General features: G+C 48.1%; 46 protein-coding genes (2 of these 46 only partly in view). 11 read left to right on the forward strand and 35 right to left on the reverse strand.

From position 1 onward, the window contains the following. From NNL21_RS01065 to modA, 8 genes are all read right to left on the reverse strand, one after another. Positions 1-873: the 5' portion of a Ger(x)C family spore germination protein gene (locus tag NNL21_RS01065; RefSeq protein WP_204815553.1), read on the reverse strand. The gene continues 333 nt to the left of window position 1, outside the view; 873 of the gene's 1,206 nt are visible here — the first part of the coding sequence; its start codon is at positions 871-873; its stop codon lies off the left edge, out of view. Then, positions 874-2,430: a spore germination protein gene (locus NNL21_RS01070; RefSeq protein ID WP_204815554.1), complete on the reverse strand. Its 1,557-nt coding sequence runs from the start codon at positions 2,428-2,430 to the stop codon at positions 874-876. Beyond that, a complete protein-coding gene (locus NNL21_RS01075; protein ID WP_204815555.1) occupies positions 2,427-3,515 on the reverse strand; it encodes a GerAB/ArcD/ProY family transporter in 1,089 nt (362 codons plus the stop codon). Before NNL21_RS01075 ends, NNL21_RS01070 begins: the two co-directional genes overlap by 4 nt. A gap of 1,639 nt (positions 3,516-5,154) precedes the next feature. Continuing rightward, the gene (locus NNL21_RS01085; RefSeq protein ID WP_204815556.1) at positions 5,155-5,598 is read right to left on the reverse strand and encodes a hypothetical protein; all 444 of its coding nucleotides are present in this window, start codon (positions 5,596-5,598) and stop codon (positions 5,155-5,157) included. Between the two features lie 291 nt (positions 5,599-5,889). Further along, positions 5,890-6,432, reverse strand: coding sequence for a GNAT family N-acetyltransferase (locus NNL21_RS01090; RefSeq protein ID WP_204815557.1), 543 nt, complete (start codon positions 6,430-6,432; stop codon positions 5,890-5,892). 785 nt (positions 6,433-7,217) lie between these two features. After that, positions 7,218-7,703 carry a hypothetical protein gene (locus tag NNL21_RS01095; protein ID WP_204815558.1) on the reverse strand — a complete coding sequence of 162 codons (486 nt, stop codon included), beginning with the start codon at positions 7,701-7,703 and terminating at the stop codon, positions 7,218-7,220. A gap of 429 nt (positions 7,704-8,132) precedes the next feature. Further along, complete coding sequence (locus NNL21_RS01100) at positions 8,133-8,870, reverse strand: alpha/beta fold hydrolase (protein ID WP_204815559.1); 738 nt, start codon at positions 8,868-8,870, stop codon at positions 8,133-8,135. A gap of 694 nt (positions 8,871-9,564) precedes the next feature. Then, on the reverse strand, positions 9,565-10,374 hold the full coding sequence (gene modA / locus NNL21_RS01105; protein WP_373567513.1) for a molybdate ABC transporter substrate-binding protein: 810 nt from the start codon (positions 10,372-10,374) through the stop codon (positions 9,565-9,567). Positions 10,375-10,549: 175 nt separating this feature from the next. Between modA and NNL21_RS01110 the strand changes: the two genes are divergently transcribed. Next, complete coding sequence (locus NNL21_RS01110) at positions 10,550-11,503, forward strand: substrate-binding domain-containing protein (RefSeq protein ID WP_204815560.1); 954 nt, start codon at positions 10,550-10,552, stop codon at positions 11,501-11,503. Positions 11,504-11,577: 74 nt separating this feature from the next. On the opposite strand, the gene NNL21_RS01115 is transcribed toward NNL21_RS01110, so the two are convergent. The 4 genes from NNL21_RS01115 to NNL21_RS01130 form a co-directional block, all read right to left on the reverse strand. Beyond that, complete coding sequence (locus NNL21_RS01115) at positions 11,578-12,027, reverse strand: NUDIX domain-containing protein (protein ID WP_204815561.1); 450 nt, start codon at positions 12,025-12,027, stop codon at positions 11,578-11,580. Between the two features lie 62 nt (positions 12,028-12,089). Beyond that, complete coding sequence (locus NNL21_RS01120; RefSeq protein WP_204815562.1) at positions 12,090-13,190, reverse strand: mandelate racemase/muconate lactonizing enzyme family protein; 1,101 nt, start codon at positions 13,188-13,190, stop codon at positions 12,090-12,092. A gap of 286 nt (positions 13,191-13,476) precedes the next feature. After that, positions 13,477-15,213 carry a glycoside hydrolase family 5 protein gene (locus NNL21_RS01125; RefSeq protein ID WP_204815563.1) on the reverse strand — a complete coding sequence of 579 codons (1,737 nt, stop codon included), beginning with the start codon at positions 15,211-15,213 and terminating at the stop codon, positions 13,477-13,479. Positions 15,214-15,607: 394 nt separating this feature from the next. Further along, positions 15,608-16,357: a MerR family transcriptional regulator gene (locus NNL21_RS01130; RefSeq protein WP_204815564.1), complete on the reverse strand. Its 750-nt coding sequence runs from the start codon at positions 16,355-16,357 to the stop codon at positions 15,608-15,610. A gap of 144 nt (positions 16,358-16,501) precedes the next feature. On the opposite strand from NNL21_RS01130, the gene NNL21_RS01135 reads away from it, so the two are divergent. Beyond that, positions 16,502-17,713, forward strand: a complete 1,212-nt coding sequence (locus NNL21_RS01135) for an MFS transporter (RefSeq protein ID WP_204815565.1) — start codon at positions 16,502-16,504, stop codon at positions 17,711-17,713. A gap of 290 nt (positions 17,714-18,003) precedes the next feature. Then, positions 18,004-19,083, forward strand: coding sequence for a DmpA family aminopeptidase (locus tag NNL21_RS01140; protein WP_204815566.1), 1,080 nt, complete (start codon positions 18,004-18,006; stop codon positions 19,081-19,083). A gap of 73 nt (positions 19,084-19,156) precedes the next feature. On the opposite strand, the gene NNL21_RS01145 is transcribed toward NNL21_RS01140, so the two are convergent. The 7 genes from NNL21_RS01145 to NNL21_RS01175 all read right to left on the reverse strand — a co-directional run bounded on the left by NNL21_RS01145 (position 19,157) and on the right by NNL21_RS01175 (position 25,884). Further along, the gene (locus NNL21_RS01145; protein ID WP_204815567.1) at positions 19,157-20,377 is read right to left on the reverse strand and encodes an amidohydrolase family protein; all 1,221 of its coding nucleotides are present in this window, start codon (positions 20,375-20,377) and stop codon (positions 19,157-19,159) included. Positions 20,378-20,388: 11 nt separating this feature from the next. Beyond that, positions 20,389-21,315, reverse strand: coding sequence for an orotidine-5'-phosphate decarboxylase (gene pyrF, locus NNL21_RS01150; protein ID WP_204815568.1), 927 nt, complete (start codon positions 21,313-21,315; stop codon positions 20,389-20,391). A gap of 133 nt (positions 21,316-21,448) precedes the next feature. After that, positions 21,449-21,598, reverse strand: coding sequence for a hypothetical protein (locus tag NNL21_RS01155; RefSeq protein WP_204815569.1), 150 nt, complete (start codon positions 21,596-21,598; stop codon positions 21,449-21,451). A gap of 172 nt (positions 21,599-21,770) precedes the next feature. Further along, positions 21,771-23,795 (reverse strand): hypothetical protein, encoded by a 2,025-nt coding sequence (locus NNL21_RS01160; protein ID WP_204815570.1) that lies wholly within the window; start codon positions 23,793-23,795, stop codon positions 21,771-21,773. 225 nt (positions 23,796-24,020) lie between these two features. Then, positions 24,021-24,605, reverse strand: coding sequence for a TetR/AcrR family transcriptional regulator (locus NNL21_RS01165; RefSeq protein WP_204815571.1), 585 nt, complete (start codon positions 24,603-24,605; stop codon positions 24,021-24,023). A gap of 35 nt (positions 24,606-24,640) precedes the next feature. Next, entirely contained in the window at positions 24,641-25,435 is a 795-nt protein-coding gene (locus NNL21_RS01170; protein WP_204815572.1) for a DNA alkylation repair protein, read from the reverse strand. Then, on the reverse strand, positions 25,432-25,884 hold the full coding sequence (locus NNL21_RS01175) for a VOC family protein (protein ID WP_204815573.1): 453 nt from the start codon (positions 25,882-25,884) through the stop codon (positions 25,432-25,434). The genes NNL21_RS01170 and NNL21_RS01175 overlap by 4 nt, the downstream gene beginning before the upstream one ends. Positions 25,885-26,058: 174 nt before the next feature. Here NNL21_RS01175 and NNL21_RS01180 point away from each other — a divergent pair, with 174 nt between their 5' ends. After that, positions 26,059-26,466: a LysM peptidoglycan-binding domain-containing protein gene (locus NNL21_RS01180; protein ID WP_204815574.1), complete on the forward strand. Its 408-nt coding sequence runs from the start codon at positions 26,059-26,061 to the stop codon at positions 26,464-26,466. A 173-nt stretch (positions 26,467-26,639) separates the two neighbouring features. Here the strand turns inward: NNL21_RS01180 and NNL21_RS01185 are convergent, their stop codons facing one another. The 13 genes from NNL21_RS01185 to NNL21_RS01245 form a co-directional block, all read right to left on the reverse strand. Further along, positions 26,640-27,605 (reverse strand): LacI family DNA-binding transcriptional regulator, encoded by a 966-nt coding sequence (locus NNL21_RS01185; protein ID WP_204815575.1) that lies wholly within the window; start codon positions 27,603-27,605, stop codon positions 26,640-26,642. 93 nt (positions 27,606-27,698) lie between these two features. Further along, positions 27,699-31,085 carry a GH36-type glycosyl hydrolase domain-containing protein gene (locus NNL21_RS01190; protein WP_204815576.1) on the reverse strand — a complete coding sequence of 1,129 codons (3,387 nt, stop codon included), beginning with the start codon at positions 31,083-31,085 and terminating at the stop codon, positions 27,699-27,701. Between the two features lie 29 nt (positions 31,086-31,114). Beyond that, positions 31,115-33,238, reverse strand: coding sequence for a beta-glucosidase BglX (gene bglX / locus NNL21_RS01195; protein WP_305880641.1), 2,124 nt, complete (start codon positions 33,236-33,238; stop codon positions 31,115-31,117). Between the two features lie 51 nt (positions 33,239-33,289). Then, the gene (locus tag NNL21_RS01200) at positions 33,290-34,696 is read right to left on the reverse strand and encodes a sulfatase family protein (RefSeq protein ID WP_204815578.1); all 1,407 of its coding nucleotides are present in this window, start codon (positions 34,694-34,696) and stop codon (positions 33,290-33,292) included. Between the two features lie 24 nt (positions 34,697-34,720). Beyond that, positions 34,721-35,578, reverse strand: coding sequence for a carbohydrate ABC transporter permease (locus NNL21_RS01205; RefSeq protein ID WP_204815579.1), 858 nt, complete (start codon positions 35,576-35,578; stop codon positions 34,721-34,723). 16 nt (positions 35,579-35,594) lie between these two features. Next, positions 35,595-36,485: a carbohydrate ABC transporter permease gene (locus NNL21_RS01210; protein ID WP_204815580.1), complete on the reverse strand. Its 891-nt coding sequence runs from the start codon at positions 36,483-36,485 to the stop codon at positions 35,595-35,597. A 116-nt stretch (positions 36,486-36,601) separates the two neighbouring features. Next, complete coding sequence (locus NNL21_RS01215; RefSeq protein ID WP_204815581.1) at positions 36,602-37,879, reverse strand: sugar ABC transporter substrate-binding protein; 1,278 nt, start codon at positions 37,877-37,879, stop codon at positions 36,602-36,604. 493 nt (positions 37,880-38,372) lie between these two features. Further along, positions 38,373-38,867, reverse strand: a complete 495-nt coding sequence (locus NNL21_RS01220) for a hypothetical protein (protein WP_204815582.1) — start codon at positions 38,865-38,867, stop codon at positions 38,373-38,375. 81 nt (positions 38,868-38,948) lie between these two features. Beyond that, a complete protein-coding gene (locus NNL21_RS01225; RefSeq protein ID WP_204815583.1) occupies positions 38,949-39,530 on the reverse strand; it encodes a hypothetical protein in 582 nt (193 codons plus the stop codon). A gap of 735 nt (positions 39,531-40,265) precedes the next feature. After that, positions 40,266-41,648: a neutral/alkaline non-lysosomal ceramidase N-terminal domain-containing protein gene (locus tag NNL21_RS01230; protein ID WP_204815584.1), complete on the reverse strand. Its 1,383-nt coding sequence runs from the start codon at positions 41,646-41,648 to the stop codon at positions 40,266-40,268. Positions 41,649-41,900: 252 nt separating this feature from the next. After that, entirely contained in the window at positions 41,901-43,931 is a 2,031-nt protein-coding gene (locus tag NNL21_RS01235; protein WP_204815585.1) for an OmpL47-type beta-barrel domain-containing protein, read from the reverse strand. 408 nt (positions 43,932-44,339) lie between these two features. After that, entirely contained in the window at positions 44,340-45,425 is a 1,086-nt protein-coding gene (locus tag NNL21_RS01240) for a sialidase family protein (protein ID WP_204815586.1), read from the reverse strand. A gap of 96 nt (positions 45,426-45,521) precedes the next feature. Beyond that, positions 45,522-45,902, reverse strand: a complete 381-nt coding sequence (locus NNL21_RS01245; protein ID WP_256554996.1) for a hypothetical protein — start codon at positions 45,900-45,902, stop codon at positions 45,522-45,524. 424 nt (positions 45,903-46,326) lie between these two features. On the opposite strand from NNL21_RS01245, the gene NNL21_RS01250 reads away from it, so the two are divergent. From NNL21_RS01250 to bioC, 7 genes are all read left to right on the forward strand, one after another. Then, positions 46,327-48,045 (forward strand): DUF4838 domain-containing protein, encoded by a 1,719-nt coding sequence (locus NNL21_RS01250; protein ID WP_204815587.1) that lies wholly within the window; start codon positions 46,327-46,329, stop codon positions 48,043-48,045. Between the two features lie 288 nt (positions 48,046-48,333). After that, on the forward strand, positions 48,334-49,695 hold the full coding sequence (gene bioA / locus NNL21_RS01255) for an adenosylmethionine--8-amino-7-oxononanoate transaminase (RefSeq protein WP_204815588.1): 1,362 nt from the start codon (positions 48,334-48,336) through the stop codon (positions 49,693-49,695). Next, entirely contained in the window at positions 49,692-50,438 is a 747-nt protein-coding gene (gene bioD, locus NNL21_RS01260) for a dethiobiotin synthase (RefSeq protein ID WP_204815589.1), read from the forward strand. Before bioA ends, bioD begins: the two co-directional genes overlap by 4 nt. A 14-nt stretch (positions 50,439-50,452) precedes the next feature. Beyond that, entirely contained in the window at positions 50,453-51,481 is a 1,029-nt protein-coding gene (gene bioB / locus NNL21_RS01265; protein WP_204816715.1) for a biotin synthase BioB, read from the forward strand. Beyond that, the gene (bioF, locus tag NNL21_RS01270; RefSeq protein ID WP_204815590.1) at positions 51,456-52,637 is read left to right on the forward strand and encodes an 8-amino-7-oxononanoate synthase; all 1,182 of its coding nucleotides are present in this window, start codon (positions 51,456-51,458) and stop codon (positions 52,635-52,637) included. Before bioB ends, bioF begins: the two co-directional genes overlap by 26 nt. Beyond that, positions 52,634-53,431, forward strand: coding sequence for an alpha/beta hydrolase (locus NNL21_RS01275; protein WP_256554997.1), 798 nt, complete (start codon positions 52,634-52,636; stop codon positions 53,429-53,431). The genes bioF and NNL21_RS01275 overlap by 4 nt, the downstream gene beginning before the upstream one ends. Next, entirely contained in the window at positions 53,394-54,263 is an 870-nt protein-coding gene (gene bioC, locus NNL21_RS01280) for a malonyl-ACP O-methyltransferase BioC (RefSeq protein WP_204815591.1), read from the forward strand. Before NNL21_RS01275 ends, bioC begins: the two co-directional genes overlap by 38 nt. Before the next feature lie 93 nt (positions 54,264-54,356). Here the strand turns inward: bioC and NNL21_RS01285 are convergent, their stop codons facing one another. The 3 genes from NNL21_RS01285 to NNL21_RS01295 all read right to left on the reverse strand — a co-directional run. After that, a complete protein-coding gene (locus NNL21_RS01285; protein ID WP_204815592.1) occupies positions 54,357-54,929 on the reverse strand; it encodes a 50S ribosomal protein L25 in 573 nt (190 codons plus the stop codon). A gap of 192 nt (positions 54,930-55,121) precedes the next feature. Next, positions 55,122-56,879, reverse strand: coding sequence for an RNA polymerase sigma factor (locus tag NNL21_RS01290; protein WP_204815593.1), 1,758 nt, complete (start codon positions 56,877-56,879; stop codon positions 55,122-55,124). A gap of 113 nt (positions 56,880-56,992) precedes the next feature. Next, positions 56,993-57,671: the 3' portion of a phosphotransferase enzyme family protein gene (locus NNL21_RS01295; RefSeq protein WP_204815594.1), read on the reverse strand. Its footprint extends 329 nt past the window's final position; 679 of the gene's 1,008 nt are visible here — the last part of the coding sequence; its start codon lies beyond the right edge, outside the window — the gene reads right to left on this strand; its stop codon occupies positions 56,993-56,995.

The raw sequence follows: 57,671 nt of genomic DNA on the forward strand, positions 1-57,671 counted from the left end.
TACTTTAATGTTAAAATACACCTTGCCTTTGCGAATTTCCGGATTAATTCGTGGTTTTGGATGTTCAAATACAACGCTGGCAACAGGATGCTTTTTTTCCGAATCAATAACGAGCGGGGTGCGGGCTGTGCTTCTTTCCAACCAACGACTCCCCGTAACCTTTTCCTTGGACAGCCAGCCGTTCCACTTCCCGTCTTTGATCATACCAATCCCTTCGATTTCGAGAGCGCTGTACTTTTGCTTCTTGTCAAGCCAATATCCCTTGGATAACGTAATCAAGGGAAGAAGTGGGGTTTTACCCGGTTCTCTCATTTCGACAATCAGCCGGTTTAACCGTATAGGCTGTATAAAAGAGCTTTGGTTGTATACGTCATTCGGATCGCCTAGTTGCGAATAGACAGGTGAGGACTCCAGTATGGGCGAAGCGAGCAGTACCTCTTCCACTGACGCCCGGGTTCCGAATACCCATAGCGTATATCGAAATTCGCTATAGCGGGTTAGAATGTCTATTACTTCGTGAATGCCAAGTTTTAATACCGATTCACTTATGATGACTGTGTTAAGATGGCCCCAATAGATTCTCCTTTGTGAAGTAGCATATAAATTATGGAGAGCGGATTGGATCGAATTTCCGTGCCCTTTCCCTACCCACGCTCCCGTCTCGGGTTCACTTTTGCCCCCACCGCCTTCCTGCATGCCTAACGTGGAAAAATCCAAAATTTGCACGTCGAGCTGATACTGTCCATCTTTATAATCAATTCCCACGGCATGTGCATAAAACATATGATCCAATTCCCTCATATTCCAACAACCCGTTAGCAGGGGACACAACAAAAAAACGTACAATGCCATCTTCCAATAGCGACTTTTCATTTATTTGCCGCTCCTCTTCCTTGTTGAATCCTGCGTATTCAACATCTTTGGACGCTTTTTCAAATAGGTAGCGGGAACGCGAAACAGCGCCTGAACGAGGTCACGTAAAATTAAAGGTGAAATCGGGGCCAGATAAGGGATTCCGAAAGAACGCAAATTGGCGAGGCTGATCAAAACCACAAATACGGAGAGGAGAAAACCGAATATCCCCAGGAAAGAACTGACGATGAGGATCCCGATCCTCAGAATACTCACGGCTCCAATCAATGACTGATTTACAAGGGTAAATGTGGCCACAGCGGATGTCGCTATCACAACCAATAACATGGGACTCGTAAACCCCGCGCGAATGGCTGCGTCCCCGATGATCAAGCCCCCTACTACCGTAAGCGTTTGACCGATAGCGCTCGGAAGACGTGCGCCCGCTTCCCGAAAAAGTTCGAACATAAGCAGCATGAGCAGGGCTTCCAACGGACCGGGAAGCGGTACTCCTTTTCTGGACATGACGAGCGTTGCCAGCAATGTTAAAGGAATTTGATCTTGATGATACATGCCGATTCCGACATAAAAACCGGGTAAAAACAAGGCGATACACAAGCCCAACAGCCTTAATAGTCTGCCGAATGCCACAAGCGAATAGGAATTATGAACATCCTCCGCGGACTTAAAAATCAGCGTCAGATTGGCCGGAGCGATAATCGCCGTCGGCACGCCGTCCAGAATAATGGCAAAGCGACCGCGCAACAAGGTGGAAACAACGAAATCTGGCCGGCCTGTATAATCGAAGAGCGGAAACAGGGTGAATTTCGATTCCGCCAACAATTCCTCCAGTTCACTGCTGCTATAAACCGCATCAATGTCGATTTCAGACAGCCGGTTTTTGACTTCCTCCACCACTTCCGGTCGGATGACATCTTTAATGTAAAGGAGTCCTGCCTTGGTCTGGCTTCGCTCTCCGAGTATATATTGTTCGTAGGAAAGGGAATTGGTCCGCAATCTTTTCCGAACCAGCGCAACGTTGACGGTAAGGTCCTCGACAAACCCGTCCCGCGGTCCGCGAATCGAAACGTCCGTATTGGCATCTTCGGGTTTTCGTGCAGGAGAGTTTGCAATATCAATCATGTGGGCGGATGCCAGGCCTTCAAAAAACAAAATCAATTGCCCGTTGAACACTTTTGTCACAAGGTTATCCAGCATCTCCTCCCTTTTTAGAGTAGATATCGGCCATCCGGAAATGAGCACATCCTCGTTTAACGGCTGGAGACGAATTTCGTCCAAACATTTGCGCAGGCTTGGAATGATCGTTTCATTAATTAGTTTCGTATCAGATAATCCTTCGCAATAGACCAGCAAGGCAGACACGTCTTGTCCTTCGTGAAATCCCATTTTTTGAATTTTGACATCCTGACAATCCCCGAACGTTTCCTTTGCCCACTCTTCATTTTTATCCAAAGAAGAGACAACACATCGGGCTCCCGCAGCGGCAGACGGTTCCTGATGGTTTTGAGCATGTCGTTTCTTTGTGAAAAACTTGGTGACAGGCTGCCAAGATTTCATGACTCCACCTTCCTTTTTTTATGTATCCATGCCACCGCAGCAAACAATGCGGATAAAATTAATACGAAGAACAGTGTATATGGAAGGTACACCGTCGATAAGAAGTTCATGAACGTTTTATCGCTGATTGGGATTTGAGATGCCGCAACCATAAGCGCAAATAATACGATCAATAGTCCAGTCCGTTTTTTACTCTTCGGCATATTCAAAAGATCCGGGATCAAGAACATCCCGATTGAAATTCGCGTGAAGGAACCGACCAGCCACTGATAAATGGACAAAAAATCGGCGTGTTCAAGGAAATGTCCAAAGGTGACCATCCTCCATTCTTCGTATGCCGGAAAGCGCAATCGGGCAGCTTCATGCGGTCCGAATATCGCAATCGCTCCCGTCAGAGGACTCAATGTTAATTCCACCAAGATGATTCCCGTGATAAGAAGAGGAAGCAACCTCATTTTTGACCGGAGCCGGTGCTGCATGTATACAAAATAAAGCATTCCCGCAAACCCCGACCCTGCATACACCATTCCTTTCCAAACAGGTTCGTATCCCTGTTCGAAAAGGGGAAATAGCAAGGAATAATCTTTATGGGGAAAATTAAAAATCGCCACAAAGAATCCGAGCAGTACAACGAAGGGAAGCAGGATCCCATTCACGATCGCAATGGAACGTATGCCGGAATTTACAACATAAAAAGAAACCAGCGCGAGAGAGGAAACGAGAACCAAATTCGGCGTCATTGGGAGGAATGTAATGTTGGTCCAGGAGGAGACATCCCTGATGGTCATCGTGCACATCATAAACAGTTCAAAAAGGATGATCAGGATAATGAACCAAGCAACTACTTGACCCAAACGATGTTTTAACCAAATGAAAAGATGTTGTTGCCCGCTTCGTTTCATAACGAAAAAAACGAGTGGAATCCAACCCAGCAGCAAGATCGCCGCGAGCAATACGGAAACCCATGCATCCCTCCCTGAAGATTGAAGCAGCATAGGAATGACAATGACATGGTCTAGAATTCCTGCGGCTGTGATCATGATCATGGAAGCTTGAAGGACGCTGATCGTTTCGTGCTTACTCATTAAAAGAACTCCTTCGAAAACTGCATTAAAAGAGATGGCGAGCAATAGAGAAGAACAGTACACCTGTCATTACAAACGACAAGTCATGTCGTCAAAGCGATTCAAAACCGAAACCCCTCCGATTTCATCTTAAGACTCCCCTTTGACATACTTCGCATTGAGCGGCTGTTGATTCATTCGTTTCATAATGGAATAGAAATTGGAAACCCATACGAAGTAGGGCAGGATCGACACCACTACACGGAGCAATGCGTCCCTTTTGGCCTCATGAAGCAGTCACAAAAACGTGGTTCATTAATCCTACGGCTATCATCATCATTGAAAAAAGAAGGGAGTATACCGATGGTGCCCTGTTTATTTATGCATGAAAGTCTTCTTACCATAGACGGAGATCATCAGACATTATTTCCAAAAAAAGGGGTAAGTATACCCCTCCACATGTGTTGAAAACAATGCTGTGCTGATACCGCTCACTTTTACGAATCTATGCCATGAAGTGCATCTAGCGCTTCGGCTTCTTCTTGAAAAATACTTTTTACCCTTTGTTGCATTCGTAAATTAAGTCGTTCAGACTTTTTCTGTTATAGGATTCAAATTCACCGACGATTCTTTTCTCACCAGCATTTTCTCACAACCGTTATATCAGACGTTTACCATTAAATCTAATGCGTCATTTACGTTATTATAACTACGCTGTCGCTTGATATAATGGCAACTTTTGAATCGTTACACGTGTCATCAACACAACACTCTCCGCATGTGCGAGGTGAACTGTGTGGGACAATTAGCAAACCAGGCAAATGAACCAATCCCGTTTACCATAAAGGATTCTGATTATTGTCACTGTCTCGTTCTTTTCAGAGATAACATAAAAGACATGTCGTTATCCATCATCAGCTTCCGCATGCCTTGAATAGATAATTTTTCATCTCCGACCGCCATAACCGTTTTTGGTGATATATAGGTTCTGAATAATTGTGACAATAATCAGAAATCTTATTATATTTCAGGTAACCTTCCTTATCAAAAATACTTTTCACTTCCTCCAAGGCGTATTTCTTTTTTCTAGAACAAATACTACACCTTCGTCCAAAATCAAAATTGCTCATATTAGTCGTCCATTCATGGTCGAGTGGACATAACACTATCAAATTGCTCTTCGCATTTCTATACTCCGTGGAAATTAGTGTGTAGCCATCCCTTTCAAACCTTTGCGCCACTTCTCCATAGGTAAGCTTGTCTCGAATGAATATCATATGTACCCCTTTGAGGGCATGACGAAGTCTGCGTTTTACGCCGAGTGACTTTTATAGACGTGAAACCAATGGCATATTATTGTCCGGGTTATTACAGGAAGATACAGTCCATTATGGTTTCACGCACCTGTTCGTCAATGAGGTCTTGACTGTTGATTTGACGCGAGTTATGCTCGAACCATCAGCTGCGTATATCTTTTCCGCGCATATCTTTTATGCGTCTGGCTCGTATATCTCGGCTGACAAAATCAAAGTAATGCGCGGACAACACGACAAAAGCGAAGTGAGGAATCCGTGAAGCCCCTTATGGGACAAGTTTTGAGGTGTTTTTGAGAGGTTAAAAATACCGCGTATAATATGGTGTTATACGAAGTCCTTGTCTTCTAGAATTGCCACCAAATTTCTTTATCTTTCTTCCCTCTATATAGTATTTTTCCTTCTTCGCTTGATTTAATATCAAATATAATTTCGTGGGTCTTATAGAATTTTTCTTTATCAGTTAATTGGTTTTCAAAAGATTGGATAAATTCCTCTACTAATTGCTTTGCCTTTTCTTTTGATATATTATTGCCTGCCATGATTCTAAATTTGGCATATTCATTTGGTTGATAACTACTTGCTGTTATTATATCTTTGTCCCTCATCACTTTTTCAGCATAAACTAATGCATCACCTGCATCATCAATTGTGGTGTTTGAGTTATTGCACCCAGTAGAAAAAAGAAATAATAAAATAATAAATAAATTGAGGACAATATTTTTCATGAGTACTCCTTTATTTTTTTCTATTGGCTTATTAAGGATTTCGTATAACGTTATTGTATTCACGACGTCCCACCACCTTAAGCCCGAAGGGCGGCCGCGATTCGGTTAGGTGGTGTGGATATGTCCGGCTGATTCCCTGCTACTGCCAATTGCCTCTCCGAATCCACTTCTAACTCCGGTCCGGACCAAGGGGCGAATGCCCCAATGAGTGAATATGGTGTTATCAGATACTGTGTGCGGTTAGGTTCGCAGGGTCGACTGCTGGTAATCGCTTCCCAAAATGCCTCGGGCAGATCATGGCTCCTTCAGGAGCCGCAGCGTGAATGTCCCCGCCTTCACTGGGCTTCTATCAAATTAAAGTCTATCCAACTGTTTTATTAAACTCACCCTGATAATATCGTCCCATATTTCTCCACGCCTTACTTCCTCATAACCAAGCTTTTTGTTTAATTCTACCACATGTAAATTCTTCTCTTCTGTATGTGTATATATGAGGTTGATCCCTCTTCGTTCTGCTTCTTCTTCTACTTCTTGTTTTAATCTTGTTGCAATTCCTCTTCGCCGATGATTTGGATCTACCCATAGTTGAAATATAGCGACAAATAAACCATTCTCTTGAAACAAACTTCGATCTATCTGTTTATATATGTTTTTCCATGGATATTCCACATCTCTGTTCTCAATTGAATACATAATCAATCCCAATATGTCATTACTTGATTTTTCAAATATAAATGCTCCGTAGTTTTCATCTGTTACAAAGTTTAAGATTTTCTTTCGATGTTCTTCTAATTCCCCATGTATCTTAAGGGTTTCTGATGTAATGGTTATTCCTTCATCCTTTAAATCAGTCTTGATCAAAAATTCTAAATCTTTTAATTCCGCTTTTCGTATCATAAATCTGCACCAATCCTTTTCTTAATTACGGGGATTTCTTATAACGTTCTTATGTATCCGACGTCGAAAGAATTAGGGGCAGAATCGGTGCAGCCGTCCTCTTCACCGGTTCGTAAAGCGAGATTATCAGATGTGTATGGCTTCTTTCGCCCCCCTGCCAATCACTCCGGGCTGTAATGAGGGGTGAATGCCCCGATGCATTAATATGTTGTTATCCGATGCCTTCGCCCCCTTGAGTTACCTATATAATCGCTCTCAATTTTTCTTTATGTATATCTTCCGTTTTTAAACTTCTTTACTAATTTCTTTCTAATTTCTTTTATGATTGATTATTCTTAAAACCAAGATCATCCGTTTTTCTAGATTCCCTTTTCTTTATGTGCCCCTCAAATTCATTTCTTCATTTGTCTTTATTGGTAGTATATCCCACTCATATGTTGTTCGCATTAGTAATGTTCCATCAAAACAAATAAGCGCCGCGGTGTCGAAGGAACTTACTCCTTCGCTCGTCTGCTGCCGTGTCTATTTTATTCTGTGTTTTAACGATGGTTTTGATGGTTCTGATGGTTTTTAACGCGCTCTCGAAGGTTTCGGATAACGTTCTTGTATTCACAAACCCCCACTGGTTTAAGGCGACCAACGGGAACCGGGCCGACGGACTTAGCCAGTGCAAGGTTTGTCTGCTGACATTACTCCCTCGAAACCACTCCTGCAGACCAAGCGGCGAACGCCGCACAGCGAGAATGTGGTGTTATACGAAGGGACCTTGAGCTACTTACAAATTCTTATATCAAAATTTTATTTATTTCTTTTAATTTCTCTTCTAGTGGATTAAAAAATTCAATATCATATTCGAAGGATCCCTTTAATAATGTTTGAATAATTGTATTCTCTGAATAACCAGTTCTCTTGATTGAATAAGCAATCTCATAACGCCCAAATCTTTGACTAATAAAATTAATTTCCATTTCTTCTGAAGACATTGATCTTAGATTAATGCTTCCTGTTCTCTTATTGTTGGCATCTATAAGATCTTCAATAAAATCACTGAACATTTCTTTTTCTATCCAGACACTTACCTCACCTGAGAACTTATGATCGTTTATGTTCACAAGATAGTTTATTGATGAAAGATGCTTCAACTCGAGTTCCATGAAAGTAAAAATGATATTTGATTTTCTATCTTTTGATTGAAGAATAAAATCATATTGGCCTATTGGCTTATTAAATATCATTTGTTTCGTCCTTTCGTATAACGTTCTTGTATTCATGATGTCCCACCACTTTAATGAGACGAAGTCCCCTGCCGCGATGCGGTTAGGTGGAGTGATGTGTCCGCCTGATTACGCTTCCCTGCTACTGCCAATTGCCTCTCCGAATCCACTTCTAACTCCGGTTCGGATCAAGAGGCGAATGGCCCGATGAGTGAATATGGTGTTAGGCGAAGTCTCACACTTCTCGAAGTAGCTTGCAAACCCTTAAACCCTAGTTCAGATAATCTAGGTTTAAAATGCTCTTTGAGAAGTTTTCTGAATTCAATTGTATTCATAAGTTTTACCTCTTTGTGAGATTTCGCCTAACGTTCTTGTGTTCACGAACCCGAGAGCCTTAAGTGAACGTAGGGAACGGGTCGTCAGACTTAGGCTCGCAGTGGTTGTCCCGCAGGACCAAGGGCGTATGCCCGCTGCGTGAAGACGGTGTTATCCGATAGATTCTCTCTTCTCAGAGCTACTCAAAAAATCAGTTATACTGTTATATAGTAATTCTCTCTCTGTGGTTATAATATTATGTTCTGAATAATCAAATTTCTTTACTCGTAAATTTGAATACATATTCCTATACTTGATCAGGTCTGTTTCATTTAATAATGATCCTTCTAATCCTCCTCTAAGTACAAGGACTGGATAGTTTGATTTATACGCCAAATCAGTTTGTTGTGACTCTCGTTGAATAGACTGAACTACTTCTGGCCGAATATGGTCTGTCCGATGAAATGGAATTAAGTAATCATGGATATATTCATCTGGCCAGTTATGTGGCATTTGTCTATGCTCTGCAGGATAATCATTTATTAGTAATGATTTAATTTTGTTTTCGTTCTTTCGTGCATATCCCAACGCATATGAAACGCCTCGTGATATGCCAAGTAAATGAAATTCATTAATTCCTGTTGCTTCCACAACAGCTTCAATATCTGATACATGCTCTTCTAGATTGTATCCCGTTTGGGGTGTCTCACTTCTACCTCTTCCTCGAAATGACAACGCTATTCCCCTTCTTGGAAAGATAAATTCTAATAAGTCATAATACTCTTCTGCAGTTTCCGATAGTCCAGGACAAATTAATAACGGAGTTAAATTATGATCTGCGTAATTTATTGAATCGTAATAATGAATTTGAATTCCATTATTATTAGTTGTTGCTGATATGAACGGCATGTTTAAATCTCCTTTATCAGTTAAAGAGTCTTTCGGATAACCGAGAGCCTTAAGTGAGCGGCAGCAAACGGGTCGTCACACTTAAGCTCGCAGAGGTTGTCCGGCTGATATGTTACTTTCAGTAGTCCTGTCCGGACCGTGTGCCGAATGGCTCGAAACGTAAATATGATAGACTCACGATCTTATTTGCGAACTTCGCATGCAGGACATTCGATTGAAGATCTGTGTAGTTCGCCATTGCAGCAAAAACGAGTGGTGTTGGTGAATTCTACTTTTCTAACTTGGCCTAGTCTCTTCTACCGGCAGCGTGACTAGTTCTCCTCATTCATTGCCCGGTCAAAGGGGTTTTGGATACGACGAATATCTCTGACACGAACAGGTGTGTATTTCACTGCTCCGGTGTCCAAGCAGCTCTTGTATATAGCGAAGATCAGTGCCATCTTTTAGCAAATGATTTTGTCGAATCCATTTGTTTTTACGGCTACTTGTTGATCATTCAGTTGCCAAATAGCAATATCCATTGCAAACCCACCTTCCAGATTATACCTCAAATATCCAGTAATTGAACATACGAAAAGAGGCTAACAAGTCTGTATAAGACTTGCTAACCTCCGGTGCTTTCGGAATTAATCTTCCATTATTTAGGTCGATTCTTGATATGGTTTTAGCTGATTGTCCATGACCCATTGATCAATCATTGTGAAATGGAAAACCCGTACTTGATGAATACATCCAATGCTTCATCGGTCTGCAGATAAGCGTAGAAGTCTTCTGCCTCTTGGGCATGCTTGGTTGCCTTCACGATACCAATGGGATAATTCACGGGCGAATAGCTTTTTGGATCAACTTTGAACGCCACCTTTACTTTCGATGAGGTTAAAGCATCCGTCTTATAGACAAAGCCCACATCCACGTTACCTGTTTCAACGTATTGGAGAACTTGTCGAACATCCTTGGCTTGTACGATTTTGCTCTGCAAGCCATCCCATAAATTAGCACTCGTTAAGGCTTCTTTGGCATAGCTGCCAGCAGGCACGCTCTCTGGAATACCGATTGCGATTTTGTTCAATCCATCCTGCTGCAGGTCCTGCTCACTGGTGATGTTCAATTGTGCGTCTAATGGAACCACGGCAACGAGCTCATTCTTCAATATGTTTTGGTGCTTGTCCGAATCGATCAGCTGTTTATCGACCAACGCCTTCATATTCTTGGTAGCTGCGGACAAGAACAGATCCGCTGGAGCGCCTTGCTCGATTTGCTGCTGCAGCGCTCCGGAGGCTCCTAAATTAAAGACCAGCTTGATGCTGCTATGCTCCTTTTCGTACAGCGTCTGAATCTCTTTCAAAGCATCCGTCAGACTTGCCGCCGCTGATACCGTCAGCTCCACTGTATCTTCTGAAGTGTTGTCCTTAAGAGAAGCATTATTCGTTCCACATGCGCCTAATAGGAAGGTCATCATTACAATCACCGATAATAACATACTACTTTTAACTAATCTTAACACCTCAAACCCTCCACACTAATATTATGTATTGTTTAGACATATCTAGATCAATTATATTTGTATCTCATAGGGATTGTAAACCGCAAATACGGTTAAGGGTAGCATCCACCGGCTTGAATTGTGATACAATACTACTAGTTTATTTGGGTTCATCCTTCTATGAGGTGGTTGACTGATGTCAGAGGAAATATCTTATACAGCCGAAGAAATATCCAAGCTATTGAAGATTTCAAAGCTAACGGTTTACGACCTGATCAAAAAAGGGCTGTTGCCCTCCTATCGTGTTGGAAAACAGATGCGTGTCGATGCCTCCGATCTTCAGGCCTATAAGCTTAGAAATAAAGGATCGGCACAAGTTCCGAATGTTCAACCAGAACTACAGGTTCAATCTTCATCTTCCATGTCCATGCTCAGCCACGGCATTCGATCCCTTGTCATTACCGGGCAGGATATGAGTCTCGATATATTAGCCAAACATCTCGAGAACCGAACAATGGGTTTGCGCCCGCTGCGCTCCCACGCCAGTAGTCTGGACAGCCTGATTAGTATGTATAATGGCGAGTCCGATATAGTTAGTACGCATCTGCTGGATGGCGATACAGGTGAGTACAATCTCCCTTACATCCGCAAGCTGTTGGTTGGCTCCTCCTATATCGTCGTTAATCTGCTGTCAAGGCGAGCCGGCTTGTATGTTGCACAGGGCAATCCTCATCATGTGAAGGACTGGTCGGACTTAAGCCGCCCAGGCTTACGTTTCGTCAATCGCGAGAAAGGTTCCGGCGCTCGAGTTTTGCTCGATGAGCAGCTTCGCCTTCACGGAATCAAACCCGCTCAGCTATCCGGCTATGAACATATACAGACCAATCATTTGACCGTTGCAGCCAAAGTCGCCTTAGGGGAAGCCGATGTTGGTGTAGGTATTGAGAAAACAGCATCCATCGTGAATACGATCGAATTTATTCCCTTAATTAATGAACGCTATGATCTAGTCATGATCAAGAAAGCAGAGAACCTTGCATGGATTAATGAGCTCCTGCTTATCCTGAACTCCGATGAATTCCAGCAAGAGCTGCGTGCAATGGCAGGGTACGACCTTTCTCTAACAGGTCAAATTTTGTTTGAGAATTAACCTGGTGACCGTTCATTATGCTGTCCTGCACCCTGATCTCATAGAAAAAAGCCGCCATTAGGCGACTTATCCATTCAGTACGATTTAATGAGTACCCGATGTTCCGTTCGACTCCTATCGCATTCCATCAAGAAATCAACCATGCCTTCCGGATATACCGGCCGGGCCTCCAATTGTTCGAATGTCCGCCATACCAGCTTAATATCAGGATGCTCATTATGCCAGATGGCGTCTTTCTCGCACCATTCATCAACTAGCTTGCACCAGTGAATTAACGTACAATCATGCCGCTGTATGCCATCGTATTCAAGGATGCTCTCTGACACGGCTGCAAGCTTGCCTACCTCTACACCTAAATCAAATTCCTCCATGAGTTCTCTCGCAATCGCATGAGCAGCGGTTTCCCTGAACTCCACTGTGCCCCCTGGGAAACGGTAGAACGACTCTTCCGAATCACATTGCACGAGTACCTTATTATTCTCATCCATAATAATACCCTCTGCCCGCAATAAAGGCTTGCTCATGGTTACCTCCTAATCAACGCAAAATCGCCCCATTCCTCTTCTTCGGAATGGGGCTTTCGTTGTTAAATTCGGTGTGCTTCTAATGCTTCTTCATCAATATCGACACCAAGACCAGGACCTTTCGGCAGCTCGATGTAACCATCCTTCAAGGTGAATAGGGAATCCGTCTTCAAGATCCGATGAACCGGCTCCCACATCTCCTGCGGCGTGAACGGCGGGCGAACGATACATACTTCCATAACACGGCAGCTCGCTATTGCTCCTGCTGCTTGCAAGGATGCAGCCAAGTGCGGCCCCATCGTGCCATGCAGGATACACGAGACATCGAACGCTTCTGCGATCGTTCCGACCTTGCGGCAAGTCATGATCCCGCCGCTGTGTGCGCCGTCCGGCTGAATGATATCCACAGCGCCCGCTGCCAGATATTCTTTGAAGTGATGCATCTCATAACCGAATTCGCCGCCTGTAATCGGAATGTCTACTTCCTCCCGAAGTCTGCGGTACGATTCGATATCTTCTCTTGCGAATGGCTCTTCCAACCAGGTAGCGCCGATAGACTCCATGGCACGAGCAACCTGCAGTCCCTGCTCGTACGTCCAGAACCAGCCGGGATGATGCGCAGTGCGGTCAATCATAAGCTCAAGGCCTTCAACATCGCCTAATTGATTCTTCACCTCAGCCAATACTCTCACATCATCCAGCGGATCAGGGCGCCAGCCGCGGATCTTGAAACGGTTATGTCCCATTTCATAATATCTGACGAGCTGATCGGCTTGATCCTTAATGCTGACATGAGATTGGTCCACCGCGCCTGCCCAGACGCAAGTCAGATAATACGGAATACGTTCTCGTGTACTGCCTAGCAGTGTTCTGACCGGCATACCAGCTGCTTTGCCGGCAATATCCCACAGCGCATGCTCAACACCGGCGACCCGGTACAGCGCTTCCGTGTGCCAATGCTGTTCGATGTCCAACGGGTTTGCACCGATAAGTATCGGTCTGACCCGATTCGCGAGCGTTGCTTCATCGGTTCCTTGAAATCCATAGCCCGTAATGCCTTCGTCTGTACGGATGCGGGTAATCCCGAGCCTCGTAATGCGATGATCATCCGGCATCGTATCCGCTAGCTTGACTGTAAACGATTCAATCGATGTTATTTTCATTCTCTGCAACCATCCCTTCAATATCGAAAAATTATGATTTAAGCTCTTTCTCTATGTTTGTATACATCTTGTTGTATTCGCTTACATTTTTCAGCTTGATAATAGCACCTTTGGAACTCTAGTTCAACAACTTTATTGACATTCGTTTCCTTGATAGGAAATATAGAAGCATTGGATTGGATAATCCCAATTCACAGCACGGAATGATTCGCATAGGATCCAAGCCGCACAAAGACGGCCTAGCAATAGCTGCTGGCCGTTCGATGTGAATGCTAATGATTCAGAATTAATCTAGATTATATCCTGCAGGTAGCTTCAGAAGGATACCTTCGCCTTCTTTAAAGGAAAGCGTCAATGTCCCGGTATTCCTCACATAGTCCGTATCGACTGCTTCACCGTTTTCCTTCGAGATTTCTTGGATCCACTTCGGCTTATGCTTGAATGTAAAGGTACCTTCACTGGCATTATCATAATCCCGGTTCACGATCATCACATAGGGATCGCCGTTCTGATGCTCGAAATAAGAGATGATATAGGGCTCGTTGTTGTCCGCAGGTTGAACGGCCGACTTGGCGGGAAGACGATTCGTAGCTTCCGGGATCGTGCTGCCCGTGTGATAGACCGCTAGAGAAGTCAATTGTGTCAACGTTTCACCGAGCTGCAGCAGATCCGCGTTATTCTGCTGGGCATAGTAATATTTGTCCGTAATCTCGTTATTGGAGTTGAGCAGACCGTCATGGAATCCTGGAATAGGCGGTGTACCATAGGTGAAGTAGATAATACCCTTGACGCCATATGCCAGATGCGTATATAGATTGTACCTCATCTCACCCTCATCCGGCTCACGCAGCGCATCAATTCCTACCGATTGCATGTACGACCATAGGTCTAGATTATGCTTCAATGCTTGACGCCTTACAATTTCCAAGGTTCTGTACGTGTGTTGTTCAATACCGCCGTTAATGCTAAACGGATACGTGTCGAAGCTTAGCATATCCGGGTTTTTACTTGCCCATTGAGACACATAGTTCTCATAGAAGGATGAATTAACGAAGAAGAAGAAGTCACCATTGAAGGGAGTCCCATTCACAGAGCCTGTCCCCTGCGGGTACCAATTCTCGCCATCCTTCGATCTTACGATCCAACCGACAGAGCTGTCTCCCCCGCCTTCATGAACGATTTCCCAATAATAATCCGTATTCCCTTTGACCTTCGCATCGAAATTGAACGTTGTGAATACTTTAGCAGCTTCTGCGGTGATCGTGCTGCTATCGATCAGCTTCTTCTTCCCGGAAGAATCCCAGATATTCATCGTTAACCGCTCGTCATCCTTGAACTGATTGAAATCAAGCCATATTTGAATGGATGTTATCTGCTTCTCATCTGGCTGCGTTCGGAAGGTTTGACCAAGCAGGGAATCCGGCCTCGCATAGTCTCCCGAAATTTCTTTCGTATAACCGGTATGATTATAATTATCCCAATAACCGGTAAGGTTGACGAAGGTCATATGCTCTGGATCATAAGTCCTGAATAACTCCTGTACCTGGGCGACATTATCGATCGACTCGTAACCGGTTGGTTCGTCAATAATATTGTAGCCGAGCAACCCTGGCCTGCCTTTGTAATGGTTTACGATATCTTGAGGAGCGGCAAGTACCTCCTCGGATAGGGGATTGCTATTATTTGTAAATTGATAATTGAACCTTTCATCGAACATCATGACCTTCAAATCGTGAGCCTCCGCGAAGTCCATCACTCGATCATGCGTTGCAAAGCTGTTGGTTCCATTATGAGGGACGAGAAAATTAACATTCATATTCTTGATATCTTCCATGCTGGCATCGGTGATCTCATCGGCTCGTTGAATCCAGAACACTCCAATGGGGAAAGGAACGTCCATATTTTGTACAGGACCGTCAGGTCTTGGCGGTATCTGCGCTTTCCTTGCTTCAGTCTCCCCTTGCGTGAAAAGAACCGTTGCCGCGATTGCAGCTATAAGCAGCATACTTGTTTTCTTCTTCATGAATTTTAATCTCTCCTCTATGATTCATTTCTTCTGAAAAACCAACTCCCTCTATCACCTCCTCAATCTCGGTGTGCGATATGATACAAACAAGGACTCTGCATAACGAAAACGCTTTCAAGTTTTCGAAAGATTTACTTTCGTTACACAAAAACATCCCTTGTGTTTATATGAATAATAACAATTATAGTTGCGATTGTAAATATATATTTTCGTTTTAACTTTCGTTGTTGGTCTATAAAAGAAATTAAGTCTTTCCTTTAACTTGCGATTACTTTCGATTAATCAAAATCTCAATATGGCATAAAAAAAGCCGCTTCTTGGGCGGCTCCTCTGCTGTGTATCAACGCCTGCTCAACTCCTTCATCACAACGAAATCCTCTGGAAAATGATCCTATTCCTCCGCTGCGAATGCCTCCGCTGCCGCTGTAAGAAAGTATGCTAAGCCGGTTTGCTGACTTTCGAGCATCTGGCGATGGAAATCATCGTTTAGGAAGAAACGCGTTTGCGCTGCAAAATCCACAGCTGATATCGTGTGTCCATGCTCGTTCAAAAATTCAAGATGGCTGCGGATCAGATGTCTAACTTTCTCGTGGCTGTGCTTGATGCCCTCATCAAGCGAATGGGCCATCTCCTTCATGAATGCCGCGGCTTCCGCCGCTTGTTCATTTAGTTCCGGCACATCAGCTTGCGCAACCTCGAACTCGTCCATCTCATACGTTTGCTTCAAATATTGATTTTGCTCACGTAGTGCATCCCTCCATTCATCCTCGCCTTCAAAGCCTTTGAACATGTCCTTATGATTCATTGGTTCTCCTCTCTCCATGCTAGCCATGGACTTCCCTAAAGTTAGAAGAATGGTTTCCAACCGTTCTTTGCGGATAAGAAGAAGCTCTTCCTGCTGCGACAGAATCGTTAACCGCTCCGGTTCCCCTTCGAGTAAATGTTTTATTTGCTCCAGGGTGAAATCCAATTCTCGATAGAATAGAATTTGCTGCAGCCGTTCCAGCTCGCGCGTCCCGTACAACCGGTAGCCGGCCTCACTAATCTTACAAGGTAACAGAAGACCCACCTTATGATAATGATGCAGAGTTTTGATCGTGACATTCGTTAATGACGATACTTCCTTTACCGTGTAGAGCATGTCTTAATCTCTCCCTTCTGTATGCAGTGTAAAGGCTCCCCTTAGAGGAGAGTCAAGACATGGCGGTGTAAAAATAGCGTTTGACTCTCCCCTTACAGGAGGACATAAGATGTGTCCGAAGTGATTACGAGGAGGAAACCAATCATGTCGAGTTCCATTCAGCTGCTTCGAAACAGATTTATACAAGCCGTTCTGATTTCCAACTTATTTGCTCAAATTGGAATTTGGGTCCGCAATTTCGCCGTTCTCTTGTTTGTGATGGAAATGACAAGTGGAGATGCATTGAGCGTCACCATGATTTCAGTTGCTGAGTACGCACCCATCTTTATCTTCTCTTTCGTCGGCGGTGTATTCGCGGATCGGTGGCGGCCCAAACGAACGATTGTTTGGTGTGAATGTTTAAGTTCATTGTCGGTTTTAATTGTCTTTCTAGTACTCGCCACAGGATCCTGGGAAGCTGTTTTCTTCGCTACCCTGTGTTCCTCTATTCTATCGCAGTTTGCTCAGCCTTCCGGAATGAAATTGTTCAAGAAGCATGTACGCGATGAGGATGCTTCAACTCGCATGTCATTATTGCAGACGTTACTCTCCGTCTTCATCATCATAGGACCCCTACTTGGAACGCTCGTATATCAGCAATTAGGCATTGAGCTTGCAATATTGCTGACGGGTGTATCGTTTCTGTTATCCGCTCTTGCCATGCTTGCTGTACCAGCCGATGATGATGATCTTCCGAACCAGGCACATGAACGGTCCTCCTTGCTGCGCGAAATGACAGACGGCATTCGTTATGTTCTCTCAAGCAAGGAGCTTCTATTTCTAAGTCTTTGTTTTATCCTTGTGGGTCTAGGAGTCGGATTAATATCACCGCTAAGCATTTTCATCATAACCGAACAACTTCGGCTGCCTGCTCATGATTTGCAATGGATCACCATTCCCTACGGTTCGGGTGAAATCATCGGAGGCATCCTGACGTTCGTGCTGGCTGCAAAGATCGCCCCACACCGATTATTAATCATTGGGCTGCTTGTTGATGGAGCCGGAATCATCTTAACCGGGCTATCCGCCCAGCTATGGATAACGATGGCTGCACAATTCCTTATTGCTCTCCAACAGCCGGCCATCTTTATAGGGAACAACGCACTCGTCCTGCAGCACACCAGTCAAGAATATATCGGCCGTGTTACGGGGATTCGCACACCACTCATGACGGGGGCGATGCTCCTCACGATGAGCTTAGCGGGCGTGTTAAAAACCGCTCTATCTCTAACCGTCGTATATGAGCTCGCCGGACTCTGCTTTCTTGCAGGATTACTTATGCTGCTTCCGCTTCGAAAAGGCTTGAAACCGATCTAACGATGCCGCGATCCAGATCGGGGCTATCGTTAACGATTCTACGCTCCACTTATATAATAATCGTGTATTATCAAGCGCATATGTTGTACGATATCTATGAAAATAAAGAGCTGCCATCGCCTCGTCCGGTAAGCAAGTCTATGTGTAGGACTGGATGTGAGAAGCGGGGCTCTGTCAAGTGCTACGAGCCGGGACTGCTAGGGTCCCTGCAAGGTGTCAGCATGGAACGGGATCAATAGAACAGAAGTCCCCGTTCCCTGCCAAATATACGAAATGGGAGAATGATCGGTATGAACAAGAAACGCATGCGAGACTATGGATTGTCTGTCGGACAGCTTCCGACGGGGAAACTTAACAGCATCACGGATGTTCCGGGCGTATCCGTCGGTCACGTCACCTTGCATTCCGATTCTCCCGGCACCTCCGTGCGAACGGGCGTGACCGCCATACTCCCACATCAAGGGGATTGGTTTCGGAGAAAGGCGGTTGCCGCCTCCTATGTAATCAACGGTTTCGGCAAAACAACCGGCCTCGTCCAAGTGGACGAGCTTGGCGTTCTGGAATCGCCGGTGATGCTCACCAATACATTCAGCGTTCCGGCCGTTACGGAAGGAACGTTGAAATATATGATGAGTCTGGATAACGAGATTGGTGATCAAGCGGGCTCGCTAAATGTCGTAACCGGAGAATGCAATGATCGACATCTGAACGATATGCGAGGGCTTCATGTTCGGCCAGAACATGCTGAGGAAGCCATTCGTCTTGCTCTGCAAGCTGCCGGTATGCCTGCTGCCGAGGGTGCCGTCGGTGCGGGAACCGGTATGGTATGCTATGGCTGGAAAGGCGGCATCGGTACCTCATCCCGCCTAGTTTACGCTGATGGCAATCCGTATCACATCGGCGTGCTCGTTCTGACTAATTTCGGTCATTCGGAAGATCTGGCCCTCATCGGACAACCCGTAGGCCAGCAGCTTGTACACAACACTAAGGAACGTAAGAAGGACGACGGCTCCATCATCATCGTTATTGCAACAGACCTGCCGGTAGATGCCCGGCAATTAAAGAGAATCGCCAAGCGTGCGGGAATGGGTCTTTCCCGTACCGGCTCCATCGCTCATCACGGAAGCGGCGATATCGTCATCGCCTTCAGCAATGGCAACCTGATTCCACATTCACCGGAGGCTGACTTTCATTCCATGAAAGTCATTCGTGAGGATGGAGAGCTCATCTCCCAATGCTTCCGGGCGGTCACGGAAGCAACAGAAGAAGCGATCGGCAACTCCCTCTTCATGGCCGAAACAACCCATGGTCAGAGCGGGAGAACGGCACAAGCCCTTCCGGTTGACGAGGTCCTTTCCTTCCTTCGATAGGCATAACAATAGGGCAATCTGGACATCTGCGAAATCGCAGTACCGTCCGGATTGCCCTTATCTTAGAAACCTTTTATATGTATCCGGAAACCACGTTCCCATGAAATAAGGTAGCCATTCGTGGCGATCTTCTTGCTACTGCCTCCGCTGAACAGCTCGCTTCCACGAATACGACATGAGCGGTATCGCCGATTCTCGGCCAGACCTGCTCCCCTTCACGGTTTAAAGGCGTTACTCCTCCTGTAATAAAGCCTAATGCTTGCGATAAGGACCGCTCGTCACTGTAGCCATATAGCTCTGCCAAGCGCCCGACTTTCTCGAGATTATCCCCGTTGCCGAAAGGTGACCAGTGATCGGTCAGACTATCCGTTCCAAGCTCAACCGTAACCCCTTGCTCATGAAGCAGAGGAATCGGCATACTGCGGCCGCCAATAGGTACGGATGAAGCAATCGATATCCCGAGCTCGGCAAATCGCGCGGCAAGCTCAGATGCGGAGCCCGCAGCAATTCCAGCGAATCCAAAAGCATGACTAACCGTGACCCGGCCATGCCATCCCGCTTCTTCGGTCAAGTCTGCAAGCCGTTTCATCGTCGATATCCCCGCTTCACCTTGATCATGAATGTGGATGTCGACTCCTGCATTGGCTTCGACTGCAATTTCCATGATCGTCTGCAGCGACTTTTCTATGTTCTCATCCACAGTAGCCGGATCTACACCGCCAACGAATGTCGCGCCTTGCTTCATTGCTTCTCTAACGAGAGGAGCGACATTGGACCGGAGAAGTCCATGCTGAGGAAACGCCACCACTTCATAGGAAAGCTTGTCTGAATAATGCTCCAAGGCTCGCATCGTTGCTTCCAGGTTGGATAAACCAATGACCGGATCAATGTTACAGTGCGTCCGTACATGCGTGGATCCAAATGCAAGCAGCGTCGCTAATATTCCCTCCGCCCGGTGCTGCGCAGTTGGCAGAAGCTTGGGTAACAGCTCTCTTTCCTCAGCGATCCGGCCAAAGATACCTCCTGTTCGTCTTACCGCTTTCCAAGGACCGCCATAATATGTCTTATCAATATGAATGTGCATTTCCTTGAATGAAGGCAGCATCAGCCATTCCTTCGAATCAACCTTCAATAGCTCATCGTCAAGCTGCACCTGATCGGAAGGAACGATTTCAGCTATCACTCCATCTTGAATACGTATGTGGTAGATATCCGTCTCGGTCCCTGTTATCTCGCCATCCTCATAGATATAACCCTTCTCAAGCCGAACATTAGTAAGCCAGCTATTGGACATCTTCACCCTCCTCAGATTGGTACGTTGTTGAATCGAACGACATTAATTTGATCCTTAGCTGTGGATGCCGCTTCGGTTATACAGCTGATCATCTCTGGCAATGTTATCTTCTTCCATTCCGTTGTGCGGTTCATATACGAGTAAATTACCCCCCGTGAGGACGATATAACAGCCCCATGCCCATTGTCATCGAAGAATTCTCGTAAGTCTTCAGGTTGTCCGCCTTGAATCCCGAACCCGGGAACAAGAAAGATGGAATGTGGCAATTTGGTTCGTATTTGCTTGGCCTCAGCCGGATAAGTCGCTCCGACAACCGCACCGATAAAGGAATAATCATGGACACCAACCGTTTGACTGGCCAATTTCTCAATTTCCTCCGCCAGCTTGTAGTACAACAGATCTCCATTCTCCAATTTGAGATCTTGTATTTCATAGGAAGATGGGTTGGATGTCTTCAATAACAGAAACAGCCCCTTATGATTCTCTTGAGCCGCCTCAATGAAGGGCATGTAGCCATCGCTGCCTAAGAACGGATTAACCGTGACCATATCGCCCGACATCGCCCCATTCCCCAAGAACGCTCGTGCGTACGCAGCAGAGGTTGAGCCGATGTCCCCTCTTTTGGCATCGTTGATGACGATTAGACCCTTGGAGCGTGCATAACGAATCGTTTTTTCCAATGCTTGTATGCCATAGCTGCCGTATACCTCGTAGTAGGCGAGTTGAGGTTTAACAGCAATAACATGATCCGCCACAGCATCGATGATGATTGTATTACACGCATAGATCGCTTCCGCAATGCTTTCGTCAGACGATGAATCAATGCCCTCCAGTATAAAATCCGGGAAATAACGGATATCCGGGTCCAGGCCGACAACGAGAACACTATTCTTCCTCGTCCCTTCCTCTATTAGTCTATCTGCAAAATTGCTGTTCATACATAATCACCCCTTGAACCGTCATTCCCTTATATTAACATGATGGGGAGGAATCGCGCATTACTTCCGAACGTTCACTGATTGGTGTATTCCAATACGGTAAGAGATAACTGCCGCGGATTCAGTTTTATTGCTATTCCTTCTTTTCCTTATCCTTAATTAATTGAATCAGGACGTCCAGCCTTTCAATGATTTTTGCATCGTGTTCCACATGCTTCTTTAACCTTATATCGATACTGATGATGCCTAGAATTACTAAAGCTACAAATATCATCGTTTCCATGATATCCCTCTCCTTTAGTTCATGTCCGATTGTGATGAATTCTCCTACTACAATAAGAAAGGACGCTATCACGAATGTGATAAAGCGTCCTATTATCCTTCAAGCATGCATGCCTACCCTAACTATACTAGATCAGTATGAAATGTAAAGTATTACCAAGTAATTATGCATTCTATTCTTCATTCAATTCAAGTTCTACTATCACCATCCCGCGTCCGGGAACGTACAAGCCGAATTCGGAACCATCCGGGAAGACGGGCACCCCGGGAAAATCGGTCAATACGTTTATGGAGGCTATCGGCCGGCCTACATCGATACGGGCAAACTTATACTTATGAAAGACATTATGAATAAGAATCCGCCACGTGCCGGGTTTCATTTCTAACACGGTCATTCGAATGAATTCCTGATTCTTGACTACAACTGGCGCTCCTGCAGCGCGTTCCATAGTCTCCACGCATCTGCTTAGGAAATCGTCACTCATCGATGTGAAATACAGCTGTTTCACCCAAGAGATCGCGTCGTTGATCGAATCTATATGCTGCAGTTCGCCTTCGATGTCCGCTTGCTCCATCAGAAACACATCTTGGGTTACACCCATCGCATCACGCGTTACGCAGAAATATTGATCGGGTTCGCAGACAAGGTTCAATCCGGCAGCGGCTGTTAGCCGGGCAAGTCGTTCGGTCATCTGCCCAATTAGAATGGAAGGACCATTCCGATACCCGGCTGCACGTTCAAACTCGTCATCCGGCAATTGATGAAGATTCGCCACTACAATAGCGCCGTTCGCTTGCTCCAGATCACTAATGTTCACGAACGAATGGAGAGGCGCCCCCTTCTGCAGCCATTGATCCATGAGCCGATGAACCGGCCAATTACGCGTCAACATAAAGTCCTCTAACGAGTTCTGCAGCGCTTCATCCGACCATACGAGGCTTACGCCAACGATTCGCTCCGGATTTCCGTCGAAGCCTAATTCCCACCGATCCGACAGCCACTTCCAGCCATCACGGCTGATACCGTCTCCCAGACAGGCCATGAATCCTGCCGAGCTGCGCTTTAGCTTCCCTTCAACCTGTACATACAGGTTGGAGAACGTATAGATATCGCGTTCGAGCACCGTTGGCGCGTGATTGATCGTATCCCACTGCTCGTTCGTGTCCTGGATCGCATTCAAGCAAATTAACCGGGTTTCCGGCATATAAGCCTTCATACTCGCTAACATAGCCATAAACTCGGTGATCGGCTCGTATTCCATACCATCCGCACCAGAAGACAAGGACGCCGCCACGGATTCCACGACAAACCCATCGATTCCTGTTGCAGCAAGCTGTCTGTAGTCTACGCCATATCGGTACAGCGCTTCGAAGGGATCGCGGGTCCATGTCGAATTCGCGACCGCTTTCTTCCCCTCGTTTTTAATGGCAATCATAATTTTCTGCCATAAGCTTGCCCACCGCGCAGCATGGAAGCGTATCCATTCTATGCGTCTATGCTTCCATATCCACTCTCCGCGCTGTTTCATGGCCAGCTTATCTTGATCACAATTCATTGTGATTTCCTGTGATAAATCATCACCGATGAATCGGACGAATTGCTCCACCATATCGTCGGAATAATCGATCTCGGCAATGCTGAGCCGTGAACTGGAGTAACCATCAGCACCATGATATCCATCGAAACGGTAATCTCTCATGACAGTCATTAAGTCGTGAATGAACAAGTCCTCATAATAGCTGCCGTCCTTGAATCGTTTCAGTGGATTAATGACGCCGAACGCGTCGCCCGACATCCGCATCTCATAGAGCTCCGGATGCGCACCGCACCATTCCGATGGCCTTGGCAATTCCGGATTATGGACGTGAAACAAATCGAAAAAGGCACAGTATACCTCGATCCCGTGCTTCTGCAGCTGCTCGACAAGTCCCTTCAGTTGAAAATTGGTCCATATCTGACGATTGCGGTGCTTACCGTAAGGGCGCGCATTATAGGAGCACACCTCTGGCGGCAGTATATGCTCCTCCGACATACCGTTATGAGCGTGTATGAAATCCGGGGTAAACAGCAGGAGTGATACGGCATCTGGGATATAGCCGACCGTCTCCAAATAAGCCCCGACACCGTAATCACGATCCTGATTCTCGAATCCGATTAATTCAATCCAAATCCACTTCTCATAACGTTTGACACTCATATACCTTCCCCCGTCTCAAACTGAATTGGCCTTTACGCTTGTCGAGCATGATGGCTTACATGAGATAAGAATGAATCTTCCTATCTTTTGTAAATCAGTATACGATAGGATCCGGTAATTTTCTATATAATATGCTACTGCCTTTTTTCATAGGCGATAGATACGTCGAAGACCGGATCAATGGAAGCGCTTGTCCGGTCTTCATCTCGCTTTATATGCAAGTTCCTAGCTCTTAAATCCGTTCAGCATCGTTGTAATGATGCTCTTACTTTCCTCGAGTGCGTGCCCGTAATCCGGCATTTGGGCGATCCAGAGCGCCGATTCATTCATTGCGCCGGACAGACAATGCGTCATGGCATCAATCGATACGCACTTCAGGCAACCATGCTGCTCCATGATTTGCAGCTGTCCTCGCAGCAAGCGCATGGAGTTATGCTCGTCCATCGTTCGCCACGTCTCCCACCCCAGCACGGCCGGGCCGTCAACGAGCATGATTCGCCTGTTGCGAGGTTCAACCGCGGCAGCGACGAAAGCAAGACATCCCAGCAGCAGCTGCTCCCAGAGATCCTCGCTTTTCGATGCTTCCGACTCAACCCGCTCTGCAATTTCCTTCTGCACCGATTCCAGTACAACATGAAACAGACCCTTCTTGCTCTTAAAATGATGATAAAGGGCCCCGCGCGTCAGCTCGGCTTCTTGGGCAATATCCTCCAAAACAGAGTCCGCATATCCGTGCTTGGTAAAATAATCTCTGGCAACCTCGATGAGCTTATGAATGGTCTCATGAGTTTCTTCTTTATTTCTTTTCATAAGCAACACGTTCTCCTATCTCTAACTCGTACTTTCTAAGAATCTGACTGTCCTCGATGTTTCTCCAATAAGGCAATTGCCTCATGATCTTCGGATTTTATCAACGATCGCAATGAGTGACGGACCATCCATGAGCTATGCTTGCCTCCACGATCACAATGCTCATGAAGCCACTCTAATGTAATTCCCTTATAATCCTTCTTCAAATCATTCAAATGGTTCGCCACTGATTTTCTCACATAGAAGGAAGGATCATTCCATAGGGGTTCGAGCAAAACAAGATTGTTAGCGGGATCTCCATGGATAGCATGGATTCGTCTCGCCCAAGGCAGACGAGGCCGGGTTCCCTCGCTGACCAGACGGCGGACATGAAGGTTAGCATCACGGGACCAGTGACTTAATCGTTCGAAAGTATCTTCCAGATGAAGCTCGAGATAAGGACGAATTGCATATTCAGAGGTATGCCTCTTGGTGATCTCATACATGGCATGCATGGAGAGCTCGAAGTGAGATAATCCATACTTTTCAACGAAATAGGCTATGGGCATTAGAAAATATCCATTGTTGAACATCCCCTCCTCGGTCTCATTCTCCGGTCCAAGGATAGGTAATAGAATGTTCAAAGCCACCGGATAATCAGCGGGCAAAGCTTTTCTTAATTCATCGGCAATGACTGCGACTCTTCCCTTTAGTTCAAGGGACCCTACCTGCTCGGTCACAGAATCAATGAACACTTCCGCTGGAAATTCTGGAAAGTGGGGGCGGATCAGTCTTGATAAACGATCAGCAAGCTCTCTCCCAAAATAAAGCTTTAAAGCTGCAGCACTCATCCTTGGTCGCCATCCTCATCATTCAACCATATCTTCTCGACATACTGGGCACTCTCTGCTTCTGATGGCGGGATGATCTGGATAATATCAAGCAGCACACCGTTTGGATCGCTGGTTATGAAATGCCGCTGTCCAAACGCTTCATCTCGGATATCCAGCTGCAGAGGAAGCCCTTTATCCAGAATAAGCCTCTTATATTCCAAATCCACATTCTCTACTTCGAAATTGAGAATCAAGCCTTGAACCGGTCTGCGATAAACAGCGGGCACCGTAGGATGCGAAGCGTCCAAGAGCGCTAATTCATAGGGAGTCTTACCGTTTGACGTTCGGAGACTGACGTACCAGTCCGCTTCATATACCGTTTCAAATCCGAAGTAGGCCGTGTAGAATTCAGCACTCCGAGCGACCTTCTCCGTCAGGATGACAGGGTAGAAACTTGTTATTTGCATAGTAATGTTCCCCTCTAATTAAGATACACTAATCTTATCATACATACAGTATGTATGTAAATATGGAAGTGAATACTTACGAATGAGCCCATTCTACACATAGCTGTAACCAAACAACCTCCTAGGCAATACTCTATATAGACAAATGACTACGAAATAAATGGAGGTTATCTTATGGATCGCGGTTTTTTTCCTGGTGGTGGCTTTGGCGGCGGATTCGGGCGTCCCTTCTTCCGTCCCTTTCCCCATCCCTTCTTCCCTAGTCGGTTCTTGTTTCCGTTCTTTTTCTTCTCCCCGTTCTTCTTTCCTTTCTTCCGGGACGGCAATTCGAACGACATGCTGTTCGCCCAGCACCAAGCGCAGCCAGGTGAAACGTTAGCATCGGTAGGTCACAGATACAACATGCCTCATTCCATTCTGGAAGAGGCGAACCCGCACCTGGCCAACCCGAATCAATTGACTGCTGGAGAAACTGTATACGTGCCCCGCATTTCCAACATGATGTGCCAAAAAACCTATTCGGAGATGCCGGCTGCAATGCAGCAAGGTCAACAAATGATGAGCCAAGGGAAGCAGCAATAATAACGAACGCCCTGTAAGCAGCCACATCGGCATAATGCTTATAGGGCGTTGTTTTTTGTTCTTCGGGAACTGACTTAAGCTTTCCGGGCAATGATGGCAGGACAAAGCCGAATAGGGCTGTCCCTAGTCAATCATGACTTTTCGGGACAGCCCTATTCATTCCGGTATGCGATTTATCTCTGCTTCACCGATTCGCCTTCAACAAGCGATACATAGATACGCTCATGTTCTGCGCCAACACCTTCAATCAGCTTAATCAGCTGCTCGGCGGCGACCGCGCCCCATCTACTCTCGGAATAATCAATAGAGGCTAGACGCGGCTGCAAATAATCGGAGATTTCGATATGGTCGAAGCCGATCACGTGGATATGCTCGCCGATCCGGTACGGCGTATCCTTCAGCGCGTTGTACATGCCGATAGCCATCTCGTCGTTTAGGCAGAATACGGCGGCAGGACCGTCATACTCGTCCATGATACGCTGCGCTGCGGCTGCGCCGCTTGCCTTGTTGAAGTTACCGGGAATCTCGGCATACCAGAGCGGCCCGTTGCGCTCTACCGTCTGGCGCGCAGCCTGCAGCCGCTGCCCAGAGTCGAAAGAGCCTTTCGGTCCGGTCACGACATACAGCTTCTTATGGCCCATCCGCAGCAGATACTCTATTGCAAAAGTCGCCCCTGCCTTGTTGTCCAGCAGCACTTGAACGATATTGGAATGTCTGAGCTCACGGTCCAGCACGACCAGCTTATGGCCACGGTTCGCGTAGAGAAGCAGCTCCTCATCCGTGAACATCCGGTCCAGCACGATTGCACCGTCCAGGAATCCTTCCGGCAGCATCCGGTGGGACTTCGTCCCGCTGCAGATGACCAGATCATATCCCCGTTTGCTCATCTCTTCTTTCATCCCTTGCAGGAGATCGCCGTAGAAAGCCCCTTCGAAGGAGGTCAGGAAGGCTCCAATGATCTTGGTCTCCCGTTTCTTTAACGTTCTGGCAGCCGCATTCGGCACGTAGTTGAGCTCTTTGGCAACTGCCAGTATCTTCTTCGTTGTTTCTTCCGTTACCTTCGGACTTCCGTTCAACGCGTAAGACACGGTTGAAATGGATACCCCCGCGTGCTTGGCAATGTCTTTGATGCTTACCACAGCTATCGCTCCTATCGTTCACTGCCCACTTCAATTCTCTTTGTTGATTATATCAAAAGGTTGGCTTGAGGGAATACTCCCCCAGCACCTTCTTTACTCCATCCCGATGACGATTTCGTTCAGGCCTTCCTTAAGAAGACCCACCAGCGCCTCGGTCCCGATACGTACACCGCCGTGGCGATACCGGTTCCTGTTAACGGCTGTCTGAACGGATTCTCCATTCACAGTTACCTTGCGGACGGTATCCCCGCTAATCTCGTACCGGAACAGGATATCCCGTCCCATCCATTGGAAGCGGAAGCTCAGACCGTCCATCTCCGCAGTCAGCACGGGATCGAGGATGAGATCGCCGCTTTCCTGGCGGATCCCCAGACCGTTCGAGATCAGCTGATTCATATAGATGCCGGGACCGCTGGAATAGATGCGCCAGCCGCCTTTAACCTGAACATCGCCCGTGCGCAGCTTGCCGAAACCGTCCTGCGCCTCGTACCGGTCCGCGAACTTCCCGTCCGAGCTGCTGAAATACGCATTGCTCTGGCGCCAGTCCGCGTTCGGGACGACGTCGCGCAAGCCGACGGGATTAATCATCGCGAGTCCTTTCCACACTTCATCCCGCTTGCCCAGCTTTGCCATCGCTTCGATGAATCGAATATGAGCATGGACATATTGCAAACCGATCTCGCGGCCGAAGTTTGCGGCTTGCTCCGCGCGTTTGAACCGTGTGCTGACACCACCTGCATATTCAGCAGGCCGGTTCATCAGGCGCACGCCGTCTGGACAATAGAGTTCCTGCTTAATTAGACGGTAGTGGGACTCCGCTTGCTCCTCGTCGAGCAGTTCGCCGATCATGCTTCTGGTCATCGGAAGCAGGCGGTACGTAATGCCCGTCTTCTCGTCACTCGGATGAAGCATCAGCTCCATGCTGCCCGGCTCCTCCATGTACGCAAAGCCGGAGATGATGCCGTCTTTGATCAAGTAGCTGTTGAAGTCGGTTTTGATGCCCTTGGCCAGCTCCTCTAGTTCTGCCGCCAGTTCTGCAAGATCCTCAAGATCTTCTTGTCCTTCTTGACCGGACAATGCGCCGGATAGCTGGGAGAACACTTGGTACGTGAGCGATACCGTCCAGCTGCTGATCATATACTGCTTCAGCTTGGCGTTCGCCGGCTGGAGCGTATCGTCCCAGTCGCCGTCCCCATAGGAGGACAGGTTCGTACCGTGAAGGAAATGATCCTTCATGTATTGCAATTCCTTGCGCGCATGATCGAGAACGGTATACGTCTCCTCCGTCAGTTCGCCCCCATGCGTGGTATATGGCACGCGTTCCTGCAGGATCGAGAAGTCGCCCGTTACCCGCAGATAATCGCTCAGCACTTTCAGCGGCCATACGATAATATCCCCGTGGCTCTCCTCCTGCTGAATGCGGTAGTACCGGTCGAACATGAACCATTGCGGCCAATTGCCGTCATGCTCATATTGATGGGTATAGACCGTCTTCAGAATGTCCTTCACTTGGCTGTAATTTCCCGTCGCCATAAAGTATTCCGTCGGCCCTTGGCAGACGTCGCGCGTACCCCAAGCCGCCCCGCTGTATTGCTCCAGCCCGTGCGGCACAGAATAATGCACAAGCATGTTATGGGTATACCACCATGCGAGCGCATTGAACTTCTGCAGTTCCTGAGCCTTACTTCCAGCCTCATGTGACAGATGAAACCCGTTCATGACGGACGACAAGAACGAACGGTAGCGCTCGATATCCGTCTCGGCGGAACGCATCGAAACCGGCTCTTTCGCATGAGACTCTTCTTCCAGATTACCTTGTACCGTCAACCGCCACTTATCGGACGGCGCCAGCTCCAGCACCGTAAGCGAAGCCGATCCCACCGGTGCTGCAGCGACTAGCGCCTTCTCATCCAGCACCGACATAGCCGCGCCTGCAATGCGAAGGCGGAAATGCAGCCCTGGATATGCACTGACACTCAAAGCATCCCCATGGGCGCGGAACACAAGATCTTCACCGTCCCGTTCCAACAGGTACGGCAGTTCATATTCTTTGTCGTTCATCGTGATCTGGTTGGTCACGAGGAAGCCGTAACGTTTACCTGCCTTCGATGTAGCTTCTAGTGCAAGCTCCGGCGAATCTGCCGATGTCCATGCCGTAACGGTGAGCGTATCGTCTGCCAGCTTGTAATGCCAGCGGGCATAGTTAAACCCGATCTCGTACAGGGATGGCATCGTAAGTAAGCGGTATTTGCCTTCCATCTCGACATAGATCCGCTGTCCGGATGTTTTCAGCACATTCAGCGCACTGCGCGCATTCGTCATTAATTTATTGAAGGAAGTATTGCCTAATGTAATCTGCGAATGGAAGATGCCGTACATATAGTTCGTTGAAGACATTACGTTATCGTTCAACCGCGCGTTGTCGCCACTCATCAGGATGTGGCCATGCGGCCGTTCCATGCGCAGCTCCTTCGCCTTCAGCACAACATGTTCATACGTCCCGGTGAAGAAAGAGAGCAGCTCTTGACCATCCCATTCCTCTTGATGACGAACAGGGAACAATACTTCGATGTCGGCAAGCGTCATTGTTTCGGCGCGAAGAGGCTCGCCCATTCGTTCGTTCAGCGCAACTCTCTCTCTTGCTGAGAGGCCCTCGCCAATCTCCATCGCTTTCGCCTGCTCCCAAGCCTCAAGCAATTCCTCCTTGTACTCGAGCTCGGAGATCGCTGCAGGATGATCCGGCTTGAGCAAGCCATAGAACACAAACGAGGCCGTCCCGCTCAGCTGAACCGTCTCCGATTGAAGTGCCGTATAAGCAAATTCATATTGATACACGGCGTTGTCCGGCTCTTTCCGCCCAAGCGCTTCCGGCACATTCGTCTCCTTATAAGAGAGACCGAAGAATTGGAATCCATCCGTTGAATAACCTGCCGCCTTTGTCAACGAACCCTGCTGAAGGTACGGAAAGCCTGTTGACGCGGGTTGATTTTGCCTCGAGCATACAGTATATCCGGTTTCTTCGTCGTTGAACGCCGTATGACCCACATATTGCGACACATAAGCTTCGTTCGTGCGCACTGCGCCTTTGTCGGCAAGCCCCAGGTCTTGGCCGTATATTACATCGGCTTGAATACCTTCGCCGGTGAGCTGTACTTCCCAGAACCAGATCAGCCCGGGCATAAGGGTAAAGATCACTTGATACGCTGCACCTAGAGCTTCCCCGCTCCACACGATGCGCCGCTGAGACACGCTCATCTTGCTATTTGACCGTACCCCCAGCAGAGGGACGGCCATAATCCGCTCTCCTTGCTGCACGCGCAGATAAAGATTGTTCATCGATCCATCCAATGGGTTGGACATGACCTGGTTGATCATTAAATCCTTATATTGTATCTCCTTCAAATCTCCGCTCTTCATGAACGTAAAGACAAGCTCGTCCGCCTGAACGTTGATTTCTTCCATCTCCAGTACTGTACTCATCTCCGGGCTCCTTTCCCACTTGCCTCTCTCTATGCTTTCAAGATAAACCTAAGCTCCTGCACATCGCGGCTGTTTGCCCCGACCATGACCGCGAACTGGCCTGGATCGCTCTTATATTGCAAATCCGAATGATGATACCGAAGCATCTCCTCCGTAATTTCAAACACGATATCTTTGCTTTCTCCCGGCATGAGCGCCGTTTTCTCGAAAGCCTTCAGCTCACGCAGCGGCCGGACTGTCTCACCCGCTATATCGCGTATATAGAGCTGAACGGTTTCTTCGCCTTCTAGTCTGCCGGCGTTCGTTACGCGAACGGATACCAGGAGCTTGCCGCCGACGCTGAGTTCGTTAGCCGACAAGGCGGCTTCCCCGTATTGGAAGTCGGTATAGCTCAGACCGAAGCCGAACGGCAGCAGCGGCTCGTTCGGGATGTCCAAATATTGCGATACGTAGCGCAGCTGAGCATCCGGCGCCCCTTGCGGGCGGCCTGTGTTGAATCCGTTATAATAGACCGGCACCTGTCCCACGGAATGCGGGAAGCTCATCGTCAGACGGCCGGAAGGATTCGCGACGCCGTAGAGCAGCTCGGCCACCGCAGAACCGCCGTTGCTGCCGGGATACCACGCTTCCAGCACGGCGTCTGCCTCGTCCAGCACGCCATGAAGATCAAGCGGCCTGCCGTTGAACAGCACAGCGGCCACCGGCTTGCCCAATGCTTTCGCTTGCTTCACCAGCTCCAGCTGCATGCCAGGCAAGCGGATATCGGCACGGCATCCCGCCTCGCCGCTCATCTCCGAGCTTTCTCCCAGCGCCAGCACGATAACATCGGCTTCCCGGGCTGCAGCCAGCATAGCTTCCAGCTCCAGATCTGTCATGTATTCCACGCTGCAGCCTGTCGCCGTCACTTGCGGCTGGCCTGCAATAGCAATCATGCCTTGGCTTAGTGTAACGGTTTCTTCCCTATCACCCATGCACGACCATGGCCCAAGCAAGTCATTGCTGAGCGCGAACGGGCCGATCAGCGCAATCTTCGCCAGCTTCGAGAGCGGCAGTATACCGTCGTTCTTGAGCAGAACGCTTGACTTTATTGCGGCTTCCTGTGCCGACGCACGGTGTTCGTCGCTGAGGAGAATGTCGCGCTCTACCGCTGGATCCGCATAACGATGCGGATTTTCGAACAGTCCCAGCTTGCGCTTCAGCTTCAGGATGCGCATGACTGCTTCGTCGATAAGCGCTTCGTCCACTTCCCCGCTCTCCACCAGCTCCTGCAGATGATGAACGTAACAAGGGGACATCATCTCGATATCGACACCGGCTTCGATCGCTTTGCGTGCGCATTCCCGTTCGTCCTCTGCCACGCCATGGGGAATCATCTCCTTCACAGCGCCCCAATCCGAGATGAGAACGCCGTCGAAGCCCCATTCATCGCGAAGCAGGTCTCTCATCAGCCTGCGGTTGCCCGACGCCGGAATGCCGTCCACCGTATTGAAGGCAGTCATCACCATCTCGCAGCCCTCATCCAGCGCGGCGCGGTATGAAGGCATATAGTATTCGCGGCTCATCCACGCAGACATATCGACCGTATTATCCCGGCCACCTTCAGCTGCGCCGTAAGCGGCGAAGTGCTTGATGCAAGCCGCCAGCTTGTATGGCTCCTTCGACAAGTCCTTGCCCTGGTAACCGCGTACGAATGCGCGTGCGTATTGACTGTTTAACCAAGGGTCTTCACCTGTCGACTCCATCACCCTTCCCCAACGGGGATCGCGCGTCAAGTCCGCCATCGGCGAGAAGGTGACGTGTATACCCGCAACGGAAGCTTCCTTCGCCGCGATCGCAGCGGATCGCTTCGCCAGCTCCATGTCCCATGAGCAGCCCAGTGCGAGCGGCACCGGGAAGATGGTCCGGTAACCGTGTATGACATCGGCCATTGCAATCAATGGAATGGACAGCCGGTGATTGCGGATGTGGGCGTCCTGAATTGCTATAGCCTCTTCCGCTCCTCCGAGTCCAAGCACAGAGCCGGCATGATGGATCATTTCCTCCGTCATGCCCATCCCTTCCAGCGGACCTGTAATCTGGCCGGCGCTGTTAGATCCTTCATAGAACGCAGGTGCGAGCTGCTGAAGCTGAGCAATCTTCTCGCTTAACGTCATTTCCTTCAGTAAGGATTGCAATTGTATATCCTTCAATGCTTTAACCTCCGCCTAATGGATGTATTCGTCCTGGACCTCGTCCATCAGATTTTCCAGCTGCTTCTTCAAGTCTTGTATACGATCCGCGTATTCCAGTTGACCGTACACGTTGTTCAGCTCATAAGGATCCTGCTCCAGGTCGAAGCATTCCCATTCCGGCGGGCGTGATTCGTCGCGCGAATCCGTCGTGCCGAGCGCCTGGGCGTAATAATAGATCAGTTTGTACCGGTGCGTGCGAATTCCGTAATGTGAATAGACCTCATGGCAGCCATCAAGATGCATCCAATACCGGTAAAACATCGACGTCCGCCATCCGTCCGGCGTCGTGCCTTTCAACAGCGGTCTAATACTGAAGCCTTGCATCCGTTCATGGACTGGCAAGCCAGCGTACTCAAGGAACGTAGGGGCAAAGTCTGTGTTCAGGATCATCGTATCGCTCACGCTGCCGGGCTTAATTTCCCTTGGGTAACGGATCAGGAACGGCATTCGCAGCGATTCCTCGTACATGAACCGTTTGTCGAACCAGCCGTGATCGCCGAGGAAGAAGCCTTGGTCGGACGTATAGATCACGATCGTGTCCTCCGCCAACCCGGATTCGTCGAGGTATTCCAGCATGCGGCCCACATTATCGTCAATAGAAGCGATGCAGCGAAGATAATCCTTGATATACCGTTGATATTTCCACTTGCGGACCTCATCGGGGGACAACCCTTCCGGCGGCGGTCCTTTCGTATCCAGCTCGTTCAGATCGTCAATTCGCATCTTTGCCTGCACGGCCGCTTGCGAACGTGTGGCGTAATCGTCGTTGAACGTGACCGGTTCTGGAATGTCAATATCTTCGTAGAGGTGCATATGCTTCTCGTCTGGTTCCCAGTGGCGGTGCGGTGCCTTATGATGGCACATCAGCATAAACGGTCGTTCCTTATCCCGATTGCGGATCCAATCCAGCGATTTATCCGTAATAATGTCCGTGACATAGCCGTTAAATTTCTTCACCTTACCCATTTCGATGAAATCAGGATCTCGGTAATCACCCTGATCGGGCAATACACTCCAGTAATCGAAGCCCGTCGGGTCATAGTTGCCGCCGTGTCCGAGATGCCACTTGCCAATCATCGCTGTTTGGTAGCCATCCGCCTGAAGCAGCTTCGGGAACGTCACTTGCCGGCCATCCAGATCATCGCCCAACGTCTTGACGCCGTTGATATGGTTATAGGTCCCTGTCAGAATCGAGGCTCGGCTTGGCGCGCAGATCGAATTCGTGCAGAAGCAGTTGTCGAAGCGCATCCCCTCCTGCGCCAACCGATCCAGATGGGGCGTAACATTAATACGGCTCCCGTATGCGCCAATCGCATGCGAAGCGTGGTCGTCCGACATGATAAACAGAATGTTAGGACGCTTGTTATCGGAAGAAGACATGAAGGCGTACCTTCTTTCTTAGCTTTATTTCATACCGGAAATGCTGAAGTTCTCAATAATATGCTTCTGGAAATAGGTAAACAACACGATGACGGGAGCGACCATGAACGCTGCACCTGCCATCTGTAAGCCGAAGTTGGCGGCATATTGCCCTTTCAGGAGCGACAAACCGACGGATAAGGTGTACAAGCTTTCATCGTTGGCGATAATAAGCGGCCACAGAAAGCTGTTCCATCCGGCGATAAACGTCAGAATGGCTTGTACCGCAATGATGGGCTTGGAGATCGGCAGAACGATTTGCAAGAAAATGCGATATTCGCTCGCCCCGTCCAGCCGAGTCGCTTCCAGCAGCTCGGTCGGAATGGTCGACATGAACTGGCGGAAGAGGAAAATGGCGAACGCTCCCACGAGACCCGGAAGCACGATACCGGTCATCGTATTCGTCAGCCCTAACGAATTCAGAATGAGATACACCGGAATCATTGTGACTTGGCTTGGAATCATCATCGTCGCCAGCACAAGCACGAAGAGCGCGTTCCTGCCTTTGAACTCATATTTCGCGAAGCCAAAGCCCGCGACTGCGTTCAGAAACAGGCCAACGAACGAGAACAGAACGATAATCAGCGTGTTTTTCAGGTACACGTCAAAGTTCATGTTCTGGAACAAATATTTGAAATTATGAAGTGTGAAGGTGTCGGGCCAGAAGGTAGGCGGGATCTGTACGATCTCATTTTCCGGCTTGAAGGAAGACATGATCATCCAGAAGAAAGGCAGCAGGAAGAAGATGCCGCCAATGCCCAGGACAATGCCGGAAATCCATTGAAATAAGCTGCCTTGACGCTCCTTCACCTTCCCTTTCTTCGTTGCAATTGTTGAACTCATTCGTATCCCCCGCTTCTCAAGTCATGTCCGACTCATTTTTTTGCATCCTCAACTGAACAAGCGTAATGGCAATGATGCACACGAACAACACGAAGGAGCCCGCTGCCGCATACCCGAAGTTGTTGAATTTGAAGCCGTTCTGGTAAATAAACAAAGCGACGGACAGCGTACCGTCAAGCGGGCCGCCTTCGGTCATAACGAACGGCTCCTCGAAAAATTGAAGCCAGCCGATCATCGTCGTAATGGACACGAAGAAAATCGCAAACCGCAGCATCGGAATCGTAACTTTCGTCACTTGCTGCCACAGGTTCGCTCCGTCAAGCTGCGCGGCTTCGTAATAAGACTTCGGAATGCCTTGCAGCGCCGCGATGAAGATAATCATGTTAAGGCCGATCGACTTCCATAACGCCAGCAGAATCAGCGAAAGCTTAGCGATCGTCGGTTCCGTCAACCATGGCACATCGGGCAATCCCACCAGATTCAGCAGGTAATTGAACAGGCCAAGCGACGGATTATAGAGGTAACTCCAAACAACCGCCACAGCCACGATATTCGTCACGGAAGGGAGATAATAGACAACGCGAAAGGCTTTGAAAATCCGGGACGTACCCAAATTAATCAACAAAGCGATGCTGAGCGATAACAAGATGACAAGCGGCACACCGATGATGACGTAGAAGAGCGTATTGAAGATCGCCTTCAGGAACACGGGGTCCGCAAGCACTTCAGTATAGTTGGTGAAACCGATAAAACTGATGGAATCGAAATTCGCCAATCCGCTAAGGTCCATATCGGTGAAGCTGATCACGAGCGCAACCAAGATCGGAACGATTGAGAACAGCGTCAACAGGATCAAGGTCGGTGCGATAAAAATATACGGTGCTTGCTTATTCAGAAAACCTCTCATCAGGAAATCTCACTTCCTTCTTTCATGCCCGCGGCATATATAAGAGCAGGCCGGCCTATGCAGCCGGCCTGCTTCAGTTCGGATCTTATATCCTGTTTCTGAAACACTCGTCAAGATTACTTCATCATTTTGGTCGCGTCGTTATTGAAGCTTTCCATTTCTTTCTTCACGTCAACGTTGTTGCGGTAGATGACTTCGAAGTGCTTCAGGTAGTTTTCGCTAATTGGTGACCATTCCGTAATAACGGGCATAGGTTGAGCGGCATTCAATTGATCGCCAATTACTTTGTAATTCGGGTCGTTCTTGAGCATATCGTTTTCCCATGCAGCAGTTGCCGCAGGAAGGGAGCTCGTTTCTTCCATCCATTTGATTTGCGTTTCCGGCTTGCTCATGTAAGCGATGAACTTCGCAGCTGCATCCTTATTTTTCGAGTATTCGAATATGGACAGGTTGGAGCCGCCAAGCAATGAGATATTGTTTTCTTTCTTCGGCAGTACAGCCATCGCCCATTTGCCGTCGATTTCAGGCGCTTGATCCTGAATCAGCTTAATCATCCACGGACCGCTAATGAACATCGGCAGAATGCCTTCTTTGAATGCCGGAATGATGTCAAGACCGAGATCCTTCGGAGCGGAACCGTTCTGGAAGAAGCTGTTAAGATACTCGACGGCTTCTACGAATTTCGGATCGCTAAAGTTAGGCTTGCCATCTTCTGTGAACCATTGCGCGCCATTCTGGCGGGAGAACATGAAGCCTAGGGACTGTTCTTTCGGGTCAATGCTGATACCGTATTTGCCGTCGCCGCGAGCAGCAAGCTTCTTAGCTGCATCGGACAGCTCGTCCCATGTTGCAGGGGCTGCGTTAAAGCCGGCTTCCTTGAGCAGATCCGTGCGGTAATACAGAACGCGGGTCTCAACGTACCACGGTGAACCTACATATTTGTCGCCATATTTCGCACTTTCAACCGCACCCGGATAGAAGTTCTCCGGCTTCAGCTCCGGATATTGCTCCAGGTAAGGCGTCAGATCTGTAAGCACGCCCGCTTCAGCGAATTCCGGAATCCAGGAGGTCCCCATCTGAATGACGTCAGGGCCTTTCTTGGATGCGACAGCCGTCAGCATCTTCTCGTGGCCTTGGTTCCAAGGCAGTGCCTGTACCTTAACCGTAATATTCGGATTTTCTTTCGTGAATTCATCAGCGAGCTTCGGCAAGGTTTTGGCTTCTTCCCCCATGCCCCATACATTCAGCGTTACCTTCTCGTTCGACGTGCCGTTGCCGGTATCCGTGCCGCCGGATGTATTGTTATTTGTTCCGCAGCCCGCAAGCAATCCTACACTTAGTAAGATGGCCGTCATCACTTTAATATTCTTTTTCACACCGATTACCCCTCTCATTTATGTCGCTGTTAAGGCTCATAGTCATTTCTTAATCTTTACTTATCCTTAGATTCTCTTTTTCAAACAACCCTCAGCCGGTCAACCCTCCCTAGTTAGAATGTCCTTCATTTCCAATGTGATTCAAGTACATGCGACTGGAAACCAGTAGTGAAACGTTTCGATTATGGTTAATAAGTGCCTTATGAGCGGTTATCCTTGCTCGATATACATAATATAAACGTTTCGATTTGATTATAGTCTAAAATGTAACCGATTAAAAGAGGATAAATAAAGATAATCGAAACGTTTATATTTTTGTGTAAAAATAAGTACATTTTCTAATGTCCAACCCTAACAAAGGGAGGTATCGGATGGATCCTTGGATATGAATATGATCAGCTAATAATGGCTTATAGTTTGGGAAAGAATGAGTATAACACGCTTTCCGTCCTCAAACGCAAAATAAAAAGGCGCCGATTTACCTGCACCGGTCGCCTTCCTTTGAATCGAATTATTGGGGCTGCAATTCAATAACCTGATTGGCTATGTTATAGGCTTTAATGTCTGCTGCATGGATGTTCTCGTCGATAAAGGATATCCATAAACGAATGTCATCCCGTTGAATCAGCTTAGCCTCCTCTCCTCTGATTCGAATATGTTCAACCTCTGGGTCGTGTGTTGTAATTGCTGTCATTCTAAAGGGCATCTTCGTATTCGCGGTAATAAGGTATGAATATTCTCTAGGGTCTAACACACCTACACCATCTAAGACTCTCCATTTGTCCTTGATCTGTTCAAGATAACTTATGGTAATAAATCCGTCCCTCATTAGATTAAAGGACAGAATCCCTTCTTCCTTCAGTTCATAATGCAGTGTCCGCTCATAATCGGGCAGCTTCTTCAATTGATCCTCCAGCTGGGACATGTTGAACTCCTTGTTACCATTGCAGGCCGTGCAAAATACAATCATAATGACGACTATTACGTACCGGCTCCAATATGCCATGTAGTCTCCTTTCTAGGAAGACAATGTATTACGAAACGACATTTTCGTACTGCGAATGTACGCCGCGGCAGCAGTTGACACCTACGTAACCACTTTAAAATCAATTTGAGCTTTTATGTTAAACTCTTCTTCCTTCTCCTCGCCATCCACATTCGACACAACATAGAAATCGGCAAATCCATCTACGACAAAATAGCCAACCGGAAATCCATCCTTCCAAAAGCTTTTCATGAAGTTGATGTATTCCTTATCGTCCGTTTCCCCATAGCTCCCACTGTTCTGATAAACTTCACGAAGGGGCTCGCCTTTCTTGAGCGTCGTGCTTAATAAGGGTTGGTTCATATTATAATCGATGCTGTAATTCCGTGTTTTCTCCTCAATCGGAAATGAGAAGGGGGACTGGGCGTGAAAAATCGTAATGGTTTCACTGTCGCCTACATATTCCAGCTCCGCATAGATCGTGACTGATTCCCCTTTGCGATATTCACCCTTCTTGGTGACAAGCCGGTAAATAAATTCATCTTCCGTCACCTCGGCATTCGTCTTATTAAGTACTTCATAATTAATCGTACTGGGGTTCTCATTATCCATTTGTTCAGGCGAAGCGCAAGCTGTTAACAAGAGCGTTAGTATTGCAAATCCCAATAAAATGGTTTCTCTCATTCAAAGTCCCTCCCCTAATAGCTCCCATTCAATAATCCCGAATCGCATCAATGATTTCACAGCCTCATGCACGTATGATAGTAGATTATAGCAATCATTAGGATTGATTTCCATTTCGTCACCTATAAAAACTGGCGGCTCCAATGGGTGCAATATTCTCAGGATATTTATGGGATACTTTGATACTATGATTAGTGACAAACAACGAAACGAGTTCTTATGAAGGGATCGGAGGAATGGGAGCATAAGGGATCGGGATAAAATCAAACCAACCGCACAAACGCTAATGGAGCTCCATGTCGAGGCTCTTTACGTATGACCAGAACATGCGGCTTCGCACCATAAATGAGCCTTGGCCAGGAGAGGACCCTGCCCCACGGTTGTTCCTGGGACGGACAATGGAGGGAGATGCACTCTGCCGGTTTCGGTATGATGTCCCGGAGGGGATTATCGAGCAATTGGAGGAATTATGCGCTGACGAACTGACCATAAAGGATCTCCAGAGCAGAGCCGTCTCGATCGCGTTCGCATTACACCTCTGGCACATGAAACAGGGCTTGAAACCTTGGACATATTTCGTGGACGGGGATATGCCGCTGTAGTTGTTGCCGGGTGGGCGGTCACCTGACCTCGTATTCGTCATGTCCCGCTGACATTTGAAAGATAGAGGGGAAGATCATTAAGGGTGGTGCAGCAACCTGCACCACCCTTTTGAGGTTGTGGATCATGCTGTTTCTATTTTATTTTTTCTAACAGCTGTATGATCATCTCCGCTAGCAGATCAGCCGCTTCAGGGGCAAACGCAGTTTGAATGACTTCATATCCGCCTTGGGAGAATGCTTCGGCAGTCGCTAGATAGCCGTTTGCTCCGTTCGAGTAACCGCTGAATAACGTATATGGGAATGGAGAGTCTTCTCTGATGCGTTTCCCTGTTGCAGAGAAGGGCTCCAGCGGAATCCCGATCAGCACGACGTCGGCTATGCGAATGATATGGGCTTCAATATCGGCGTATGGTTTGCCATAAAAGTTTCTCGAATAACGCAGAGCCATATTGTTGCGCTTCAATTGAAAGTTAGCCTCGCTAATTTGCTCAGCAGGAGCATTGGCCTCCCTTAGACGGGTCAAGTCAGCGACGAGATCTTGATTGATTTGCTCCAATTCCTCCGTTGGCCGCAACGCTCCGATAGGTAGTGACAGCATTTCGGAGAACACTTGAAAGGGAACCGGAGCTTGAGGCTTACGTGTCCGGGACCATATTCCCAAGCTTGCTCCAGATTCAACTACTTCCGAGAAGCCGTATTCGAATTGCTTGCCTCTCGCCTCAATTAAGGCTTGCGAGGCAGCACAGCCAAGCATGGTGCCCATGTCTTGTACAACATCCATTCGATCCAGGAAGCCGCCTGGCCCTGGACCAATATCGCCGGTCGCCCCTTGTAGAAAGAGGCAGATCCCGCCTACGGTTTGTTCTACAAACCGTTTGGTTACACCGGGATAGTCCGGACTTGCGGCATGGTTCGTATAGCCAAGGGTTGTCGGGTGAGCCGCATAATGAACGATACTGGCTACGATATTGCCATCCTTGTCATCAAATCGAATCGTTGACACGGTGGGGTCTGTCTCGCCCGATTCGTTGAAGCCGGTGATGACTCTTCCATTATCGAGCTTCTGTCTCCGGTTTTTACCGATCGAACACATTCCATATTCCGCATGAACAGAGACATTGACCTGCCGGCTTGCCGCTTCCAGAGCTGAACTGACACTCTGCTCGATTAGATAGCGAACGTACAAGTCCAATAACTCGCGATTAGGTGAATGTGAGGCATCCCCTACTACAGGACCCGCGTGAGTATGGGTTGTAGAAACACGGACCTGATGCTTGTCTATATGCAGAGCTGCTGCAACCGCGGAACGGATTTGATCCGACTGCAGGTTGGATAGAAGACAGAGATCAAAGTCCAGTAAGGCTGTACTGGATTGACCGTCCCCTAGAACAAGTGCGGTACACCAGAAATCAGATTCGATGTGACTGGGGGTAATATGGGTTTGCGCCCCCCACCCTCCTTGAGCCATCGTTAAGGGTGGATTGATTACTGCGCGAGCGGCTCCTGCTTTCAGCATGCCATCAGCTCCATTCATTATTCTTAATTCCTTGCTAGAACGCCAATCGGCAGCTCCTACTAAGTATGTTCATTACCATAAGTCAAATAATACCAAGAAATTATCATACAGTATACCTTAATTGATAGAAATACGAATGATAGATTGTGACGTATACTTTATTGATCATTGAAAAAGCCGCGGAGCGTTTAGCCCCTACGGCCTTTGGTTGTAAGTCTTATCAGTTCCTGTCTGCTAGTAAAATGCGCCGGATCATTCGTTACCGTTGCCCTTCTTCAGCAGATGCTCTAGTCCTACGAGTAGAGATTTTGCTGCATGAGCAGTGATATGTTTATCACTTTGCTTGTCTACTGTACGTGCAAAGTCCTTCAGCTCGCCTTTGTTCAACTCCCGCAGCAAGTCCTTAGCCACCGACGCGCGTTTGATGGACTGGTCCTGTGTGTATTGGTTCACCAGCAAGATTAAGGAATCCAGAATCGAATGCGCATCGCGGAGCAAGTATTGTACAGCTTCCTTCGTAACGCCCTTCCCGTTCCGACTCTTCTCTACCTCATGGATGAATGCACCCAGATCACCCTTCTCCAATTGCTTCTGGAGACTCTTGGCTGTCTTAGCCGTGATCCACCCATTATTCGTGAAACGCGTTACAAGCGCTTCCAATGTTGTAAGATTGGTGTAGGTGCGGAAAGTTACCGCTGCGCTGCTCACATTGCCCGCCCCATCACTCGATGTGACTGTTAACGTGTGCTGGCCAAGGGTCATTGTATAGAGTGGAGTTGCGTCTCCATATTTGACCGCTTGTCCATCCAATTTCGCGCTAGTCCTCGACAAGTCTACACCGGACAAATGATCTGTTAGTGTATATCGCACCTTAATATCACTTGCAACATTATAGTCCGTTTCCTGTGGTGATATAATTTGAATCACAGGAGCTGTACGATCAATCGGAATTGAGATGGATTTAACCGATTCCACATTGTCGGCTGTATCCGTTGAACGGTATTTCATGTGATGTGTGCCCTCTGTGTCGAGCGATAAGGTTCCAGCATAGGGCAGCCACGTCGAGCCATCGTCCATGCTGTATTCTGTTGACGCAACACCGGATAAGCCGTCCGATGCCGTAAGTTGGATACCTACAGATTGTTTGTACCAGCCGCTGCCTCCATCGGGTGTCACCGGAGTTAATGCTGCCACCGTAGTCGGTGACGTCTTATCAAGTGAGATGGATACTTCACCGTACCCGGTCAAGCCGGTAGAATCCGTGGCTGTACCGCTTATGATTTGATTGGCTCCCTCTGTCTGAACCAACTTATGCGGATCCACGACTAATGGTTGAGAGTCATCAGCGTCTTCTGCCTTAAACTCGACCAGGACATCATGATTGTACCATCCGTTCGCATCTGGTTCGCGTTCCGGTATGGCTTCTACAGTAGGGTAAGAACTGACCGGAAGTACGATTTTCATGGGTACACTGCCTATCGTTCCTTCGAAGGGCAGATATCCATAAGCAGAAACCTTAATATGATCGTCTGTCAAAGGAGGGAAGAATGCGAATCCTCCACTTGCGTTCGTCACGAATTGTTTCCCGCCCAATTCAACAACAGCCCCGAATAAAGTATCATTGGAGTCAGTATATACATAACCATAGAACGCGCCAGAGGTAGCGACTGGAACCGTCGTTTTCCCGTCTGTTAAGTTGCCGCCTTCGGGAAGATTGGCGTTAAACGTCGTAAATTGACCATATTCCGTAGCAATATAGGGAATCGAGTAATGTCCATTCTCATCTGTAATTCCACTAGCCAAGGTGATATATTTCGATGTTTTTAAGCGAGAAATAACTTGCACGGTTACGCCGGGTGCAGGGGCTTCAATGTCTTCTAACGTAATTGTTCCTTCTGCTCGTTCAAGCACGGCAGGGATTTGAAAGTCGAAGCTCGTTTCAGAATAATGGATGTACCTTACCACTTTAATGCCTTTAACGGTAAACATAATGGCATTATTATAGTAGGATCGATCCATAACCATGCTGTAATGTCCGTTCTCGTCCGTCACTGCTGTTCCATGTATGCCATCCCACTGCCCTTCTGTTGCGTTAAACGAATTAACCTCCAGCTCGACACCCTGGATCGCTTGTCCATTCTCATCGGTAATCGTCCCCTGCAGTGGCGGATTCTCCTCTTCTGCGAATACCAAATTAGCCGTCGAGAGCGATAGCATTGCAGCGAGCATCAACAAGATCACAGCCCATTTCGAAAAGCTCTTCGAGATCCCAAGATTCAACATGATACGCCTCCCATTCGTTCTTAATAAAGATCAACATGTTCTTCATTAAGAATATCATGGAACTTATCATATTCCCATATAAAGTAAATTACTTGACGTTCTTTTTTGATGCAGCAGCAGCAGGGTTCTGCCTTTGGGTAGAGTTCAGCAAAAATACTCTTCCTTATAGTCTTCGATGTTCTTGATCGTGAGATTTCCTAGTCGGTGTTGCTCTAGCTATAACTAAATAATGATAATTGATGACTTGTAAACCCTTTTCAGTGGCATTCTTCTGAAAGATCTCTTCTACTCGTTCAAGACATTCCTTCCATACAAATGCCTTTAACTACTTATTTTGACCGAAGCATTTTTTCTTCAAAACATCCTCCGGAGTCGATAAATAATCAAAGGGGTAGCATCCCACGTAACTCAAGCATTCAATTCCGAGAGTGCGATCTTACGGACCTTTAAACGGGCTAAACAAATCCCGTCCTCCGCTTCGCCTGCGCAATACGCGAGCAGAACAGCATGGGTTGTAAAATGGATCGCCACGTAACAGCAGCCATTGCCATCCTCTTCTCTTTCGATTGAAAAATGGCCGCTCCACGTCCTGCCTTCATCCTTACTGATCGCCCCAATGAGCGGCGTCCGTCCCCAGCTGTGATTCTCGACACGCCGGGTGTTGTAGACCGGGATCGGGTTCCATACCGCGAGCAGATGGCCGTTGCTCGGATTCCGTTTCATCGATAACGGAGAACAAGGCGATGTGAATGTCGAAGGCATGGGGCTGCTCCAAGATTCGCCGCCATCATAGGAGAACGTCTCATATTGGCAGCCAAGGTCGGTACGCGCCCATCCCCAAAGTGTGCCATGGTTAAGCTCAATGACACCTGGCTCCTGCATATCACTTGTTGAATTAGGCGCTCCGATGGAGAGGAAATTTCGCGCTTCACGCCATGTTCTGCCATCATCATCAGACAGGAAGAAGAACGTGATGGCCCTCCCATCGAAGCTGCCCCACTCCGACTCGCTCGTCTTCATCCGGTGCATAGCTGCTGGAACTATAAGTCTCCCTGTCGATAACCGGACGACCCTATCATTATTCGTCACATAATAACCTTCAGCCGGCACGCAGCATACCGGATCACTCCAAGTCATCCCCTCGTCGGATGACCGCCGCACGTGCAGCCGCATATCATGCCAACCGTACCGAAGTAAATAGAATAGGCCAATATCATTGTTATTCATGCGCAGCAGCGATACGCTCATAATATTGCGTGCGTTATGATCTTCTGGCTGAGCGATGAATGTATCTGGGGTCCAAGTGTCGCCTTCATCGGATGAATAGCGTACCGCGATGCCTGCCTTCGCAAAGTCATCCGCAGAATCCCCGATAAAGCGGCTGTACACGAATATTAATCGCCCGTCTAACAATTCTAGGAAAGCGCCTTCACTATTTCGCGGATTATCCGGTGACGGACGCAAATCCAATACGATCGTACCTAGCTGTTCCATATTAATCACCACTCCTCTGGAGATGTTTAGAATAGCTCTTATCTCCTTGATAATTCAGAGATAATACCAAATAATCTGCTGTACACATTAATAAAATCACTTCATTCTTACCGCTGTACCATTTGGTACATCGATTTCATATTCTTCTCCTGGCAAGGGGAAATCGGTTGTCGTAATCATCAAGTAATTGTCTGATACGGGATTCAACTCTATACTGACCCAATAATTCACTTTTCCAACACTCAAACCCTTGATCTCGTTTACCGCCAAATCTACGGGAATACGAGTTTCTTCCGCTGTATTAACGTTTTTTAGATAGAGTCTAGCGTAGCTATTCCTCTGAAACAAATTAATCAATTCGACTTGATATTCATATTGACCATCTGCTGTCTTTTGCAACGAATCTGTTGTGATATTCTCCGTTAACCACCCGCTAGTATTTACATATTTATACAACGTCGGCGTTAACGAAAGCATGCAAACCATCATAAGTAAAATACCGATAATCCCCGATTTTGAAGGGTTCCACCCTCAAAAAGTAAAATAGCAGACATAACTATTAATAGAATAGAGGGTATTCCCGCATAAATCAAAATGACCGTAGAAATAAGATCAATACCCCGTTGGAAATTTGCAGTAGATCCAAGAATGAACCACAAAACCCCCGATAAATTAATCAAGATGGCCAACATCCACAATACTCTTATCGAGATCAGCAGCAAATTCAAATTCATTCTCCTTAAAAATATGATCGTTGATCTACCCCAGCGATACCTGGAAACAACCACCTAATCAGACATCCTAATAATATCCTATTATATGGTTGTTGCACACCCATTCACATGATATACTGACCCCAGAAATCGAGTCATTATCATGCAATTATGGAGGGATTTTGAATATGACTGAACAATCTTATCCTATTCCCAAATTGACGATTACCGGCATTGAAATCAGCAAATACATCATCATTCATGGAGAATTCTGCAGCCCCTCCGAGAAGACAGCCGCGCAGGAATTGCAATTCTATATCGAGCGAAGCTGTGGGGTACAGCTGCCGGTCACCGCCGACTCCAATGTCGAATCCCCTCATGAGATTCTCGTGGGAACGACAAACCGCAGGTATGACCTTGATGTCAGCTATGCATGTCTTGGTGATGACGGCTTCTATCTGCAAGTTAAGGAATCCAAGCTTTACATTGTTGGGAGCCCAACCCGCGGGACACTCTACGGCGTCTATACCTTACTGGAAGACTACCTGGGCTGGCGTTGGTTCGCACCGGTCGTGGAGCAGACCATCCTCTCGGGAGACGCAGCACTTCCCGGTAATCTCGATGTAAAGTTTGTTCCAATAGTTGAATACAGAGACACGTATTGGTATTCCTCTCTCAACGAGAACTGGGCCGTCAAATTAAAAGTAAACAGCATCATCAAAAACCAAGCCTGCAGCCGTTCGATTAGAGAAGAATGGGGCGGCGGACTCGGTTATGGCGGACCTTCTTTTGTTCACACCTTTAATGTGTTTATGCCGATCAGCGAGTATTTTGCTGAGCATCCGGAATATTATTCGCTTCGCGAAGGCAAGCGTAATGGCGAGCATTTGTACACGCAGCTCTGCCTCACCAATCCAGATGTGCTGCGCATAATGACCGACAAGGTGCTCAACTGTCTACAAGAAGAGCCGCAGGCGGGAATCGTCTCTGTCTCGCAGGATGACAGCTTCTTGAGCGATAGTTATTGTCAATGCGATGACTGTGAGCGTATCCATCAAGAGGAAGGCTCTCCCATGGGCTCTCTGCTCCGCTTCGTCAATGCGATCGCAGATGCTGTGAAAGTTAAACATCCCAAAGTCATCATCGACACGCTGGCGTATCAGCACACGTTTACTCCTCCTAAGATCACAAGGCCGCGCGACAACGTAGCCATTCGGATTTGCACCTTTAGCCCGGTCATATCCCGAAAGCACGAGGAACAGCCCCACATCAAAGAATCGCTGGAGATCTGGAGTAAAATCTGCAACAGGATCTATATCTGGGACTACACCACCAACTTCAGCGACTATATCGTTACGTTTCCTAACTTCCACACCTTACTGCCGAACATGCGATTATTCGTCAACAATCATGCGAAAGGCATCTTCGAGCAGGGCAATTATCAGTCGATCAGCGGTGAATTTGGTGAGCTTCGCACGTATTTGTTAGCCCAATTGCTCTGGAAGCCTGACCAGACAGAAACGGATTTCGAGCGGCATATGAATGAATTCCTGCAAGGCTATTATGGTGCCGGATGGCAATTCATCAGACAATATATTGATGATGTCCAGGAAATCGTACTGAAATCGGAACCTGGCGCACGCGGAACACCAACAGAGATCCTTCCCCCTGCTCTATTTGATGCGGAGCAAGCTAAAGCGTGGTGGGACCAAGCGGAAGCTCTTGCGGGCGATGAACATACTCTGCAGCGAATTCGCCGTTCCAGGCTCCAACTGATTCACTGGGAGCTCTTTAACAACGGTCACACGGATGATATGAACGCGAATGCGTATTACAAGATGGCCAAAGACTTCGGTATCACCCACCTTAATGAAGGTGTCGCAGTTCCTGAGCCAAGATCCTGCTGATCCTTACCATGGTTCTCCTCCAATAAGCGCCTTTTAGAATAGACATTTTCAAGTGTCGATTCTATCGGGCGCTTTTTTTATACCCCTATTATATCCCTCCTCTTTTCGGTACTCGTTATCCATGTTCTCTAGCCAGACACTTACTTTCACCGCACGTAATCTCTATCTATCCATTTGGAACTCTCTTTACAAGAGGTATCGCGGTCTGCTAGAATAACCACATTCTATTGTTAACCTTTATAGTTATTTTTGGTTAACAATTAAAATGCCAATGGATGGTGATGGATTGTGAATGCGGATTATGACCGGCTTGCAGCTTTAAATAAGGATCACCTATGGCATCCTTTTACGCAGATGAAAGACTACACTAACTCGGACCCACTCATCATAGAACGCGGCGAAGGCGTCATGCTCTATGACATTCAAGGACGCGCTTATTATGACGGTTTCTCGTCCGTATGGCTCAATGTGCATGGACACAACGTGCCGGAGCTTAATCAAGCAATCACGGAGCAGTTAGGCCGCGTCGCCCATACCACCCTTCTCGGCATGGCCAATGTACCCGCAATCGAGCTTGCGGAGAAATTAGCGGCGATAACTCCGAGACAACTAAACAAAGTATTTTATTCCGATTCAGGAGCGACCGGTGTCGAGATCGCGATCAAGATGGCGTTTCAATACTGGCATAACCGAGGGATACGGGGAAAGACGACGTTTATCACGATGAATCAAGCTTATCACGGCGATACCATTGGAGCGGTTAGTGTAGGTGCAATTCCTCTCTATCATGACGTGTTCCGCCAGATGTTATTTCCTTCGCACATCATTCCATACCCTTACGCTTATCGCCACGCATGCGGTGAGACGGAGGCATTGGAAGCTACGCTAACTGCACTAAGTCATTTGCTGCAGACGCGGGCGGATGAGATTGCAGCTCTGATTGTGGAGCCGATCGTACAAGGGGCCAGTGGCATCATTGTTATGCCGCCAGGCTGTTTACGCCAGATGGCTGAGCTGTGCCGCAAGCATGGCGTGCTTCTCATCGCTGATGAGGTCGCGACCGGCTTCGGCCGGACGGGCGCCATGTTCGCTTGTGATCTCGAAGCGGTTTCACCTGATTTGATGGTGATCGGAAAAGGACTCACCGGAGGCTATTTGCCTGTAGCCGCAACGCTTGCCATCGACGAGGTGTATGACGCTTTCTATGCGGACTACCACGAGCAGAAAACTTTTTTCCACGGTCATTCCTACACGGGAAACCCGCTTGGCTGCGCTGTTGCCTTGGCCAGTCTGAAGCTGTTTGAGGAGCGCAGCATGATTGAAGGCGTACGAGCAAAGGCGTCATTCGTGGAGCGTAAGCTTGCAGCTCTTAAAGATCGGCCACACGTTGGAGAGATCCGCCAGCAGGGAATGATGATCGGCATCGAGCTCGTACGCGATAAGGAATCACGAGAGCCATACGATTGGGCAGAACGAATCGGAGTTCGCACGAGTCTGCAGGCCAGAGAACTCGGTATGCTGACAAGGCCGCTCGGCAATGTGATCGTCTTCATCCCTCCCCTCTCCAGTACGGAAGCTGAGTTGGATGCAATGACATCAATTTTGACCGAATCGATTATTAGCGTTACTGAAGATGGCCGTGCTTCATGAGGGAGGAGAACGTTGGTCTAATACGCGGATTATTTGTGACAGGTACGGACACCGGCGTCGGGAAAACGGTTGTGACAGCAGCTATTACTGCTGTGCTTCGCGCCGAGGGGATCAATGCCGGTGTTTGGAAGCCGATTCAGTCGGGTGCACCTCTTGGCAGTGGGGTTACGGATGCTGAACGGATGCTGACATATACGGGAATCAATGAACGGCCGGAGACAGTGGCGCCTTTTACTTTTGCAGATCCGCTTACACCGCTTCTCGCCGCCCAACAGGCTGGTGTGTCCCTTCAGTTGAAGGACTTAATCGTCGCTGGCGAGCCGCTTGCTCATCGTTATGAAGCGCTGCTCATCGAAGGCGCGGGCGGCGCTGCTGTACCGTTGACAGATGACGCTCTCGTGGTGAACTTGATCTCGGAGCTTCGCATCCCTGCTCTCATTGTAGCCCGTTCCAGCCTTGGCACGATTAACCACACCCTTCTGACTGCGTCATTTTTAAGGCACCATGGCGTTCCGATTGTTGGGGTCATTATGAACGATGGCGTATTAGCGGAGGCTCATAACGATCCGAGCATCGCTACGAATGCGGAACTAATCGAACGTTATAGCGGACTTAAGGTCATCGGACGGTTTCCTCGTATACATGCCGAAGCGAATTCAGAGAGCTTCCTGCATTCGATACGAACAGCTATACAAATAGAACCGATCAGACAGGCGATTGCGATTCAATTAATGAGAGGATGAATGTGTTGGAAGTCATGAATAAGGCAATGGAGTGGCAGTCTCTTGCACGCAAAGCATTGAGCGGGGAATGTTTAACACGGGAAGAAGGGCTCGCTGTACTCGAAGCCGACAATGATGAGATCCTTCTGCTGATGCATGCTGCGTTTAAAGTGAGACAACATTATTACGGAAAAAAAGTGAAGCTGAACATGATCATCAATGCCAAAAGCGGCCTTTGTCCCGAGGACTGCGGCTATTGCTCGCAATCGATTGTTTCGACCGCGCCGGTAAAGAAATACACCTTGCTCGATAAAGACACTTTGCTTGCCGGTGCACGCGAAGCCATGGCACGCCAAGCAGGAACCTATTGCATTGTAGCAGCCGGAAAAGGCCCGACAAACAAGGAATTGGATCAAGTCATAGACGCAGTAAGGGAAATCCGAGATACGATGCCGCTTAAAATTTGCGCATGTCTGGGCATTCTGAAGGACGATCAAGCCCAGCGTCTTGCAGAAGCTGGCGTTCATCGATATAACCACAACCTGAATACCAGCAAAGCGAACTACCCCTCTATCACTACGACCCATACATACGACCAACGTATTGAAACGGTGGAAAAGGTTAAGATTCACGGCATGTCCCCCTGCTCCGGTGTCATTATCGGCATGGGCGAGACGAATCAAGAAATTGTGGAGATGGCCTATGCCCTTCGCGAAATCGATGCCGATTCGATTCCGATCAATTTCCTGAATGCGATTCCGGGAACGCCTCTGGAGCATGCAGTCCGCACATCATCAATGAAGGCTTTAAAGGTACTTGCTCTGTTCCGGTTCATCTGTCCGGCTAAAGAAATCCGCGTGGCGGGTGGTCGTGAGGTTAACCTCCGTACCCTGCAGCCAATGTCACTCTATGCTGCAAATTCTCTCTTCGTAGGTGATTATTTAACGACAGAAGGACAGGACGTTTCAGCTGATCATCAGATCATTGAAGATTTGGGTTTTGAGATTGAATTGAACGCCCTGCAAGGCGGTGACAAGGATGGACTGGATAGAAGAAGAACTTGATGGATTAGCAGATGCCTCAATAAAGCGTTCCTTGCGTACATACAGCGCGGTCTCTGACTCTGCTGGCCGCATGATGCGCGGTGACAACATGCTGCTCAACCTGTCTTCCAACGACTACCTGGGACTCGCCCGACATCCAGCTATTATTGAAGCCATGCGGGAAGCACTGCTTACCGAAGGAGCCGGATCTGGCGCATCGCGCCTAGTAACAGGCAACCGGCTGCCTTACAGCCGTCTTGAAGAAGAGCTGGCCGATTGGCAGAGCTGCGAAGCCGGGCTGGTTTTTGCCAATGGCTATATGGCTAATTCAGGTGTTATTAGTGGTTTAGTCAACCGGGGAGATGTAGTGTTCAGTGATCAGCTGAACCATGCAAGCATTGTGGACGGCGTTATACTCAGCCGTGCGGAGCATGCCCGCTACCGTCATAACGACATGGAACATTTGCGTGCGTTGTTGACGAAGTTTCGTCATAAACGGCGGAAGTTGATCGTTACCGACGCGATCTTCTCCATGGATGGCGACGCTGCTCCCCTACGTGAACTCGCTGCGATCAAACGCGAGTACGGAGCGATGCTGATGGTGGACGAGGCACATAGCGGGGGGATTTACGGGAGACGTGGCGAGGGATTATGTCATGAGCTGGGGATCCAGGATGATGTGGATATTCATATGGGAACGTTTAGCAAATCATTCGGTATCTACGGCGCATATATTTGCGGCAGCCGCACCTTAATTCAATGGCTGGTGAACAAAGCAAGACCGCTCATTTATTCAACTGCGCTGCCGCCTTCTATTGTAGCAGGTATTTCTAAGGCGATGGATTTGGTACAAACCGATCACTGGCGCCGGGAAAGGCTTTACGAGGCAAGCAGGCTATTCCGATCTTTGCTTCGTGCCGCCGGCTTTACAATCGATGACGGGGACTCTCCGATTATCCCTGTTATCGTTGGAGATAACGATATCGCTCTACGTTTCAGCAGCGCTCTTGAGGAGAAAGGGATCGCGGCAGCTGCAATTCGTCCGCCTACTGTGCCTGATGGTACAGCGCGAATCCGGTTCTCCTTGTCAGCCGTTCATACGGTTCAAGAACTGACTGATGCTGCCTCGCACATCCGCATCATTGGACAACAACTGGGGGTGCTGGTGCGGCCATGATGGTGAATAATCAACAAGTGAGCAGCGGCACCATCATATGGCTGACCGGTTGGAGCATGCCGGTTACGGTATTCGATCCGCTTCGTGAATTGCTGCCGGATTTTCATCATGTTTCTGTCGATTATAGTCAAGCCGATTCACCAGAGACAATGCTCCGCTTGACTGAAACGGAGGCAAAAAATGTTCTGTCTTCGGATGGTTCAACTTTCACGACAAGCGGTTTACGCGGCCCATTGTTGATTGGCGGCTGGTCGCTCGGCGGTTTATTGGCACTTAGACTGGCTGCCATAGGTCTCGCTGATGGTCTCGTGTTATTTGCGGCCACGGCCCGATTCACTCGTCCCAAAGCAGAAGCTGACCGCGGCTGGGCGGATGCCCATTTGAGACAAATGATGACAGGGCTGATGAAGGACCGAACGGCCGTTGAAACCAGATTTCGACAGATGCTATTAACGGAAATCGAACGGGCAGCCGGTCTCGGCAGTTCCCTCCCCTCTAGCGGGAGCTGGACAACCCCGGCGTTAATCGCAGGCCTTCAGGTGCTGCGAAGTGAGGAGATCTTGTCTCAACTGAAGAAAATCAATTATCCGGTCTTTCTTATCCACGGCACTGAGGATCGCATATGTCCCTATGCTGCAGGGTCAGAGCTTGCGTCACGATTGCCTCAAGCGGAGCTCCTTACAATCCTAAGTTGCGGACATGCCCCGTTTGTAGGAAGAGAATGTGAAATTGCTGAAGAAGTGAGGAGATGGCGGCATGAGCAGCAAGACAGCTTCAATTCGGCGTCAATTTAACCGAAGTGCAGCAGGTTCGTATGATAATCACGCCCAAGTACAGCGTACAATGGCAGACCGGCTTGCAAAATCACTCATCGAGTGGAAAAGCGAATGTACAACAGTAGAACCCCACATTCTTGAAGTCGGCTGCGGGACGGGGACGCTGACCGAAATTCTGGTCAACCAGTGGCCTCGTGCACCCGTTACTGCACTTGACCTTGCACCTGCGATGATCACAATTGCAGAACAACGTATCCGATCCGGTACAGGAAACCATGCGGAATACAGCAAAAGCCGATCGGATCGTATTCGCTTTCTCCTTGCCGATGTCGAAACATGGGCAGCCGGTGCACAGTCGTCCTCGCTGGACCTGATTGTCTCCAACGCCTGCTTTCAATGGCTGACCGATCCGCTGCAAACACTCGTGCACCTTCGACGGATGCTGCGTACAGGGGGTATGCTTGTGTTCTCGACTTTCGGACCAGACACGTTCTATGAGCTTCACCAGTCATTTCATGAAGCATATCGAGCAAACGATTTGGAGCCGCAGCGGCATGGACTGTCGTTTCAATCAACAGCCGAGTGGATACAGATGCTCCAGAAAGCGGGATTTTCCAGTATCCAAGATGAGCGATCTCTTCAAACGGAAACATATGCTTCCGCAAGAGATTTTCTTCACTCGGTCAAAGCAATGGGAGCCAGCTCTTCAGAAGCCGCCGCAAGGCCAGGACTCAGCTCGCGACGCCTATTCGCCAACATGTATAAGGCATATGAGAATAAATTCAGCTTACCCGGTGGCGTTGCTGCCAGTTACGATATTTTAATGATTCAAGCTTTGGCAGAGAAGTAGATAACTGGCTTATATAGAACAAAAAAAGCTGTCGAGGTTTCTCGACAGCCTAACCGTAAATATCACGTTTAATAAGATAATCCGGTATCACTCTTATGCAGTAGGTGCTGCTTCTGCTGCTTGTGGATTAAGCACTTTAACCAGCATGACTGAAGCATCCGTTAAGATCTCAACTCCGTCATGGAATGATAGATCGGAAACTAGTAATTGATCGCCAATTCCGAGTTTGCTAATGTCGACTTCGAATGCCGCAAACAATTTGTCAGGCATACAACGGATTTCCACTTCGTGAACCTCGATTTGAAGGATACCGCCTTGTACCAATCCAGCAGGATCTCCTGAAAAATGGATCGTAGCTTTCGTATCAATGCGCTCGTTCATATTGATTTGTTGAAAATCAACATGCGTCCATTTGCCAGTTAACATATCCTTCTGAACCTCTTGAACAAGAACAGGATGTTGGCCTCGGTCTGCGATCGTCGCTTGCAGGATCGCTCTCGGGTTTTTCTTCAAGGCAGCGAACAGCTGGTTGCCGTTCACTTCAACTGGAAGACTCGCAACTCCAACGCCATAAACGACGGCAGGAATGGAGCCTTGCTTTCTCAGTTGTTTCACATGCGACGAGGGAAGATTGGATCGGTCCGTTAATTGAATAGTCGTACTCATTGCTTTTAGCCCCCTCATGAATTCCCTCTACCTTAACACTGTTCTCACCAAATGTACAATAATCGCCGGAATTTTCAGAAAATAAATTAAATTCCATTGTTTTCTATCCATATTTCACTTTATCCATTGTTTGGATGACCGAAATCGCAAACATCCCAATCCGAAGGAAGGACTGGGATGTGTAAATTTGTACTACATCACATAAGCTCGCGGTGGATGTTCAATAAGGTCAGGAACATGTCCACGCGGTTCGAGCTCCTCTAGCAGCTGGACAATTTGTTCCAGAAAGGTCACCCCTGCTTCCTCCGATTGTTTAATTTGTTCGAGGAGGGCAATCGCGCTTAGGGCGATCGCCGGATCATTCGGCTCCCCACCAGAAGGTGGAGGAAACATCGTTGCCAGCTCCGCGAACCCATCAGACACATGGGCGTAATGTACATAAGCCTGATGCAGAAGGCTTCGAACTTGCCTATGGCGTTCATCATCTGACCTCTCCCATTCCGCTGCAAGCTCTTGTAAACATCGCGCGGCATTGTATCGCATCTGACGAATGATACCGATCGTATAAGCTTGACCGAGCGGGTCGATTGCCTGCTGCCGGAAGACGTCAATCCATGCATCATACGCGGCAAGGCCGTTAACATAACCGGTGAAGGTTAGATCGCCTCCCCTTGCATGACGGCTTATCATACGGCAGAGCCTCCAGAGCCCATCGGAAGGGGAAATCACATTCTCACCAACAAAACCAAGCACGAAGAGCGAGCGCGTTTGAAGACGCCCCAACCGGTCATAGGACACTGTTCCTTCCGATTGTGTATCCATGGCCTCAAACTGCTTCTTCTCGTCATCGTACCCATAGATGAAACCAAATTCGGAATTCAGCAGCTCCCACACCATGGCAGGCATACCCAGATCTACCGTGGCTTGAGCAAGAGCTATAGCTTCTGTCATCAGATGAGGATCCGGAGGTTCGAAGTCAAAGGCTTCCACGTAACGCACACGAATACCCAAGTTCAGCATACCGTTCGTAATCAAGTAGTTTCGGTCAATCATATTCGTACTGGACATATCCACTCGGGATTGTTCAATATTCAATATAAAGGCTCCTAGCAGAAAACCATCCACATACGGTAATGAAAGATGAGGGTAACGAGCTCGAACAAACCGATATAAGTTCTCTGTGCCGCTCAGTAATGACCCGCCAGTCAGTCTCAATTGTGTTGGATCCAATACATTTTGTTTCATGAAGCCGTCTTCCTTTCTTCGCTGAATATGGGTACGGATCAGGAATGAAAGGCGCTCTTCTTGTACTTTCTGACGGGATCTTGAGATGATCTTATACACATTGCCGACGCTGACCTGAAACAATTCCGCGATTTCTTGCGGGGAGCACTCTTGAAAGAAATACGTTTCAAAAATGCTCTTCTCTCTCGGCGTTAAGCATCGCAGCAGCGCCTGTATAATCCGATACCAATCTTGACGCTCCAATTGCAGTTGAGGATCCTTATACATACTGACGGCAGCCGAATCCTTGGAACGGGCTATCAAATAATCCATAATGCTGTTGATGTCGTTTGGATTGACCGTCTGCTCATTTACTGCAGGAATGGTATAAGAGGATACCGGCAATTCCCGGCTGTACGGACCTCCTCTTCGTAATTTCATGAAAGCTTGATTAGTGACAATACGTTTGAACCACCCGACAAACCGATCGTTATGCGCGAGGGTATGCAGCTTAATAAAAGCACGAATCAACGCCTCCTGCACGATATCCTCCGACATATGCGGGTCCTTCGATATCCGCGCCGCCCAGGTGAATGCCTGGACACGATGACGTCTTACAAGTTCCTCGAATGCCGCTTTGTCACCGCCGCGAGCCCTGCCAGTAAGCACTTCATCATGAACCGATTCCACCGGTTCTTCCTGTCGATTATCCGCAATCCCAGCCATAAGCGTGCACCCCGCAATCATTCAAATCCGTCCCTAATGATTAGGATGCCTATGCCCTGCAGTTTCTGACAGCGTATATACAATTTGGTGTCAACCTGATCAATGAGGCTGGTCTACCATTTTCCATACCGGTCATCCAGCTCATTCCAGTGATCGGTCAGCCACATTAATTCCTCGGCAAAGCGTATCGGGGGGCCGCTGAAGTCATCCATTTCACTTTTCAACCACCAATGTGCTTCCTTGCACCATAATAGTTTTAAGGCCAACAGAAAATGACCTGTCGGGAATGCGCGCTCCGTTCGATAGCCTGCAAGAAAAGCGCGAACAGCCTCTTTCCGCAGTTCCCCTTCGTGTAGCGAACAGGAGAGCAGCGCACGGGCAACATCGATTTCCGGATAGCTGAACTGTACCGTGTCAAAATCTACGAATCCTACTTCGCCATTCTCTCCTACGAGTATATTATCGGCCCATAGATCCCAATGAGCCCAACCAGATCCAAGTCTCTCAAACATGGACAGGTCCAATCCTGATAATATCTGTCCTTGGCGCTCTATGGCCTGAATTGCTCTTTCATTGGGACTGCTTTGACTGAGCGCCGATTCCAGATTAACAGCCCATTGTTCTTTCATGGCTGTTAACGAGGGGATCCACTGCTCACCGTCCACCGAGAAACGGGACAAGACCCGGTGCATGCGGCCCACTGCTTTTCCTAATTGATAGTGCGTATCAATATCCAAGTGCCCCACAGCGGGAGGACGGCCGGCAAAATGGTCCATCATGATGTAAGTATGA

The sequence above is a fragment of the Paenibacillus mendelii genome (assembly GCF_024498075.1).
GTDB classification, from domain to species: Bacteria; Bacillota; Bacilli; order Paenibacillales; family Paenibacillaceae; genus Paenibacillus_Z; species Paenibacillus_Z mendelii.

Coding starts and splice junctions, on each gene's coding strand:
- NNL21_RS01075 (WP_204815555.1), bottom strand. CDS start 3,515: ATGAGTAAGCACGAAACGATCAGCGTCCTTCAAGCTTCCATGATCATG.
- NNL21_RS01100 (WP_204815559.1), bottom strand. CDS start 8,870: ATGCCGTTCATATCAGCAACAACTAATAATAATGGAATTCAAATTCAT.
- NNL21_RS01175 (WP_204815573.1), bottom strand. CDS start 25,884: ATGCAAATAACAAGTTTCTACCCTGTCATCCTGACGGAGAAGGTCGCT.
- NNL21_RS01235 (WP_204815585.1), bottom strand. CDS start 43,931: ATGTTGAATCTTGGGATCTCGAAGAGCTTTTCGAAATGGGCTGTGATC.
- NNL21_RS01230 (WP_204815584.1), bottom strand. CDS start 41,648: ATGCTGAAAGCAGGAGCCGCTCGCGCAGTAATCAATCCACCCTTAACG.
- NNL21_RS01165 (WP_204815571.1), bottom strand. CDS start 24,605: ATGAAAAGAAATAAAGAAGAAACTCATGAGACCATTCATAAGCTCATC.
- NNL21_RS01130 (WP_204815564.1), bottom strand. CDS start 16,357: ATGCTCTACACGGTAAAGGAAGTATCGTCATTAACGAATGTCACGATC.
- NNL21_RS01200 (WP_204815578.1), bottom strand. CDS start 34,696: ATGTCTTCTTCCGATAACAAGCGTCCTAACATTCTGTTTATCATGTCG.
- NNL21_RS01155 (WP_204815569.1), bottom strand. CDS start 21,598: ATGGAAACGATGATATTTGTAGCTTTAGTAATTCTAGGCATCATCAGT.
- NNL21_RS01090 (WP_204815557.1), bottom strand. CDS start 6,432: ATGATACGAAAAGCGGAATTAAAAGATTTAGAATTTTTGATCAAGACT.
- NNL21_RS01220 (WP_204815582.1), bottom strand. CDS start 38,867: ATGGCATATTGGAGCCGGTACGTAATAGTCGTCATTATGATTGTATTT.
- NNL21_RS01160 (WP_204815570.1), bottom strand. CDS start 23,795: ATGAGTGTCAAACGTTATGAGAAGTGGATTTGGATTGAATTAATCGGA.
- pyrF (WP_204815568.1), bottom strand. CDS start 21,315: ATGAACAGCAATTTTGCAGATAGACTAATAGAGGAAGGGACGAGGAAG.
- bioF (WP_204815590.1), top strand. CDS start 51,456: ATGGACTGGATAGAAGAAGAACTTGATGGATTAGCAGATGCCTCAATA.
- NNL21_RS01215 (WP_204815581.1), bottom strand. CDS start 37,879: ATGAGAGGGGTAATCGGTGTGAAAAAGAATATTAAAGTGATGACGGCC.
- NNL21_RS01190 (WP_204815576.1), bottom strand. CDS start 31,085: ATGAGTACAGTACTGGAGATGGAAGAAATCAACGTTCAGGCGGACGAG.
- NNL21_RS01170 (WP_204815572.1), bottom strand. CDS start 25,435: ATGAGTGCTGCAGCTTTAAAGCTTTATTTTGGGAGAGAGCTTGCTGAT.
- NNL21_RS01135 (WP_204815565.1), top strand. CDS start 16,502: ATGTCGAGTTCCATTCAGCTGCTTCGAAACAGATTTATACAAGCCGTT.
- bioC (WP_204815591.1), top strand. CDS start 53,394: ATGAGCAGCAAGACAGCTTCAATTCGGCGTCAATTTAACCGAAGTGCA.
- NNL21_RS01180 (WP_204815574.1), top strand. CDS start 26,059: ATGGATCGCGGTTTTTTTCCTGGTGGTGGCTTTGGCGGCGGATTCGGG.
- NNL21_RS01145 (WP_204815567.1), bottom strand. CDS start 20,377: ATGTCCAATAGCTGGCTTACTAATGTTCGGCTTGAGAAGGGTTATATC.
- bioD (WP_204815589.1), top strand. CDS start 49,692: ATGAGGGAGGAGAACGTTGGTCTAATACGCGGATTATTTGTGACAGGT.
- NNL21_RS01285 (WP_204815592.1), bottom strand. CDS start 54,929: ATGAGTACGACTATTCAATTAACGGACCGATCCAATCTTCCCTCGTCG.
- NNL21_RS01210 (WP_204815580.1), bottom strand. CDS start 36,485: ATGAGAGGTTTTCTGAATAAGCAAGCACCGTATATTTTTATCGCACCG.
- bioB (WP_204816715.1), top strand. CDS start 50,453: ATGAATAAGGCAATGGAGTGGCAGTCTCTTGCACGCAAAGCATTGAGC.
- NNL21_RS01070 (WP_204815554.1), bottom strand. CDS start 2,430: ATGAAATCTTGGCAGCCTGTCACCAAGTTTTTCACAAAGAAACGACAT.
- NNL21_RS01115 (WP_204815561.1), bottom strand. CDS start 12,027: ATGAGCAAGCCTTTATTGCGGGCAGAGGGTATTATTATGGATGAGAAT.
- NNL21_RS01110 (WP_204815560.1), top strand. CDS start 10,550: ATGTCAGAGGAAATATCTTATACAGCCGAAGAAATATCCAAGCTATTG.
- NNL21_RS01225 (WP_204815583.1), bottom strand. CDS start 39,530: ATGAGAGAAACCATTTTATTGGGATTTGCAATACTAACGCTCTTGTTA.
- NNL21_RS01275 (WP_256554997.1), top strand. CDS start 52,634: ATGATGGTGAATAATCAACAAGTGAGCAGCGGCACCATCATATGGCTG.
- NNL21_RS01140 (WP_204815566.1), top strand. CDS start 18,004: ATGAACAAGAAACGCATGCGAGACTATGGATTGTCTGTCGGACAGCTT.
- NNL21_RS01245 (WP_256554996.1), bottom strand. CDS start 45,902: ATGCTTTCGTTAACGCCGACGTTGTATAAATATGTAAATACTAGCGGG.
- NNL21_RS01250 (WP_204815587.1), top strand. CDS start 46,327: ATGACTGAACAATCTTATCCTATTCCCAAATTGACGATTACCGGCATT.
- NNL21_RS01290 (WP_204815593.1), bottom strand. CDS start 56,879: ATGGCTGGGATTGCGGATAATCGACAGGAAGAACCGGTGGAATCGGTT.
- NNL21_RS01240 (WP_204815586.1), bottom strand. CDS start 45,425: ATGGAACAGCTAGGTACGATCGTATTGGATTTGCGTCCGTCACCGGAT.
- bglX (WP_305880641.1), bottom strand. CDS start 33,238: ATGACGTTAAGCGAGAAGATTGCTCAGCTTCAGCAGCTCGCACCTGCG.
- NNL21_RS01125 (WP_204815563.1), bottom strand. CDS start 15,213: ATGAAGAAGAAAACAAGTATGCTGCTTATAGCTGCAATCGCGGCAACG.
- NNL21_RS01095 (WP_204815558.1), bottom strand. CDS start 7,703: ATGAATACAAGAACGTTATACGAAAGGACGAAACAAATGATATTTAAT.
- NNL21_RS01205 (WP_204815579.1), bottom strand. CDS start 35,578: ATGAGTTCAACAATTGCAACGAAGAAAGGGAAGGTGAAGGAGCGTCAA.
- NNL21_RS01120 (WP_204815562.1), bottom strand. CDS start 13,190: ATGAAAATAACATCGATTGAATCGTTTACAGTCAAGCTAGCGGATACG.